Annotated in this window: 64 protein-coding genes (1 of these 64 running past the window's edge); 63 read left to right on the top strand and 1 reads right to left on the bottom strand. The window is 35.7% G+C overall.

Translation table 11 applies throughout. The features are described 5' to 3' along the window. From leuC to truA, 7 genes are all read left to right on the top strand, one after another. On the top strand, window positions 1–1013 hold the 3' portion of the coding sequence (gene leuC / locus NC818_01240; GenBank protein ID MCM8783393.1) for a 3-isopropylmalate dehydratase large subunit. Its footprint begins 262 nt before the window's first position; the window shows 1013 of its 1275 coding nt (coding positions 263–1275); its start codon lies off the left edge, out of view; its stop codon occupies window positions 1011–1013. A 1-nt stretch (window position 1014) separates the two neighbouring features. After that, window positions 1015–1506 (top strand): 3-isopropylmalate dehydratase small subunit, encoded by a 492-nt coding sequence (locus tag NC818_01235; protein MCM8783392.1) that lies wholly within the window; start codon window positions 1015–1017, stop codon window positions 1504–1506. A gap of 63 nt (window positions 1507–1569) precedes the next feature. After that, window positions 1570–2625 (top strand): 3-isopropylmalate dehydrogenase, encoded by a 1056-nt coding sequence (locus NC818_01230; protein ID MCM8783391.1) that lies wholly within the window; start codon window positions 1570–1572, stop codon window positions 2623–2625. Window positions 2626–2659: 34 nt separating this feature from the next. Further along, the gene (locus tag NC818_01225) at window positions 2660–3769 is read left to right on the top strand and encodes an aspartate-semialdehyde dehydrogenase (protein ID MCM8783390.1); all 1110 of its coding nucleotides are present in this window, start codon (window positions 2660–2662) and stop codon (window positions 3767–3769) included. Window positions 3770–3858: 89 nt separating this feature from the next. Beyond that, entirely contained in the window at window positions 3859–5418 is a 1560-nt protein-coding gene (locus tag NC818_01220) for a sodium-dependent transporter (protein ID MCM8783389.1), read from the top strand. A gap of 91 nt (window positions 5419–5509) precedes the next feature. Then, window positions 5510–7120 carry a CPBP family intramembrane metalloprotease gene (locus NC818_01215; GenBank protein MCM8783388.1) on the top strand — a complete coding sequence of 537 codons (1611 nt, stop codon included), beginning with the start codon at window positions 5510–5512 and terminating at the stop codon, window positions 7118–7120. 43 nt (window positions 7121–7163) lie between these two features. Beyond that, entirely contained in the window at window positions 7164–7937 is a 774-nt protein-coding gene (gene truA / locus NC818_01210; protein MCM8783387.1) for a tRNA pseudouridine(38-40) synthase TruA, read from the top strand. A 12-nt stretch (window positions 7938–7949) separates the two neighbouring features. On the opposite strand, the gene NC818_01205 is transcribed toward truA, so the two are convergent. Further along, window positions 7950–8342, bottom strand: a complete 393-nt coding sequence (locus tag NC818_01205; GenBank protein MCM8783386.1) for a hypothetical protein — start codon at window positions 8340–8342, stop codon at window positions 7950–7952. Between the two features lie 103 nt (window positions 8343–8445). Here NC818_01205 and NC818_01200 point away from each other — a divergent pair, with 103 nt between their 5' ends. The 56 genes from NC818_01200 to NC818_00925 form a co-directional block, all read left to right on the top strand. Beyond that, complete coding sequence (locus NC818_01200; protein ID MCM8783385.1) at window positions 8446–9774, top strand: NCS2 family permease; 1329 nt, start codon at window positions 8446–8448, stop codon at window positions 9772–9774. Between the two features lie 9 nt (window positions 9775–9783). Then, window positions 9784–11049 (top strand): DUF1015 domain-containing protein, encoded by a 1266-nt coding sequence (locus tag NC818_01195; protein ID MCM8783384.1) that lies wholly within the window; start codon window positions 9784–9786, stop codon window positions 11047–11049. Window positions 11050–11133: 84 nt separating this feature from the next. Continuing rightward, complete coding sequence (gene rplU / locus NC818_01190) at window positions 11134–11469, top strand: 50S ribosomal protein L21 (protein MCM8783383.1); 336 nt, start codon at window positions 11134–11136, stop codon at window positions 11467–11469. Beyond that, a complete protein-coding gene (gene rpmA / locus NC818_01185) occupies window positions 11470–11712 on the top strand; it encodes a 50S ribosomal protein L27 (GenBank protein MCM8783382.1) in 243 nt (80 codons plus the stop codon). Window positions 11713–11735: 23 nt separating this feature from the next. After that, complete coding sequence (gene obgE / locus NC818_01180) at window positions 11736–12707, top strand: GTPase ObgE (protein MCM8783381.1); 972 nt, start codon at window positions 11736–11738, stop codon at window positions 12705–12707. Between the two features lie 3 nt (window positions 12708–12710). Further along, window positions 12711–13814, top strand: a complete 1104-nt coding sequence (gene proB / locus NC818_01175) for a glutamate 5-kinase (protein ID MCM8783380.1) — start codon at window positions 12711–12713, stop codon at window positions 13812–13814. A gap of 14 nt (window positions 13815–13828) precedes the next feature. Next, complete coding sequence (locus NC818_01170; protein MCM8783379.1) at window positions 13829–15085, top strand: glutamate-5-semialdehyde dehydrogenase; 1257 nt, start codon at window positions 13829–13831, stop codon at window positions 15083–15085. A 69-nt stretch (window positions 15086–15154) separates the two neighbouring features. Next, window positions 15155–15733, top strand: a complete 579-nt coding sequence (gene nadD, locus NC818_01165; protein MCM8783378.1) for a nicotinate-nucleotide adenylyltransferase — start codon at window positions 15155–15157, stop codon at window positions 15731–15733. Between the two features lie 55 nt (window positions 15734–15788). Next, window positions 15789–17156, top strand: coding sequence for a magnesium transporter (mgtE, locus tag NC818_01160; protein MCM8783377.1), 1368 nt, complete (start codon window positions 15789–15791; stop codon window positions 17154–17156). After that, window positions 17156–18148, top strand: a complete 993-nt coding sequence (locus NC818_01155) for a hemolysin family protein (protein ID MCM8783376.1) — start codon at window positions 17156–17158, stop codon at window positions 18146–18148. The genes mgtE and NC818_01155 overlap by 1 nt, the downstream gene beginning before the upstream one ends. 64 nt (window positions 18149–18212) lie before the next feature. After that, entirely contained in the window at window positions 18213–19397 is a 1185-nt protein-coding gene (locus NC818_01150) for a cofactor-independent phosphoglycerate mutase (protein ID MCM8783375.1), read from the top strand. Next, a complete protein-coding gene (locus NC818_01145; protein ID MCM8783374.1) occupies window positions 19394–20983 on the top strand; it encodes a carbon starvation protein A in 1590 nt (529 codons plus the stop codon). The genes NC818_01150 and NC818_01145 overlap by 4 nt, the downstream gene beginning before the upstream one ends. A 21-nt stretch (window positions 20984–21004) precedes the next feature. Continuing rightward, window positions 21005–22231 (top strand): aspartate kinase, encoded by a 1227-nt coding sequence (locus tag NC818_01140; GenBank protein ID MCM8783373.1) that lies wholly within the window; start codon window positions 21005–21007, stop codon window positions 22229–22231. 23 nt (window positions 22232–22254) lie between these two features. Continuing rightward, window positions 22255–23835, top strand: a complete 1581-nt coding sequence (gene cimA, locus NC818_01135) for a citramalate synthase (GenBank protein ID MCM8783372.1) — start codon at window positions 22255–22257, stop codon at window positions 23833–23835. Between the two features lie 190 nt (window positions 23836–24025). Beyond that, a complete protein-coding gene (locus NC818_01130) occupies window positions 24026–26767 on the top strand; it encodes a valine--tRNA ligase (GenBank protein ID MCM8783371.1) in 2742 nt (913 codons plus the stop codon). Further along, window positions 26734–27615, top strand: coding sequence for a carboxylating nicotinate-nucleotide diphosphorylase (nadC, locus tag NC818_01125; protein MCM8783370.1), 882 nt, complete (start codon window positions 26734–26736; stop codon window positions 27613–27615). The genes NC818_01130 and nadC overlap by 34 nt, the downstream gene beginning before the upstream one ends. Window positions 27616–27640: 25 nt before the next feature. Beyond that, entirely contained in the window at window positions 27641–29620 is a 1980-nt protein-coding gene (uvrB, locus tag NC818_01120; protein ID MCM8783369.1) for an excinuclease ABC subunit UvrB, read from the top strand. Window positions 29621–29650: 30 nt separating this feature from the next. Next, window positions 29651–30571 carry a glycosyltransferase gene (locus NC818_01115; protein ID MCM8783368.1) on the top strand — a complete coding sequence of 307 codons (921 nt, stop codon included), beginning with the start codon at window positions 29651–29653 and terminating at the stop codon, window positions 30569–30571. Further along, window positions 30568–31281 carry a glycosyltransferase family 2 protein gene (locus NC818_01110; protein ID MCM8783367.1) on the top strand — a complete coding sequence of 238 codons (714 nt, stop codon included), beginning with the start codon at window positions 30568–30570 and terminating at the stop codon, window positions 31279–31281. Before NC818_01115 ends, NC818_01110 begins: the two co-directional genes overlap by 4 nt. A 16-nt stretch (window positions 31282–31297) precedes the next feature. Beyond that, the gene (locus tag NC818_01105) at window positions 31298–32707 is read left to right on the top strand and encodes a radical SAM protein (GenBank protein ID MCM8783366.1); all 1410 of its coding nucleotides are present in this window, start codon (window positions 31298–31300) and stop codon (window positions 32705–32707) included. Window positions 32708–32745: 38 nt separating this feature from the next. Then, window positions 32746–34200, top strand: a complete 1455-nt coding sequence (locus NC818_01100) for a radical SAM protein (protein ID MCM8783365.1) — start codon at window positions 32746–32748, stop codon at window positions 34198–34200. A gap of 9 nt (window positions 34201–34209) precedes the next feature. Further along, window positions 34210–34560: a DUF2304 domain-containing protein gene (locus NC818_01095; protein ID MCM8783364.1), complete on the top strand. Its 351-nt coding sequence runs from the start codon at window positions 34210–34212 to the stop codon at window positions 34558–34560. A 25-nt stretch (window positions 34561–34585) separates the two neighbouring features. Then, window positions 34586–35320 carry a type III pantothenate kinase gene (locus NC818_01090; protein MCM8783363.1) on the top strand — a complete coding sequence of 245 codons (735 nt, stop codon included), beginning with the start codon at window positions 34586–34588 and terminating at the stop codon, window positions 35318–35320. Between the two features lie 189 nt (window positions 35321–35509). Then, entirely contained in the window at window positions 35510–35830 is a 321-nt protein-coding gene (gene groES, locus NC818_01085) for a co-chaperone GroES (GenBank protein MCM8783362.1), read from the top strand. 89 nt (window positions 35831–35919) lie between these two features. Continuing rightward, window positions 35920–37542 (top strand): chaperonin GroEL, encoded by a 1623-nt coding sequence (gene groL / locus NC818_01080; GenBank protein ID MCM8783361.1) that lies wholly within the window; start codon window positions 35920–35922, stop codon window positions 37540–37542. A 210-nt stretch (window positions 37543–37752) separates the two neighbouring features. Next, complete coding sequence (gene gatC / locus NC818_01075) at window positions 37753–38067, top strand: Asp-tRNA(Asn)/Glu-tRNA(Gln) amidotransferase subunit GatC (GenBank protein ID MCM8783360.1); 315 nt, start codon at window positions 37753–37755, stop codon at window positions 38065–38067. 2 nt (window positions 38068–38069) lie between these two features. Continuing rightward, window positions 38070–39545, top strand: a complete 1476-nt coding sequence (gatA, locus tag NC818_01070; protein MCM8783359.1) for an Asp-tRNA(Asn)/Glu-tRNA(Gln) amidotransferase subunit GatA — start codon at window positions 38070–38072, stop codon at window positions 39543–39545. Between the two features lie 65 nt (window positions 39546–39610). Continuing rightward, window positions 39611–41047 (top strand): Asp-tRNA(Asn)/Glu-tRNA(Gln) amidotransferase subunit GatB, encoded by a 1437-nt coding sequence (gatB, locus tag NC818_01065; protein MCM8783358.1) that lies wholly within the window; start codon window positions 39611–39613, stop codon window positions 41045–41047. After that, the gene (locus NC818_01060) at window positions 41040–42329 is read left to right on the top strand and encodes a S41 family peptidase (protein ID MCM8783357.1); all 1290 of its coding nucleotides are present in this window, start codon (window positions 41040–41042) and stop codon (window positions 42327–42329) included. Before gatB ends, NC818_01060 begins: the two co-directional genes overlap by 8 nt. 3 nt (window positions 42330–42332) lie before the next feature. After that, window positions 42333–43424 carry a divergent polysaccharide deacetylase family protein gene (locus NC818_01055; protein ID MCM8783356.1) on the top strand — a complete coding sequence of 364 codons (1092 nt, stop codon included), beginning with the start codon at window positions 42333–42335 and terminating at the stop codon, window positions 43422–43424. 2 nt (window positions 43425–43426) lie between these two features. Continuing rightward, window positions 43427–44458, top strand: coding sequence for a tRNA (adenosine(37)-N6)-threonylcarbamoyltransferase complex transferase subunit TsaD (tsaD, locus tag NC818_01050; protein MCM8783355.1), 1032 nt, complete (start codon window positions 43427–43429; stop codon window positions 44456–44458). After that, on the top strand, window positions 44445–45110 hold the full coding sequence (locus tag NC818_01045; protein ID MCM8783354.1) for an MgtC/SapB family protein: 666 nt from the start codon (window positions 44445–44447) through the stop codon (window positions 45108–45110). The genes tsaD and NC818_01045 overlap by 14 nt, the downstream gene beginning before the upstream one ends. Window positions 45111–45151: 41 nt before the next feature. Next, a complete protein-coding gene (locus tag NC818_01040; GenBank protein ID MCM8783353.1) occupies window positions 45152–45679 on the top strand; it encodes a polymer-forming cytoskeletal protein in 528 nt (175 codons plus the stop codon). An 86-nt stretch (window positions 45680–45765) separates the two neighbouring features. Continuing rightward, window positions 45766–46083 (top strand): helix-turn-helix domain-containing protein, encoded by a 318-nt coding sequence (locus tag NC818_01035; GenBank protein ID MCM8783352.1) that lies wholly within the window; start codon window positions 45766–45768, stop codon window positions 46081–46083. 23 nt (window positions 46084–46106) lie between these two features. Continuing rightward, entirely contained in the window at window positions 46107–46850 is a 744-nt protein-coding gene (gene larB, locus NC818_01030) for a nickel pincer cofactor biosynthesis protein LarB (protein ID MCM8783351.1), read from the top strand. A 46-nt stretch (window positions 46851–46896) separates the two neighbouring features. Further along, on the top strand, window positions 46897–47298 hold the full coding sequence (locus NC818_01025) for an Rrf2 family transcriptional regulator (protein MCM8783350.1): 402 nt from the start codon (window positions 46897–46899) through the stop codon (window positions 47296–47298). A 12-nt stretch (window positions 47299–47310) separates the two neighbouring features. Beyond that, on the top strand, window positions 47311–47532 hold the full coding sequence (locus NC818_01020; GenBank protein ID MCM8783349.1) for a NifU family protein: 222 nt from the start codon (window positions 47311–47313) through the stop codon (window positions 47530–47532). 15 nt (window positions 47533–47547) lie between these two features. Next, on the top strand, window positions 47548–48267 hold the full coding sequence (locus tag NC818_01015) for an ATP-binding cassette domain-containing protein (GenBank protein ID MCM8783348.1): 720 nt from the start codon (window positions 47548–47550) through the stop codon (window positions 48265–48267). Beyond that, the gene (locus NC818_01010; protein ID MCM8783347.1) at window positions 48248–49351 is read left to right on the top strand and encodes a SufD family Fe-S cluster assembly protein; all 1104 of its coding nucleotides are present in this window, start codon (window positions 48248–48250) and stop codon (window positions 49349–49351) included. The genes NC818_01015 and NC818_01010 overlap by 20 nt, the downstream gene beginning before the upstream one ends. 4 nt (window positions 49352–49355) lie before the next feature. Beyond that, entirely contained in the window at window positions 49356–50066 is a 711-nt protein-coding gene (locus NC818_01005) for an FAD-dependent oxidoreductase (GenBank protein ID MCM8783346.1), read from the top strand. 247 nt (window positions 50067–50313) lie between these two features. After that, entirely contained in the window at window positions 50314–51501 is a 1188-nt protein-coding gene (locus tag NC818_01000; GenBank protein ID MCM8783345.1) for a flavodoxin domain-containing protein, read from the top strand. A 15-nt stretch (window positions 51502–51516) separates the two neighbouring features. Continuing rightward, window positions 51517–51717, top strand: a complete 201-nt coding sequence (locus NC818_00995; GenBank protein ID MCM8783344.1) for a 4Fe-4S binding protein — start codon at window positions 51517–51519, stop codon at window positions 51715–51717. Between the two features lie 15 nt (window positions 51718–51732). Next, the gene (locus tag NC818_00990; protein ID MCM8783343.1) at window positions 51733–52209 is read left to right on the top strand and encodes a ferritin family protein; all 477 of its coding nucleotides are present in this window, start codon (window positions 51733–51735) and stop codon (window positions 52207–52209) included. Beyond that, window positions 52210–52368: a rubredoxin gene (locus tag NC818_00985; protein ID MCM8783342.1), complete on the top strand. Its 159-nt coding sequence runs from the start codon at window positions 52210–52212 to the stop codon at window positions 52366–52368. Between the two features lie 16 nt (window positions 52369–52384). Next, window positions 52385–52543: a hypothetical protein gene (locus NC818_00980; GenBank protein MCM8783341.1), complete on the top strand. Its 159-nt coding sequence runs from the start codon at window positions 52385–52387 to the stop codon at window positions 52541–52543. A gap of 38 nt (window positions 52544–52581) precedes the next feature. Then, entirely contained in the window at window positions 52582–53022 is a 441-nt protein-coding gene (locus tag NC818_00975; GenBank protein MCM8783340.1) for a desulfoferrodoxin, read from the top strand. Between the two features lies 1 nt (window position 53023). Continuing rightward, complete coding sequence (locus NC818_00970; protein ID MCM8783339.1) at window positions 53024–53485, top strand: pyridoxamine 5'-phosphate oxidase family protein; 462 nt, start codon at window positions 53024–53026, stop codon at window positions 53483–53485. Between the two features lie 14 nt (window positions 53486–53499). Then, window positions 53500–53736, top strand: a complete 237-nt coding sequence (locus tag NC818_00965; GenBank protein ID MCM8783338.1) for a glutaredoxin family protein — start codon at window positions 53500–53502, stop codon at window positions 53734–53736. Window positions 53737–53746: 10 nt separating this feature from the next. Next, window positions 53747–54655 (top strand): FAD-dependent oxidoreductase, encoded by a 909-nt coding sequence (locus tag NC818_00960; GenBank protein ID MCM8783337.1) that lies wholly within the window; start codon window positions 53747–53749, stop codon window positions 54653–54655. Window positions 54656–54817: 162 nt separating this feature from the next. Continuing rightward, window positions 54818–55141: a metalloregulator ArsR/SmtB family transcription factor gene (locus NC818_00955; GenBank protein ID MCM8783336.1), complete on the top strand. Its 324-nt coding sequence runs from the start codon at window positions 54818–54820 to the stop codon at window positions 55139–55141. 13 nt (window positions 55142–55154) lie between these two features. Further along, the gene (locus NC818_00950; GenBank protein MCM8783335.1) at window positions 55155–56198 is read left to right on the top strand and encodes a permease; all 1044 of its coding nucleotides are present in this window, start codon (window positions 55155–55157) and stop codon (window positions 56196–56198) included. Between the two features lie 136 nt (window positions 56199–56334). After that, entirely contained in the window at window positions 56335–56571 is a 237-nt protein-coding gene (locus NC818_00945) for a thioredoxin family protein (GenBank protein MCM8783334.1), read from the top strand. Between the two features lie 13 nt (window positions 56572–56584). Beyond that, window positions 56585–56782: a zinc ribbon domain-containing protein gene (locus NC818_00940; protein MCM8783333.1), complete on the top strand. Its 198-nt coding sequence runs from the start codon at window positions 56585–56587 to the stop codon at window positions 56780–56782. 9 nt (window positions 56783–56791) lie between these two features. Continuing rightward, window positions 56792–57037 (top strand): hypothetical protein, encoded by a 246-nt coding sequence (locus tag NC818_00935; GenBank protein MCM8783332.1) that lies wholly within the window; start codon window positions 56792–56794, stop codon window positions 57035–57037. Continuing rightward, window positions 57034–57399 carry a hypothetical protein gene (locus NC818_00930; protein MCM8783331.1) on the top strand — a complete coding sequence of 122 codons (366 nt, stop codon included), beginning with the start codon at window positions 57034–57036 and terminating at the stop codon, window positions 57397–57399. The genes NC818_00935 and NC818_00930 overlap by 4 nt, the downstream gene beginning before the upstream one ends. A 25-nt stretch (window positions 57400–57424) precedes the next feature. Further along, window positions 57425–57671, top strand: a 247-nt coding sequence (locus tag NC818_00925) for a hypothetical protein (GenBank protein MCM8783330.1), incomplete at its 3' end; no start/stop codon positions are given.

The raw sequence follows: 57671 nt of genomic DNA, 5'->3' as shown, positions 1-57671 counted from the left end.
AACAAAAGATAAAGCATTATTACGAAGTAGGAAGAATGGGTATAGAACATGCTCTGCTTCCGGAGTTAGGTTTAATAAAACCAGGAGATTTAGTTATTGGGGCAGATTCTCATACCTGTACCTATGGTGCATTAGGAGCTTTTGCTACGGGAGTGGGTTCTACTGATTTAGCAGGAGCAATGGCTATAGGGAAGGTTTGGTTTAAGGTTCCTGAATCGATGAAATTTATATATTATGGAAAATTAAATAAATGGTTGACAGGTAAGGATATTATTTTATATACCATCGGAGATATTGGCGTAGATGGCGCTTTATATAAAGCAATGGAATTTACAGGTGAAACAATAAGAAAACTTGATATGGATGGACGCTTCACGATGTGTAATATGGCAATTGAAGCAGGAGGCAAATCAGGTATTATTGAACCAGATGAAATAACGGTAAAATATCTCAAAACTAAGAATTCAAAACTCAAAATTCAAAACAAAAGCTTAAAATCCGATAAGGATGCAAAATATATTGAGGTTAAGGAATACGATGTGCGAAAGTGGAAAGAACCAGTAGTTGCTTGTCCCGATCTTCCTTCTAATGTAAAACCTGTTTCTGAGTTGAGGAAAATAAAGATTAATCAAGTGGTGGTAGGTTCTTGTACTAATGGGAGAATTTCTGATTTGAGAATTTCCGCAAAAATACTTAAAGGTAAGAAGGTCTATCCTCAGGTGAGAATGATTGTCATTCCTGCAACACAAAGAATTTATTTAGAGGCATTGAAGGAAGGATTGGTTGAGATTTTTGTTAAAGCAGGAGCAGTTTTCTCTACTCCCACTTGCGGACCATGTTTAGGTGGGCATATGGGAATTTTAGATAAAGGAGAGCGTTGCATTTCTACCACAAATCGTAATTTTAAAGGGAGGATGGGACATCCGGATTCAGAAGTTTATCTTGCTAGTCCCAGCGTAGCTACTGCTTCCGCTATTAAAGGAAGGATTGCTCATCCTGAGGAAGTGATTTGAGATGGTAATTAAAGGGAAGGCATGGCTTTTCGGAGATGATATTAATACAGATTTAATTATCCCTGCCAAATTTCTTGTTACTACCGAAGCGGAAATATTGGGGAGAAATCTTTTTGCTGATTTGAGACCAGGCTTTTCACAGGGTATAGAAAACGGCGATATTATTGTAGCGGGTAAGAACTTTGGTTGCGGTTCTTCAAGGGAGCATGCTCCCTTGGCTATCAAAGGAGCAGGAATTTCTTGCGTAATTGCATTGAGTTTTGCAAGAATTTTCTTCCGCAATGCCATAAATATTGGCTTACCGATCGTGGAGTGTAAAGAAGCAGAAGAGATAAAAGAGCAAGATTTACTGGAAGTGGATTTAAAGGAAGGGGAAATTAGAAACCTAACTCAATATAAAGTCTATAAAATACAACCTTTTCCTGAATTTTTGCAGGATTTAATAAATCAGGGAGGGTTATTGAACTATATTAAAATCCGTTTTATTCGTTAAGTTCGTTGCAATTTCTTTTAGTAAAATAATTACACATTAATAAGTATAACGAGGTGATAAATTATGCATAAAATTGCAGTAATTCCAGGAGATGGTACAGGTCCTGAAGTGATTCGTGAAGGACTTAAAGTTTTAGAAGCGGTTTCAAAAATTACTGGTTTTCAATACCGGACAAAGATTTTTGATTTAGGAGGAGAAAGATATTTGAGAACCGGAGAGGTTTTTCCCCCAGATGTTTTTGAAGATATTAAAAAACACGATGTCATTTATTTAGGAGCGATTGGACATCCCGAAGTTAAACCGGGTATTTTAGAGAGAGGAATTCTTTTAAAATTGAGATTTGAGCTAGACCAGTATATAAATCTTCGTCCGGTGAAACTTTATCCGGGAGTGGAAACTCCCCTGAAAGATAAAGGCCCTGAAGAAATAGATTTTGTGGTTATCAGAGAGAATACCGAAGGGTTTTATGTAGGAGAAGGTGAGTTTATAAATAGAGGGACTAAAGATGAAATTGCGCTACAGATAAGCAGAAATACTTATAAAGGAGTAGAACGTTGTATCAGATATGCTTTCGAGTATACAAGAAAGAGAAATAAGAAAAGAAAACTTACTCTTTGCGCCAAAACCAATGTCTTGAATTATGCATCTGATTTATGGTGGAGGGTTTTTCAAGAATTGGCAAAGGAATATCCAGATGTATCTACTGATTATGCCCATGTTGATGCTACTTGTATGTGGATGGTGAAAAATCCCGAATGGTTTGATGTTATTGTTACAGATAATATGTTCGGAGACATCATTACGGATTTAGGAGCAATTATTCAAGGAGGTTTAGGAATTGCTGCTGGAGGGAATATCAATCCAAAAGGCATTTCTATGTTTGAACCAATTGGAGGTTCAGCTCCTAAATATACGGGAAAAAATGTTATTAATCCCTTAGCAGCAATTTGTGCGCTCTCTATGTTACTTGAAGGTGTTGGTGAAGAAGAAGCGGCTAAATTAGTAGAGAAATCTGTGATTGAGGTAGTTTCTAAAAAATTAAAAAGTCTTTCTGCAGGCAAGATGGGTTATTCTACACAAGAGGTGGGAGATTTGGTAGTAGAGTATTTAGATAGTTAGTATTAGGCGGATAAATAGGAGGTGTAAAAGATAGATGGCAAAAGAATACAATGTAGTGCTAGTAGGAGTAGGTGCGGTAGGGGTAGAGATGCTTAAGGTTCTTAAACAGCGTCGTTTTCCCATAAAAGAGTTGAAGGTATTAGCACGTAGCTCAAGAGATATCTTTGTGGATGGTGAGAAATATTCGGTTAAAGAGATAAAGCCAGAGGAGTTTAAAGGATGCGATATTGCTCTTTTTGCCGGTACCGAAGGAGAGAAAGGGGCAGCGGTTTCCTATGCTGCTGAAGCCATTAAGAACGGCGCAGTAGTCATTGATAATGGAGCCGATTTCCGTATGAAACCAGAAGTTCCCCTGGTTGTGCCAGAGGTTAATCCTGAAGATGTAAAATGGAATAAAGGAATAATTTCCAATCCCAATTGCTCCACCATACAATTGGTAGCGGCCATTGCTCCTATTTATCGTATTTCAAAGATTAGAAGAGTAGTGGTTACTACTTTTCAGGCAGTGTCGGGTGCAGGAAGGAAATCGCAAGAAGAATTATTTGTTCAATCAAAAGAAATATTCTCCAGAACGGACAATTTAAGTTCTTGGGAGAAAATGCAAAAAGATTGGTTTAAAGAGAAGATGAAAGAACCCTTAACTTTTCCTTATCCTATCGCCTTTAATCTTATACCTCAGATAGGTAAGTTCGAATCGTTTGACTATACTACAGAGGAATGGAAAATGGTGCGTGAAACACATAAGATAATGCATGATGATAAAATTGAGATAAATGCGACATGCGTGCGTGTTCCTGTATTTAATGTCCATTCAGAATCTATATATTTAGAAACAGAAAAAGAAATTTCAATCGATAAAATAAAAGAAACTCTTGTAAATGCTGGGGGTATAGAGCTTGTAGATGATTTAGATAAAAATGCTCCTTCTGATGATACCAAAAGAAGAACTTATCCTTTACCTATAAATGCTTCAGGTAAAGACCCAGTTTATATTGGAAGAATTCGTCAAGATATTTTTAAGAAAAATGCAATGTCCTTCTGGTGCGTTTCCGATAATCTGCGGAAAGGAGCAGCCTTAAACGCAGTGCAAATTGCCGAATTAGTTATAGGAAAATCAAATATTAAAAATCAAATTTCAGAATGATAGTGCAAAATTTAAAATTTTTTAGAATTTTGAAACTTTCTTTATGATTTTTGTCTTTCTGTCTTGATTCTTAAATTAATAATTACCAGATGATAAAAACAAAACAGCGGGATACTTGGAGGACACGTTTAGGAGTAATCTTAGCAGTAGCAGGTAGTGCGGTGGGGTTAGGGAACTTTTTGCGTTTTCCAGTACAAGCCACCGCAAATGGAGGGGGGGCGTTTATGATTCCCTATTTTATCTCGCTCTTTCTCTTTGGCATTCCTTTAATGTGGATTGAATGGACAATTGGTCGTTACGGAGGAGGCTTTGGACATGGAACTGCACCGGGAATATTCCATAGTCTCTGGGAGAAGAATCGTTTTATTAAATATTTTGGTATAATTGGGATTTTTGGACCTCTGGTGATTTTTATTTATTATACCTATATTGAATCTTGGACTCTTGGGTACAGCTTTTTTGCTTTGACGGGTAAATACGCAAATTTAGGTTCTTCTCAGGAAATGCGTGATTTTCTTGGTGGATATCAGGGATTAGTTAAAAATCAGTTTTTTTCAGGTTTGGGGTGGGCTTATTTATTTTTTACAATAACATTTTTCTTAAACATTTTGGTAGTTTACTATGGTGTTTCTGGTGGAATAGAACGTCTCTCTAAAATTGCGATGCCCTTGCTTTTTTGCTGTGCCATTTTATTAGCTGTAAGAGTTCTTTCTTTAGGTGCTCCGGATCCTTTACGTCCAGATTGGAATGTTAGAAATGGGTTAGGTTTTTTATGGAATCCTGATTTTTCCGCTCTACGTTCTCCTCGTGTATGGCTGGCAGCAGCAGGACAGATTTTTTTTACTTTAAGTGTGGGAATTGGGGTAATTCTTACCTACGCCAGTTATTTATCTAAGAACGACGATGTCGCTCTTTCTGGACTTACTTCCGCAGTTACTAATGAATTTGCCGAAGTTATCTTAGGAGCCAGCGTTGTAATTCCTGCGGCATTTGTTTTTTTTGGTCCTGTAGAGATTAAAAATATTGCAAACGCAGGAAGTTTTGATTTAGGGTTTATTACCATGCCTATGGTTCTTCAAAAGATTGCTTTTTCAAGGTTTTTCAGCTTTCTCTGGTTTTTCCTTTTATTCTTGGCAGGTTTAACTTCTTCTGTTTCTTTAGCCCAACCGGCTATCGCTTTTTTAGAAGATGAGTTTGATATCGAACGCCGGAAAGCGGTAAAGATTTTTGCTTTTATAACCTTTATTCTTTGCCAGCCATCAATTTTCTTCCTTTCACGAGGTGTGCTCAATGACCTTGATTTTTGGGGAGGGACATTTTGCCTAGTTCTTTTTGGGACGATAGAAACCATTCTTTTTGCTTGGGTTTTCGGTATGGAACGTGCTTGGACAGAAATACATCACGGAGCAGATATCAATATCCCTGGTTTTTATAAATTTATCATAAAATACATTACACCTTCTATACTAATTGCTATTCTTTTTTCATGGATTTTAGGAAAAGACGGGAGGGACACGATTTTCTTACGCAATATCCCTCCTACAAATAGAATTTATATCTTAAGTATGCGAATTTTATTAATTATCATTATTGTAACTTTAGCGATTTTGGTAAAGATTGCTTGGAAAAGAAGGAAGGTAGTACAATGAATATCGGGGGATGGATTTTTTTAGGTTTTTCCTGGGGAATAATAATTTTATTTGTATTCTTTTGCTTTATGAGGATCTTTAGGATTAAAGAATGAAAAAAACATTATTCTTTGCTATTTTAGGTGTAGTTGGACTGATTACTTTTATTTTTCTTTACAATCATACTTATCCTATAGCAGCAGTTGAATTAAAAATATCCCGTGATAAAGCAATTGCCCTTTCCCGCGACTATCTTCTTAGTCTAGGCTTCAACTTAGAAAATTTTACTCCTACAGCAATTTTCTATAGACAAAATGACCAAGCACTTTATCTTCAGAGTGTTTTAGGCGTGAAGGGAACTAACGAGCTTATTCGGCAAGATAATTTTCTCTGGGTATGGTCAGTACGTTGGTTTCGCGAACTAGAAAAAGAAGAGTTTTCGGTAGGAATAGACCCCGCTACTGGTAAAATTGCCCACTATCGGCATAGAATACTTGATGAAACAGAAGGAACCAATCTAACTTCGGAAGAAGCGCGTCCTATTGCCGAAGCCTTCCTTAAAAAAATAGGATTTGATCTCGAAGAATGGAAAGCGGTAGATACATCGCAACAGAAACAAAAAAATCGCACCGACCATTCTTTTGAATGGGAAAAAAAAGAGTTTCAAATTGGAGATGCTACCTTAAGGGTGTATGTAAATATTTTAGGAGATAGAGCAGGAGGTTATTGGCGTTATTTTAAAGTGCCCGAGAAATTTATGCGGGATTATCAGAAGAAACGTTCCTATGGTTATATCTTGGGTTTATTTAGCTCTCTTTTTACTATATTTATCTATCTAGTTTGTTTTATAAATCTCTTTAAGCTTTTGAAAAGAAACAAGTTTTATTGGCAATTTTCTTTATACGCTGCAATCTTAGTGGGACTATGTTACGTTTTTGAGTTTTTTAATTCCATTCCTCTTTTATGGGCAAGTTATGATACTACTATGAGTAAAGTTATATACTTTAATATAAATTTTCTCTCCACAGTTATTGCCACCCTTCTTTTTTCTTTAATGGTCTTTCTCTTTGGTTCAGTGGGCCATTCGCTTTCTTTAGAGATGCCCATTGATAGACTTCCCTTTTTCACAGCTTGGAGAAATAATTCTTTTTCTTCTGCTCATAGAAAGAGTATTTTTATAGGTTATCTTATGGCATTTTTCTTTTTGGGTTTTGTCACCCTATTTTACTATTTGGGTATAAAATATTTTGGAGTATGGATGCCGATGGGCGCGCGTTATTCTAATATGTTAGGGACATATTTCCCTTTTCTTAACCCTTTTACGGTGGGAGTGAGTGCAGCAATTTCTGAAGAGTTCATGTTTCGTCTGTTTGCTATTTCTCTTTTTAAGAAGTATTTTAAAAAAGATTTTATCGCAATTTTAATCCCAGCGGTTATCTGGGCATTCGCCCACTCTACCTATGAAATTTTTCCTCCTTATGTAAGGGGTATTGAATTAACTATTGTGGGTATAATTTTAGGTTACCTTTTTCTAAAATTTGGTTTAGAGACTGTAATTATCATGCACTATGCTATTGATGCAATACTGGTAAGTGTTCCTCTTTTAGAGTCAAGGGTTTTATACTATGAGATAAGCGGAGTTATTGTTATTTTTATAGTTTTTATTCCTCTTCTTTTTATTTCTCTATTGAAACATAAAAGACTTTCTCATAAATTAGCCTAATATATTTTTTAAAACACCCATCATAATCTAAATAATATTTAAAATGCGCAACTTTCAATTAATTATTGAATACGACGGAACTAATTATCAAGGATGGCAGATACAGGATAGGAAATTCGAAATTCGAAATCTGAAATCCGGAAGGATTAAAACTATACAGGGAGAAATAGAAGGGGCTTTAGAGAAAATTTTTGGAAAGAGAATAAAATTAATTGGTTCGGGAAGGACAGATAGTGGAGTACATGCTTTAGGACAGGTGGCAAATTTTAGATGCGATACATATCTTAAGCCTTTAAACATTTTGAACGCCTTGAATAGTCATCTTTCTTCAGATGTAAGAGTTTTGAAGGTAAAAGAAGTAGATAAAGAGTTTCATGCTCGTTTCTCTGCCAAATCAAAAGTATATCGCTATATCATTCTAAATCGTCATGTCGCTTCGGTTTTTTACAGAAATTATTCCTGGTTGATTAAACAGAGATTAGATTATTATGCCATGCGCAGAACGATTCGTCTGTTTTTAGGAAAACATAATTTTAAAGCTTTTACTACCACTGACCCCAAGAGAAAAACACAAAATTTCGTACGTACTGTGAAGAAAATTTCTTTTAAAAAATACCGAGATTTTTTAATTTTTGAGATAGAGGCAGATGGATTTCTTTATAATATGGTGCGTAATATTGTAGGAACACTTGTAGAAGTAGGGAAAGGTAAGTTAACACCCATAGATGTAAAAAATATTTTCTCTACAAAAGAACGTAAATTTTGTGGTCCTTCTGCTCCCGCTAGAGGGCTCTTTCTCCTTAAAGTAAAATATTGATATGTGCTCTGTTTATAGTTTCATCTTGAATATATAAAGTATCTCGTTTTCTTCTAACTTGGGTTTGCCTTTAAAATTTAAAAAATCGATTTTTATTTTTTCTCCTATCCATTCTTCTATTTCTTTTGTTTTGAAGTAAGGGTAAAAGATGTCTAATCCGTGTAACAAATCTTTCCATTCTTCTCTTAAAATCTTTTTTTCGGTTTCTTTATCTATTTGGGGTTCTTTGTTTATAAGTTCAAGTAAAGAAAAGGTTTTGTCTTCATCTTCAGAAGAATAAAGATAGATTTTTTCGTCGGGGTTAATTTCTTGTCCAGAAGATAAATAAAAGACGTCCTTTTCTTCTGACCAGGCAAAAGAAGGCATAAGCACTATCATAAGGCTTATAACTATAATGTTAATCATCTTGTAAAAATTATAGCATATGCTTGTTAAGCTAACAATAATTTTCCTTGAGAATTATATGCAAATATGGTATCTTTTTTTCTGATTTTTAAGGAGGGTTCTGATGGGTAAAATAAGTGATTTTTTTAATTTGAAATCCTTAGGAACAAATTGGCGGACAGAAATTGTTGCCGGGCTTACTACTTTTATGACCATGGCTTATATTATTTTCGTTAATCCTGCTATACTTTCTACTGCTGGGATGGATTTCGGAGCGGTAATGGTAGCTACTTGCTTAGTAACTGCAATAACCACTATTTTTATGGGAATTTACACCAATTATCCTATTGCCCTAGCTCCGGGGATGGGTATCAATGCTTATTTTGCTTATACGGTATGTATAGGAATGAGGATTCCTTGGCAAGTTGCTTTGGGTTGCGTATTTTTGGAGGGTTTGATTTTTGTAATCCTTACTGCTTCTCACGTACGCCAGTTAATTTTTGATGCCATTCCTCAGACTATTCGCATCGCTGTAGCCTGTGGTATTGGACTTTTGATTGCTTTTGTTGGCTTGAAGGATGGAGGAATTATTGTTGCTCATCCCGCTACATTTGTAACCTTGGGTAAAATTACCAATTCCCATACCGTTCTTTCACTTTTTGGAATTTTGCTTACCGCTTTTTTCTTAACCAAAAAGATAAAAGGAAGTATTTTTTTAGGTATTTTTTTTACCGCTCTTTTAGGAATTCCTTTGGGAATAGTAAAATACCAAGGCTTAGTAAGCTTACCACCTTCACTTTCTCCTACTTTATTTAAACTTGATATCTTTGGTGCCTTAAAACTTGGTTTTTTAACTATCATTTTTACTTTTCTATTTATGGATATTTTCGACACTGTGGGTACATTAGCCGGGATAGGGGAGATAGGGGGATTTATTAAGAACAGTAAACTTCCCAAGTCAGGACGTTGTTTAATGGTTGATGCCTTAGGTACTGTTTTGGGTTCTTTGGTAGGAGTTTCTACTGTAACCAGTTACATTGAGAGTGTCTCGGGGATAAGCGAAGGTGGTCGTTCAGGATTGACCAGTGTTATCGTTGGCTTATTTTTTATTATTTCTTTATTTTTTGCTCCTTTTGCCCGTATGATTGGGGGAGGGTACGAAGTAAGCCCGGGGATGGTGCTTCATCCGGTTACCGCCCCTGCTTTGATTATCATTGGTTCTTTGATGTTTCTTTCTATAACTAAAATAGATTGGCGAGATTATTCTGAAGCAATTCCTGCTTTTTTGGTTATTATTACTATGCCTTTAACTTTCAGCATCGCCAATGGTTTAGCCATTGGTTTTATCAGCTTCTCAGCTATAAAATTACTTACGGGTAAAGGGAAAGAAGTTTCTTGGATTGTTTATCTTCTTTCTCTGCTCTTTATTCTAAAGTTTGCTTTTCTGGAGTAATTCAAGGCGATGGCAATAATTTCACCTTTTAGAGGTATTTTTTACAATCCGGAGAAGGTAGAAGATTTTTCTAAAGTAGTCTGTCCACCTTACGATGTAATTTCTCAACAAGAGCAAGATAAATTTTATAAAACTCATCCCTTTAATATTATCCGCGTTGACTATGGTAAAGTTTTCTCTAACGATAATTACAAAAACAACCGTTACACACGTGCCAATGTTTTTTTTAAGAGATGGCAAAAAGAAAAAATAGTAATTCAAGACAAAACTCCTTCTTTATATCTTTTAGCCCAAGAATTTATATACAGAAGAAAGAAATTTGTGCGCTGGGGGATTATCTGCAGATTTAAATTATCAAATGAAGGTCAGATTTTTTTTCATGAAAAAACCTCACCGTTTCCCAAAAGAGACCGTTTTAAACTTCTTAAATCAGTCAAGGTAAATCTTAACCCCATATTCTCTATTTTTGAAGATAATCATAGATTTATTGAAGGGATAAGTAATAGTTATTTCTCTTTACAGCCTTTTATCCAATTTGAGTTTTCTGGAGTGAAACATTCTTTATGGCGCATAGATAATTTAGCATTGATAGAAAAAATAGAAGATTATTTTCTTAAGAAAGATATTTTTATCGCCGATGGGCACCATCGATATGAAGTAAGTCTTTTATATCAAAAATACTGCCAAAAGAAAAATTCTCAGCATACCGGTAATGAGAATTATAATTTTGTTATGATGTATCTTACCCCTATGGGTAACGAGGCATTAAAAATTCTTCCTACCCATCGTCTTATAAAGGAAGTTCCTCAGAATTTAATAAATGAATTAGATTTATATTTTGATATTGAGCCGGCGAGAAAAGATTCCCTTTTTTCTTTACTGGATAAATCCAATAAAAAAACGTATGTGTTTGGAATGTATATGGGTGGGAGGTTTTTTACACTTCTTCTAAAAAAGAGTCTAAAGCCAGAGATGATTGTGCGTGATAATAAATCCCTTGCTTGGAAGAAGCTCGATGTTTCTATTTTTCACAGTCTTATTATAGAGCATATTTTAAAAATCAAAAATTCTGATTTTAAAAACATTTACTATACACAAAATGTAGAAGAAGCGATTCTAAGGGTAAAAAATAAAGAGTTTAAGGTGGCTTTCTTTCTGAGACCGACTTCCGCTCAGGAGGTAAGAGAAGTGGCTTTGGCAAAAGAGCGTATGCCCCACAAATCTACATATTTCTATCCCAAGATTCCCTCGGGTTTAATCACTAATCCTGTTTAGCGATATTATAATAATTGTATGAAAAATAATTTTATGGTATACTATCCTCGCTATAATTAAATTTGATAGAGGGAGGTGAAAACAATGTATGCAGTTGTTTCCATAGGAGGTAAACAGTATAAAGTTAGAGAAGGACAGGAAATTAAGGTAGAAAGGTTGCCAGTTAAGGGAAAGAAGGTAACTTTAAAAGATGTGCTTCTATTGGTAAATGATAAAAATATAGAAATAGGAAAGCCTTTTGTTCCTAAAGCAAGGGTAATTTGTGAAGTTTTAGGCGAGAAGAAAGCAAAAAAGGTAGTGATTTTTAAATATCGGAGGAGAAAAAATTATCGTAAGAAAATTGGGCATAGACAGATTATTACACACTTGCGGATTAAGGAAATAAACGTAGGAAAAACGGAAAAGGAGGGTGAGGAGTAAATGGCTAAAGGAACTTCTGCAGGAAGGAACGACCGCGATAGTCCTGGTCAAAGGTTAGGAGTTAAACATTATGCAGGAGAGTATGTATCTGCAGGAACTATTCTGGTTAGACAGAGAGGAACGGTTTTCAAACCAGGCTTAAATGTAGGTAAAGGAAAAGACTATACTCTTTTTGCTAAGAAAGATGGTATAGTAAAATTCCCAAAGGAAAACTTAGTTTGTGTCGTTCCCAAAAAAGAATAATGGTTTTGGGAATATGATAAGTGATGAAGCCAATTTTTATTGACTATGTGGAAATAGAAGTAGAAGCAGGAAAAGGTGGTAGTGGATGTAAGAGTTTTTTTCGTAGCCGTTACCATCGTTTTCCAAAGCCAAATGGAGGTGATGGCGGAAAAGGAGGAGATATAGTCATCGTTGCAGATAATAATATACATACACTTATTGATTTACAATACCGGAAGCGTTTTGTGGCAGAGAATGGTCGAGGTGGGGGAGGAAATTGTAAGAAAGGGGAAGATGGGAAGCCTTGTATTATAAAAGTTCCTATTGGAACTTTAGTTAAGGATGCTAAAACAGGTTTTATTCTTCGTGACCTTACCTATTCTGGTGAGGAGGTGGTGGTAGCCCGAGGTGGAAGAGGAGGCCAAGGCAATGGTCTGAGAAAACCCGCTACCCCGGGATTATTGGGAGAAAAAAAGAGATTGATTTTGGAATTAAAAATAATTGCCGATGTGGGAATTATTGGCTACCCTAATGTTGGCAAATCTACTTTGTTGAATCGCATTTCATCTTCTCGTTCCAAAGTGGCAGATTACCCTTTTACTACCAAAGCACCTGTTTTAGGTTGTGTGAAAATAGAGGGTGAAGATTTTTCCTTTGTGGCGGCAGATATGCCTGGTTTAATCGATGGTGCACATAAAGGTAAAGGATTAGGATATCAATTTTTGAGACATATTGAAAGGACAAAAATTTTACTACACGTGGTAGATATTTCCCAACCACACGGTAGAGATGCTTACACAGATTATCTTAGTTTAAATAGAGAAATTTCTTTATACAATTTTGAATTGGGTAAGAGGCCTCAACTTGTGATAGCGAACAAAATAGACATTCCGGGGAGTGCTGTTAATTTTAAAAATTTCTCAGAAAAATTAGAAAGAAAAATATATCCTGTATCTGCTCTTACTGGGGAAGGGATAGAATCACTGTTAAAAGCAGTTAAAGAAATGTTGAGTTGAGATATGCGTAAGAATATAATACAGGGTTTAAAAAAGATGGTGATAAAAATCGGTACAAGTGTTTTAACTACCAACGCCATTATTGACCGTGCCAAAATAGAACGGATAGTAGAAGATATTAGCACTTTGCTAAATAAGGGAATAAAGGTATGTTTAGTTTCTTCCGGTGCTATAAGCAGTGGTATGTCTGTTTTAGGTTTGAGGACAAGGCCCAAAAATCTTCCCCAGCTCCAGGCGACTGCTGCGGTGGGACAGAGATATTTAATGGATTTATACGCAGATGCTTTTCAAAAACATAATCGAACAGTGGCACAGATATTATTAACACAGGAAGATTTGAGGGAAAGGAATCGTTATTTAAATGCACGTAATACAATTTATACTCTGTTAGAGAAAAAAATTATTCCTATTATAAATGAGAATGATACCGTGGCGGTAGAGGAGATAAAGTTTGGAGATAATGACAGACTTTCCGCTTTGGTTGCCAGTTTAATTGGAGCCAATCTCCTTATTATACTTTCTGATGTTGATGGCTTCTATATGGGACATAATCTACTTTCAACAGTCAAAGAATTCACCCCTGAGTTAGAAAAATTTGCCTGCGGGACAAAAAGCAAAGAATTATGTGTGGGTGGTATGTCTACTAAACTCGAAGCAGTGAAGATTTGTTCACGGGCAGGTATACCCTGTATACTTGCTAATGGTAACCGTCCGGGAATATTGGATAAGGTTATAAGCGGTGAAAATGTTGGAACATTATTTTTACCTCAAGGGAAGAAACTTGCAAGCAGAAAACAGTGGATACTATTTAATTTAAAACCAAAAGGGAGAATCTACATTGATAAAGGGGCTGTTGAGGCAATATTGGGAAAAGGAAAAAGTCTTCTTCCCGCAGGTATAGTTAAAGTGGAGGGAGAGTTCTTCGATACGGATTTAGTGAGCATTTTTGATATAGAAACGAAAAAAGAAATTGCGCAGGGTATAACAAATTACGCAAAGGTGGATTTGGATAAAATAAAAGGATTAAGTAATCAGGAGATAGAAAAAGTTTTGGGTTATAAGTATTACAATGAAGTAATTCATCGAGATAATTTAGTAGTATTGTAAGAAAAAAATAAATTATGTCTATAAAAGAACAAGTCTTAAAAGTTGCTCAGCGAGCAAAATCTTCTGTAGGACGGTTATCAATTCTTACTACGGAAGTCAAGAATACCGCCTTAAAAGAAATGGCAGATACTCTAATAAAAAACACAGATTATCTTATAAAAGAGAATCTTAAAGATATAAAATTGGCTAAAAAAAGAAATCTTTCCTCTTCTTTTATTGACAGACTCAAACTGAATGATAAAAGAATTAAGGAGATGGCTGATGCGTTAGAAGAAATTGCAGAACTTCCCGACCCTGTAGGTGAGATTATAGACATGTGGAGAAGGCCTAATGGATTAATTATTGCCAAAATGCGTGTTCCTATTGGTGTGGTTGGTATTATTTACGAATCACGGCCGAATGTTACTTCTGATTGTATCGGACTTTGTCTCAAGTCTGGTAATAGCGTGATTTTAAGAGGGGGATCGGAAGCCCTGAGGTCTAATTTAGCAATATTTAAATTACTTCAGGAAATAAGCAAAAAAAGCGGTATTCCAGAGGGAGCAATTCAAATTGTTAATACTACCGATAGAAAAGCAGTTGAAATTCTTTTAAGTTTAAGTGAGTATATAGACCTTATTATTCCCCGCGGAGGGGAGAGTTTAATAAAAGAGGTTACGGAAAAGTCAAAAATTCCTGTTATTAAGCACTATAAAGGAGTTTGCCATATTTTTGTAGATGAGTTTGCAGATTTGAATATAGCAATAAAAGTTTGTTTAAATGCAAAGATACAGAGACCATCTACATGCAATGCTATGGAAACAATGCTTGTGCATAAGAAAATCGCTAAAGAATTCTTACCCCAAATAGCTCTTGAATTTAAGAAAGCAGGTGTAAAGATTAAAGGGTGTTATCAAACCAAAAGAATTTTGAGAGATATAGAATCAGCTAATGAAAATGATTTCTATACCGAGTGGCTTGATTTAGTTCTTTCAGTAAAGATTGTCAATAATATTGATGAGGCTATTGCTCACATCTCTAAATATGGCACACAGCATTCCGACGCTATTATTACAGAAGACGATAAAAATGCTCTGCGTTTTTTAAAAGAGATTGATTCAGCGGCAGTTTATGTAAACACGTCAACGCGTTTTACCGATGGTTATCAGTTTGGATTGGGAGCGGAGATGGGTATTTCTACGAATAGAATTCACTGTCGTGGCCCTATGGGTTTGAGAGAACTTACTACCTATAAATATGTTGTGCTTGGGAATGGGCAGATCCGCACTTGATTTTTGAACTGTCAAATTGCTCAGCTTTTATTGTTATAGTTACATCATAATGATATAGAAAATATATATATGTTGAGAATCGGTATTTTAGGGGGGACTTTTAATCCTATTCATTTAGGGCATCTTATTCTTGCTGAGGAGGCGTATAGAATTCTTGGCCTAAATAAAGTTATTTTTGTTCCCTGTTATCTGCCTCCCCACAAGAGTTATAGAGGTTTAATTTCAGCACAACATCGGTTGGCGATGATAAAAGAGGCAATTAAGGGAAATAATCATTTTACTGTTTCCGATATTGAATTAAGAGAAAAAGAAATCTCTTATACATTTAAAACACTCCAAAAATTTAGAAGAATTTTTCCCCGCTATACCAAAATATTTCTCATCGTGGGTTCAGATGCAATAAGAGAATTAACGCATTGGAAAAACTTTAAGACCATAATAGAGATGTCAAAAATTATAATTGCTAAACGAACAAACTTTCCCGTAGATAAAAAACCGCATTGGGCAAGAATAATAAAAATTCCTCAGATAGAAATCTCTTCTTCCGAGATTCGCAGTAGAATTAAAAAAGAAATTACAATCAGTTATTTAGTCCCTTGTGCAGTAGAAAAGTATATAGAAAAAAATAGACTATACAGAAATGCATAATAACAACTCAGTTCAAAAAAATGGTTACAGGAAAAATTTTTCTCGCAATAATCGTATGGATGTTTTTGCCCTCTTTCTTCCTGAGATAAAGAATTTTTTAGCTATAAAAGACTTTTCATCGCTTAAAGAACTTTTGAAAAAGATGCATTCCATAGACATTGCTGACGGCTTTAAATATCTCCAAGATAGCGAAAAGATTATTGTTTTCAAATTGTTAAGTATTCGTAAAGCAATAGAAGTTTTTGAAGACTTATCTTCCTCAGAACAACAATTTATCCTTAAAAATCTAGATAATCAAGAAGCCTCCCAGGTTTTGAACGAGATGGCTCCCGATGAAAGAGCAAAATTATTTAAGGAATTACCTCCTAAAACAGTAAAGAAACTCTGGTCATTTTTGAAGGAAGAAGAAGCAGATGATGTGCGCAAGCTTCTTACCTATAAAGCAGGAACCGCGGGTTCCATAATGAATACAGAGTTTGTGGAGTTAAAGAAAGATATGACTGCTCGTCGGGCAATCCTTACGCTACAGGAAAGTCAGCGTTCAGGTCAAACCAAAGCAATATATTCTGTATATGTAACGGATGAAGAACATAGATTAATCGGTGGAGTTAGTTTACAGAATATTATTACTGCCCCACCGGATATTCTTATAAAAGAGATTATGAGTGATGTAAATCTCATCAAGATAAATGTAAATATGGGAATGCAAGAGGTGGGTAGATGGTTTAAGAAATACGATTTGCTGGATGCTCCGGTAGTGGATAATGAGAATAGGCTCTTGGGTATAATTACTATAGATGATGTTATGGATATAATTGAAAAGCAGACCTCACGGGAATTTTATGAAGTTGGTAAAATGTCAGGTTTAGAGATTCGCTATGCCGAAGCACGTTCTTTAGACCTGGTAAAGCGTAGAGCGGGATGGTTGATTTTGCTTCTGATTTTTGATTTTTTAACTGGTACGGTGTTAAAAACTTTTGAACATGCCTTGGGGACAGTGGTTGCTTTGACATTTTTTATCCCGATGCTCTTAGATACAGGAGGTAATGCAGGGGCACAAACTGCAATTACTATAATTCGGGGTTTAGCCACCGGGGATGTTACCTTTCGTAATATCTGGAAAGTTGCCAAGATGGAGTTATTTGCTTCTTTATTCATGGGAATTATCGTTGGGACAGTGGCTTTCTTGAGAGCATTTATGTTGCAACAGGATGTTTTCCTTGCTTTGGTAGTAGGTTTTACTATGGCAAGTATAATTTTACTGGCTATTTCCACCGGACTTTTTCTACCTATTCTTTCCAAGAGAATTGGGCTCGACCCTGCAGCTTTAGCAGGACCAATTACTACCAGCATTGTAGATATTGTAGGACTTATAATTTACTTTAAAATCGCACAATTTTTCTTGCCTATTTTAAGAAATTAATGGATATTTTATTTATCATCTTTTTTATTTTTTTTCTAGGAATTTTTTCCTTCTTTTTCTCTGCTTGGGAAACAGCCATTCTTTCATTAAATAAATTAAGAATTCGTTCTTATGTAAATCAGGGGAAACGCCGGGCAGAAATTGTATACAATATACTTACTCATTTAGATAGATTTATCGTCACTATTTTAGTGAGTAACAATTTTGTAAATATCGCTCTCTCTGCTTTAGGAGCAGCATTATTTATATATCTATTCGGACAGAAATTTGGGATATTAATCTCAACTATAGCCATTTCTTTCTTTATCCTAATTTTTTGTGAAATTACTCCTAAAATCATTGCTACTAAATATCCGGAGGCAATTGCTTTAAAATTCGCCTACTTTATAAAATTTTTGATTAAATTAGTTCAGCCATTAGCGCATTTTTTTACTTACCTAAGTAACGGGATTATAAAACTATTAGGAGTGGAGACTAAGAAACGTTCTCCATTAGTTACTGAAGAGGAGATTCGTTTAATGATTGAGTTAGGGAGAGAGGAGGGAATTCTTTTAGAAGAGGAAAGAAAGCTTATACATCACATATTTGAATTTGGTGATACCCTAGTTAAGGATGTGATGATTCCGCGTGAAAAAATGGTTTGTGTGGAATTAAATGCAAGTGAAGAGACCCTTTTAGATCTATTGATAGAAAAAGGCCATACACGCATTCCTGTATATAAAGAAACTCTCGATAATATAGTAGGAATTATTTATGCCAAAGACCTGCCTTTTATGTGGAAAAATGGTTCTTTGATTATTATTGCGGACATCATGCACCCTGCTTATTTTGTTTCTCTAAATAAAAAAGTTTCGGAATTACTACAAGATTTTCAGAAAATGAAGATTCAAATTGCCATTGTACGTAATGATGTTAATAAAGTTATGGGGCTGGTGACTTTAGAGGATATTCTTGAAGAGATTGTAGGCGAAATTGAAGAGAGTCCACGCTGAATTTTTAAATTGAATTTATTATAATGTTGATATAATATATTTAACTGACTAACAAAGAAAGAAAATGAAATATGTATTTTTAGTTGGTGATGGAATGCAAGATTTTCCTCTTCAGGAGTTAGAAGGAAAAACACCTTTGGAGGTAGCTAAGACGCCAAATATGGATTACATTGCGCGGAATGGTAGAGTAGGTTGGGTAAGAACTATTCCTCACCAGATGCAGGCTGGTTCTGATGTAGCAATTATGTCGCTATTGGGATATAATCCCAAGGAGTATTACAAAGGACGTGGTCCTCTGGAAGCAGCTAATTTAGGTGTAGATTTAAAAGAAGAGGAAATTGCCTTCAGGTGTAATTTAGTTACCGTGGAGAATGGAGTAATGATGGATTATAGCGCAGGACATATTAGCACTCACGAGGCAAAAGTCTTGATAGAAATTCTCAATCAAAAACTCTCTACTGAGTATTTTCATTTTTATCCGGGAGTAAGTTACAGACATATAATGATTTCCAAAGAGATAGGCGAGGAACTAAGATGCACTCCCCCCCACGATATTACGGGTAAAAAAATTGACAAATTCTTACCCCAAGGAAAGGATGCAGAAATAATTATTGAATTGATGCAAAGTTCGCGAAGGGTTTTAATAAGTCATGAAATAAACCGAGTAAGGATTGACCTTAAAGAGAACCCTGCTAATATGATTTGGCTTTGGGGACAGGGTAAGAAACCACGATTGCCTAAATTTTCAGAGAAATACAGCGTGGAAGGGAATGTAATTTCTGCAGTCGACTTAATTAAAGGATTAGGTAGGATAATCGGGCTTGATCCGATTAATGTTGATGGAGCTACAGGATATTATGATACCAATTATATAGGAAAAGCAGAAGCTGCTTTAGAAGTTCTACAGGATAAGGATTTTGTTTTTGTCCATGTGGAAGCTCCCGATGAAGCAGGACACAATGGGGATTTAAGGGCAAAGATTTCTGTGATAGAGAGATTTGATTCTCTGGTAGTGGGTACAGTGTTAAAAAAACTGGAAGGGAAGGAAGATTTTCGTATTTTAGTAAGTTCGGATCACCCTACTCCTTTGGCTATCCGTACTCATTCTTCCGAACCAGTTTTTTTTGCTATGTTCGGTGAAGGCATAGGTAAAGATGATGTGGAAGAGTTTAATGAAAAAAGTGCACAGGCAACCAGTTGGAAGATAGAAGATGGTTATAAGTTGCTAGAGAGTTTTATAGCGAGATGAATACCTTAAATATCGTCTTAATTACTTTTCTTTTGTTTTTAGGAGGATACATTTTATATGGTAGATATTTAAGTAAAACATTTAACGTAGATTCCCGACGGCCTACACCTGCACAGGTAAAAAAAGACGGAATTGATTGTATTGCTTCTTGTCACTGGACAATTCTTTTTGGGCATCACTTTTCCTCAATTGCTGGAGCGGGTCCAATTGTTGGACCAGTGATAGCAGTTGCTTTATGGGGATGGGGTCCAGGTTTACTCTGGATTGTTTTAGGTACAATTTTCTTAGGAGGAGTACACGATTTCGGTTCACTTATGGTTTCCGTGCGTCACGATGCTCGTTCAGTAGCAGATGTAGCGGAAGACCTTATCGGTAGACGAGCAAAGATTATATTTTCAGTTTTTGTTTTACTTGCCCTTATCTTGGTTATTGCAGTATTTGCGGTGCTTTCTGCTAAAACATTTGTGATTCAACCCGAAATTGTAATTCCTTCTTTAGGTTTGATTCCACTGGCTATTTTAGTGGGGATGAGTTTATATAGATTTAGAGTAAATCAAATTCTGATTACTTTTATAGGCTTGGGATTATTAGTCGTTTTTTTATTTTTAGGAAGTTTATTTCCGGTAAAGATTCCTTTAGCACAAAGTCTTTATTTTTGGATAGCGGTGTTGTTTTTATACAGTTATTTTGCATCTGTGGTACCAGTAAATATACTTTTACAACCCCGCGACTATCTTTCTAGTTTCTTATTAATCTTCGGGTTAATTTCTGGATATATGGGGATATTCTTATCTCCTCCACATATAAATTTGCCAGTTTTTATTTCATGGCGTACAAAAAGTGGCGAGCTTTGGCCGATGCTCTTTGTTACTATAGCTTGTGGAGCAATATCAGGATTCCATTCATTAATTGCTTCGGGAACCACCTCTAAACAAATTGCTACTGAACGGGATGCGAGAAAAATTGGCTATGGAGCAATGGTCATGGAGGGTTTGGTAGCGGTTATGGCAGTTTTAGTAATTATAGCAGGATTTCCCTCACAAAATATTTTGAATAAAGTTTTAGAGAATAGAGGAGGACCGATTGGGGCTTTTGGTGAAGGTTTTGGGAGATTAACAAATTCTTTTTTAGGGATGTACGGTAGTAGTTTTGCCGTACTTATTCTTAATGCCTTTATCTTAACCACCTTAGATACCGCTACAAGAATTGGCAGATATCTTACCACCGAACTTTTCAGAATTAGAAATAGATATTTATCTACCTTTATTGTGGTTATTTTGAGCGCATTTCTTGCCCTTACAGGAAAATGGGAGAAACTTTGGCCTATTTTTGGAGCTTCTAATCAGTTGGTAGCGGCTTTAGCGTTAATAGTAATTGCCACTTGGTTACTTTCTCAGAAAAGAAAGTTTTATTTTGTTGCTATTCCCGCCGTTTTTATGCTTTTTACAACGGTGGGAGCGTTGGCTTTACAATTTAGACATTTTCTGAAAGAAGGAAATTTTTTATTAAGCGGTATATCCATAGTTTTAATTTTATCAGTACTTTTTATATGCTGGGAGGCAAAAAAAGTATTGTTAAAAAGATAGAGATAAGAGAGGTTTTTAGATATGAGAAAATTGATTGTGCAAAAATATGGAGGAACTTCTGTCGCTAATCCAGAAAGGATTAAAAATGTTGCACGAAGAATAGTTACTTACAAAGAAAAGAAATTTGATGTAGTAGTTGTAGTTTCTGCCCCGGGAGATACCACCGATGAACTGATTGATTTGGCTTATCAGATTACACGTAATCCTCCCGAACGGGAATTGGATATGTTGCTTTCTACCGGAGAACAAATGTCCAGTGCCCTCCTTGCTATGGCGATTCAGAAATTGGGTTTTAAGGCTATTTCTTTTACAGGGATACAGATAGGAATACTTACTGACAGTAGTCATACTAAAGCACGGATTATAAATATTGATACCCGGAGGATAGCAGAAGAGTTAAACAAAGGTAACATCGTAATTGTTGCAGGTTTTCAAGGTGTTTCGCAGAACCAAGATATTACAACTTTGGGAAGGGGAGGTTCAGACCTTTCCGCCGTTGCTCTGGCAAAAGTTCTGGGGGCAAAACTTTGTGAAATATATACCGACGTAGAAGGAATTTATACTGCCGATCCTCGCATTGTTTCCGATGCCAGAAAACTCGAAAGATTAAGCTATGATGAAATGCTAGAAATGGCTTCTTTGGGGGCTCAGGTTATGCAGGCACGTTCTATCGAATTGGCTAAGAAATTCGGCATTCCCATATATGTCCGTTCTTCATTTAACAACAAACGTGGTACATATATTGTAAAGGAGGGGAAAAAGATGTTGGAAGGTCCGGTAATCAGTGCAGTTACACTTAGTAAGAACGAGGCAAAAATTACAGTATGCGATGTTCCTGATAAACCCGGAATTGCTGCTACCATTTTTACAGATATTGGTTCGGAAGGAATAAATGTAGATATGATTGTTCAAAATGTAAGCCATACCGGACGCACGGACATTTCTTTTACCGTTCTTAAACCTGAATTGAAGAAAGCCCTCAGAATTACACGCAAGGTTGCAGATAAAATTGATGCTGGTAAAGTTATTTATGATGCAGATATTGCTAAAGTTTCGATAGTGGGAGTAGGAATGAAAAGCCATCCGGGGGTTGCTTCTTTGATGTTTGCTACTTTAGCAAAACATAAGATTAATATTGAAATGATTTCTACCTCTGAAATAAGTATTTCTTGTGTTATTAGAAAGAAATTTATTGAGGAAGCGGTTCGTGCGTTGCATGAGGCATTCAAATTAGGGAAAAAACAATAAATGAAAAAGAGGTGAATAAATTTATGGAGAATAAAGTTTTATTATACGATACGACTTTAAGAGATGGGACACAAAAAGAAGGGGTCTCTTTATCGGTAGAGGATAAGATTAAGATTGCCAGAAAGTTAGATGACTTAGGGATTCATTATATTGAAGGTGGTTGGCCAGGTTCAAACCCTAAAGATATTAATTTCTTTCAAAGAATTAAGGAACATCCGCTTAAAAAAGCAAAGTTGGTTGCTTTTGGCAGTACGCGAAAGAAGAACATCAACGTTGAAAATGATGCTAATCTAACAGAACTGATCAGAGCAGGGGTTTCTGTAGTTACTATTTTTGGAAAATCGTGGGATCTTCAGGTGAAATATGCTTTACAAACTACTTTGGAGGAGAATCTTAAGATGATTTTTGAGTCCGTAAAATTTCTTAAATCCAAGGGATTAGAAGTTATTTATGATGCGGAGCATTTTTTTGATGGATTTAAGGCAAATTCCGATTATGCTTTAGCAACTATAGAAAAAGCTGCTTTAGCCGGAACTGATAATATCAGCCTTTGTGATACCAATGGCGGAACTCTGGTCGAAGAAGTTCAGGAAATTATCCGTGAGGTGAAGAAAAAAATAAAAAAACCTTTAGGGATTCATTGCCATAATGACTCTGATTTAGCAGTAGCAAATTCTTTATCAGCAGTTAAATTGGGCATTGTTCTTGTTCAAGGAACAATTAATGGATATGGAGAACGTTGTGGCAATGCCAACCTTTGTTCTATTATTGCCAATCTTAAGTTGAAGATGGGAATTGACTGTATTTCAGACAAGCAGCTTTCGCGTCTTACAGAAGTTTCTCGTTTTGTAAGCGAAGTGGTAAATATTGTTCCGCGTGACGAAGCACCGTTTGTAGGGTTATCAGCGTTTACCCATAAAGGAGGAGTGCATGTAAGTGCAGTACAAAAACATCCACATACCTATGAGCATATTCCACCTGAGAAAGTAGGTAACAAACGTAGAATTTTAATTTCTGAACTTTCCGGCAAGAGTGCACTTCTTTCTAAGGCTAAGGAGTTTAAATTAGATATAACAAATGACCCTCGGGCAGTTAAGAAAGTTCTTAATCTCATAAAAGATTTGGAGTATAGAGGTTATCAATTTGAAGGTGCAGAGGGGTCTTTTGAGGTTCTTTTACGTAAGACAAAAGGTGAGTATCGCAAATTCTTTGACTTGGAGGGATTTAGGGTGATTGTAGAAAAGGATAAAAGAGGTACAATGCACTCGGAAGCAACGATTAAAGTAAAAGTGGGCAATCTCGTAGAACATACCGCAGCAGAAGGTGATGGCCCCGTCAATGCTTTGGATAATGCGTTACGCAAAGCACTGGAGAGGTTTTATCCCGACTTAAAAGAAATGAAACTCTCTGATTTTAAAGTCAGGGTGATTAATGCCGAAGCGGGCACTGCTGCTAAAGTACGCGTTTTAATTGAATCTCGAGATGAAAAAGATGAATGGAGTACGATTGGGGTTTCGGAAAATGTTATTGAAGCAAGCTGGCAAGCCCTTGTGGATTCAATCGAGTATAAGTTGCTTAAAGAAAAGGCAAAAAGCAATAAATAGGTTTTTACTTTATAAGATATTAGTATTCTTGCATCTTGAATAAAATTCATTCCTTTAAGAGCCACTTTTTAGCTAAGGTTTATAATACTCTCCTTAATTTACAAATATAGTTGGGGTGATTTTTCTTGAATTATTCTCTCTTTATAAGTAAAATTATTTAAATAGTTTCTACATAAGAAAACAAAATAATATGGACATATCCCCAAGATATAATCCTAAGGAAGTAGAGGATAAGTGGTATAAATTCTGGGAAGAAAAAGGTTTCTTTCATGCTGAACCAAATCAAGAGAAAAATCCTTTTTGTATCGTTATCCCTCCTCCCAATGTTACAGGTATTTTACATATGGGGCATGCCTTAAATAATACCATTCAAGATATTCTTATTCGCTTTAAGAAGATGCAGGGTTTTAACGCTTTATGGATTCCTGGGACAGACCACGCGGGAATTGCTACCCAAAATGTTGTGGAAAAAAATCTTGCTAAGGAAGGTGTAAGTCGTCAAGATTTGGGAAGAGAAAAATTTTTGGAGAAAGTCTGGCAATGGAGAGAAAATTATGGTTCTACAATTATTCAACAATTGAAAAAATTAGGCGCTTCTTGTGATTGGCAAAGGACATGTTTTACGATGGATGACGAGTATTCAGAGGCTGTCTTAAAAGTATTTGTGAGCTTATATGAAAAAGGGCTAATTTATCGTAGTAACTACATTATTAATTGGTGTCCCAGATGTCAAACTGCACTTTCCGATGAAGAAGCTCCTTACAAAGAGATTGAAGGGAAACTTTATTATATAAAATATCCTTTAAAAGAAAAAAATCGAAATTATGTTACAGTAGCGACGACAAGACCGGAGACAATGCTTGGAGATACAGCAGTAGCAGTTAACCCCAAGGATAAAAGATACAAAAAACTTATTGGAAAGAAAGTAATTCTTCCTTTAATGGAAAGGGAGATGAGCATAATTGCAGATAATATGGTAGATATGGATTTTGGAACAGGGGCGGTAAAAGTTACCCCTGCTCACGATCCCAATGATTACTCTTTAGGCAAAAGACACAAATTAGAGTTTATCAATATTATGAATCCTGATGGGACGATGAATGAAAATGCGGGGAAGTTTAGAAATTTAGATAGATTTGATTGTCGGCATAAAGTAGTGGATGAACTTAGAGAATTGGGGTTTCTGGAAAAAATAGAATCTTATACCCATGCTGTAGGTCATTGTTACCGTTGCAATACAATAATAGAGCCATATTTATCATTGCAATGGTTTGTTAAAATGAAACCACTGGCTAAACCCGCAATCCAGGTAGTGAAAAAAGGAAAAATAAAATTCTTTCCTCCACGCTGGACAAAGATATATCTCAGTTGGATGGAGAATATTCAGGATTGGTGCATATCGAGACAGATTTGGTGGGGACACCGCTTACCGGTTTATTACTGCAGAGAATGCCAGGTAAACGAATCCCAAATTCGAAATCCTAAATTCGAAAAGGGTATAATTGTCTCGAAAGTAAAACCGGATAAGTGTCCTAAATGTGGAGGGAAAGATATTTATCAAGATGAAGATGTTTTAGATACTTGGTTTTCTTCATGGCTGTGGCCATTTGTTACGCTTGGATGGCCCAAATTGAAATCCGAAATCCGAAGTCCGAAATCCGAAATAACCGACTTAGATTATTTTTATCCTACTTCGGTTTTGGTTACTGCACAGGAAATAATATTCTTTTGGGTAGCGCGGATGATTATGGCAGGTCTCGAGTTTATGAAAGATATTCCTTTTAGGCATGTATATATTCATGGAACGGTGAGAGATTTGACAGGGAAAAAAATGTCCAAATCACTTGGCAATATTATTGACCCTTTAGAGATAATTAAAGATTTCGGAGCAGATGCTTTGCGTTTCAGTATTATCTCCATTACTGCTGTAGGACAAGATGTCTTTTTATCGGGTGAGAAATTCAAATTGGGGAGAAATTTCTGTAATAAGATTTGGAATGCAACAAGATTTATCTTCGCAAATGTTTCAGAGCTTACATCTTGCAATGTACAGCTTACAGAAAACAATCTTTCTTTTGTTGACCGCTGGATTCTAAGTAGATTACAAAAAACTATACAAGAAGTAACCTCTGCCTTAGAGAAATACAATTTTAATGAAGCCGCAAGCCTTATCTATCAATTCTTCTGGCATGAGTTCTGTGATTGGTATATTGAGATAGTAAAGCCAATTATAGTTACTGGTTACCAGCAACCAGCTACCATTGACAGACAAAAAGAGACAACCCAGTTTATTTTAATTAAAGTTTTGGAGACTTCATTACGGTTACTGCATCCCCTCGTGCCTTTTATTACTGAGGAATTGTGGCAGAAGGTAAAAGAAAAATATAGCAATTTCAAAGAAGAAAGTATAACGATGACTTCTTGGCCTCTCTGTGAGAAAGAATTGATAAATAAGCAAGCAGAGAAAGAGATGGAGATAATTCAGGAGATAATAAAAGGAGTACGCAATATTTTCACGGAAATGGGAGTTCCTTTAGATAAAAAGATGAGTTTGATTTTCAAATCTAACGAAAAGAATATAAGTTTTCTCAAAGAAAATAGTAATTGTTTTGAAAATATCTTAAGAATAGAATCATTGGACTTTGGAACAGAAATAGAAAAACCTCCCTTTTCTTCATCTTTAGTTGTAGGAAATATTGAAGTATATATTCCTCTTGAAGGCATTATTGATTTTGAGAAGGAAAAGCAAAGGATTAAAGAAAAACTGAAAAATATCAATACTATTTTGGAAGGAATTAGAATAAAACTAAATGATAAAAATTTCCTTTCCCAAGCTCCTAAGGAAGTAATAGAAAAGGAAATTTCAAAGAGGGAAGAATTGATAAAAGAAAAGCAAAAATGGGAAAAGTATTTAGTAGAACTTCAGGAATAAATATTGAGCTTATAGACAAAATAATTAAACAGGCCTTATCTGAAGATAAGGTAAGCAAAGATATTACTACTAAACTTCTATTTCCTGAAGATAAAATAGTAAAAGCGGTAATTATTGCTAAAGAAAGAGGAATAATTGCGGGTTTGGATGTTGTCAAAAGAGCATTTTTTCTGTTGGACAAAAATACTAAATTTAAAAAGCTTACTCATGACGGAAGAGTGGTGAAAAAAGGTGAAAAAGTAGCCCTGATAGTAGGGAGTATTAAGAAGATTCTTTATGGAGAGCGCACTGCTCTAAACTTTTTGATGCGTCTCTCTGGAATTGCTACAATGACAAGAAAATTTGTAGAAATAGTTCATCCTTACAAAGTAAAAATATTAGATACGCGTAAGACTACGCCGGGGATAAGAATTCTAGAAAAATATGCTGTAAGAGTAGGTGGGGGGAGTAATCATCGCATGGATTTAAGTGATGGTGTGTTGATTAAGGATAACCATCTAAAGAATATTAGATATCAAGAATCAAATATAAAAAATCTGATTAAGAGGATAAGAAAGAAAATTCCTAAAGATGTGGATATAGAAATAGAGGTAGGAAATATTAAGGAGTTTAAGATGGTTTTGCAGGCAAAGCCCGATATAATTATGTTGGATAACATGAGCATCAAAGAAATAAAAAAGGCAGTAAGCATCAGAAACAGAATTTCTAAAACTACACAATTAGAAGTATCTGGGGGTATAAATCTTAAAAATGTGCGTACTTTTGCTTCTACAGGGATAGAAAGAATATCTATTGGCCAGCTGACTCACTCCTCCCCATCAATAGATTTTTCTCTTGAACTTTTCTAATTCATTGCGTCAATAAAGAACTTATATGGAAAAATTTAAGTTAGTAAGTAGTTATAGGCCATGTGGAGACCAACCTCAGGCAATAAATAAATTAATCCATAATTTTCTAAATGGAGAAAAATTCCAAACTCTCTTGGGAGTTACAGGAAGTGGAAAAACTTTTACCATTGCTAATGTAATCGCTAAACTTAATAAACCAACTTTAGTAATTTCCCATAATAAAACTTTGGCCGCACAATTATATCGAGAATTTAAGGAGTTTTTTCCTTATAATGCGGTGGAGTATTTCGTCAGTTATTACGATTATTACCAACCTGAGGCGTACATTCCTCAAACAGACACATATATAGAAAAGGATGCTTCCATAAATGAAGAGTTGGATAAACTGAGATTAGCCAGTACTAGTGTACTCATGTCACGTAGAGACGTGATTATTGTAGCATCTGTTTCTTGTATTTATAACCTTGGTTCTCCCGAGGAATATCGGGATTTACTTCTTTTTCTGGAAAAAGGGAAGAGAGTTCTTAGAGAAGACATAATTCGCCATTTGGTTTGGATGCTTTATGAAAGAAACGACGTTAATTTAAGCCGTGGTAAATTCCGCGTACGCGGTGATACTCTTGAGATATTTCCTGCTTACGAAGATACTCTTTTAAAAATAAAGTTAGATGGTGATGAAATTGAAGAAATAAAACAACTAAATTATCTAACTGGTGATACAATTACTAAACTGGATAAAATTGGTATTTATCCGGCAAAGCATTTTGTCACTTCTCAAGATAGAATTGAAAGGGCGATTACCTCAATCGAAGCAGAATTGAAAGAACGTCTCTATGAATTAAGAAAAGAAAATAAATTGCTCGAAGCAACTCGCTTAGAATCTCGAACAAAATATGATATTGAGATGTTTAGAGAAGTGGGGTATTGTCACGGTATAGAAAATTACGCTCGGCATATTTCCGGACGTCCGCCAGGAAGCAGGCCCTATTGTTTAATAGATTATTTTCCTGAAGATTTTTTAGTGGTTATTGATGAGTCACATGTTACTATACCCCAGTTGAGAGGAATGTATGAAGGAGACCGTTCGCGTAAAGAGACTCTTGTGGAATACGGCTTTAGACTTCCGTCTTGTTTGGATAACCGCCCTTTGAAATTTGAGGAATTTGAGGCTCTGGTAAAACAGATTATTTTTGTCTCCGCTACCCCCGATGAGTATGAAATTGAAAAAAGTAAAGGAATAGTTGTGGAACAGTTAATTCGTCCTACGGGGCTTGTAGACCCGGAGATTATAGTTAAACCTACAGAGGGTCAGATAGACGATTTAATGGAAGAAATACAAAAACGAGCAGAAAAAAGAGAACGCGTTCTGGTTACCACCTTAACCAAAAGAATGGCTGAGGACTTAGCAGGTTATCTTCAAGAAATGGGCTTGAGTGTAAAATATCTCCATTCAGAGATTGAGCCTCTGGAAAGGGTAAAGATTTTACGGGATTTAAGAAAAGGAGAATTTGATTGTCTGGTGGGAATAAATCTCCTACGCGAGGGGCTTGATTTACCGGAAGTCTCTCTGGTAGCAATCCTTGATGCAGATAAAGAGGGATTTCTGCGCAGTCAGGTTTCTTTAATTCAGGTAGCCGGTCGCGCTGCAAGAAATGTCAACGGCAAGGTAATTATGTATGCGGATAATATTACGGGTTCTATGCAGCGGGCAATTGAAGAAACAAAGAGAAGAAGGGAAGCTCAGTTAGAATATAATCGTAGACACAATATTACTCCGCGTTCTATTGAAAAGGAAGTAAAAGACTATATTGAAATTATTGAAGAGACAAAAGAGTTTGTGAAGAAATTGACCGGGGTTTCTGAAGAGAGAACAGATATTGGAGAGGTCATTGCGCAGTTACAAGAGGAGATGAATTTGGCGGCAAGAAACCTTCAGTTTGAACGTGCGGCAATAATCAGAGACCAGATAAAAGAATTGAAGGCGATGGCTAAAAGTAATAAGTAGCGAGTAAGTGAGTAGAGGGTAGTGAGAAAGATGTTGCCCAAAGTAAGTATTGTGATCCCCGGACATAACTGTGCTAAAACCATAGCAGAAACTCTTTTGGCTTGTCTAAATCAAGATTATCCTCAAGATTTATATGAGATTATTTTTGTTGACGATGGTTCTCAAGATAATACAAAAGAGTTAGTGAAAAAATTCCCTGTGCGTTATTTTCAACAACCACGTTCTGGTCCAGCGAAAGCCAGAAATAGAGGATGTAAGGAAGCCAAGGGTGAAATTATTTTATTTACCGATAGCGATTGTGTCCCTGATGAAAAATGGATTATATCTTTGTTAAAAAATTTTAACCGGGGAAAAATTGGGGCTGTGGGGGGTTCTTATGGGATAAAAAATCAAGAAAGTATTTTAGCTAGCCTTATCCATACAGAAATTTTATGGCGTCACCGGGAGATGCCTCGGAAGGTCAAAGCCCTTGGTTCCTACAATTTAGCTATTCGTAAAGAGATCCTCATTGAGTTAGATGGATTTGATGAATCTTATCTTACTGCCAGCGGAGAAGATAATGATTTATCTTACCGTTTACTGAAAAAGGGATATGGATTAATTTTTGAACCGAATGCTTTAGTTTATCATCATTATCCGGAGAGAATTTTCCCCTATCTCAGACATCAATTCTGGCATGGCTTTTGGAGAGTAAAATTGTATCGTGACCATATAGGGATGATAAAAGGGGATGACTATAGCAATTTTTTAGATTATTTTTCTCCTGTTCTTGCTTTAAGTTTTGCTATTCTTCCCCTCTCATTTATAGAGTTGTTTCGTACTTTAAGAATTTTCTGGTACATTAAAAAAACAAAATACCTCCTTCTCTTATATATATTTTTTTTAAGAGATTTCTGGAGGGGAGCAGGGTTACTTTTTGGGGTTTTTAAATTCTTTTGTTTTATAAGATGAAAGAGAAAATCTTGGTAATTGTCCCTGCTTACAACGAGGAAGAAAGTATTATAGAAGTTATGGAAGAGATAAGGAATTATTTTCCAGAAGGAGAAATTTTATTAGTTGACGATGGTTCAATTGATAAAACTACATATTTAGTTAAAGATAAGGTTGATTTTCTCATTTCTTTACCTTTTCATTTAGGCCTCGGTGTGGCTTTGCAGGCAGGCTATATCTTTGCTAAACAACACGGTTATGACTATGTAGTTCATTTTGATGCCGATGGCCAACATGTAGCCGAGGAAATTCCCAAACTCCTTCAGCCATTGAAAACAGGAGAGTGTGACTTAGCTTTAGGTTCCAGATATTTAGAAAATAGCGGATATAAATTATCTTTTTTAAGAAAATTTGCTTCTAAAATCATTTCCCGTATCCTTTATTTCTATTTGAGAAAAACTATTAAAGACCCAACCTCAGGATTCCGGGCAATGAATAAAGGAGTCATTAATCTCTTTACCCAAAAATATCCCTACGATTATCCAGAAATAGAAGAGTTTTTAATTTTAACTAAATATAATCTAAAGATAAAAGAAATTCCTGTAAGGATGCGGCCACGAACTAAAGGGAAGTCAAGTTTCACCTTTGGAAGGTCATTATTTTATATATTTAAAATTTTTGTAGTTCTAACTATTGATTTATTTTGGTTGATGAGATTAAATAAAAAATAGCAATAATTTTATTTTTATGCTGAGAAAAATTTGTTTTCTAAACCCTCCAGTTTTAGATTCTCAAAAGGTATTTAATCGGCCAATAAGATTTCCTACCTTTAGTTATGCCACTTACACCATACATCCTCCCTTATTTCTTGCTTATGCTTGTGCTTATTTAAGAGAAAAAAAATCTGATGTAGATTTAATAGATGCAATTGCAGGAAGAATTGAGTTAGAAGAAGTTATTAGAATAATTAAAGAAGAGAATTTTGATACAGTTGTCATAGAGACTTCTACCCCTTCTTTGCTCAATGATTTAGAAGTAGCTAAAAGAATTAAAGAAATAGGAGGTAAAAAGATAATCTTTGTTGGGACTCATGTTTCTGCCTTACCTGAAGAAGCTTTAAAATATCCCTGGATCGATGCAGTAGTTAGGGGTGAATACGAAATTTCTTTATATGAGTATCTAAAAACTGATGATCCAGAGACGAAGGGAATAGGATTGAGAACTCTCCAAGGAAAAATCAAAATAAATCCTCCAAGAGAACCTTTGGAGGATTTAGACATTCTTCCTTATCCTGCAAGGGATATTTTGAATAAGTATAAATATTTTGATCCAATCTTGAAAAATCCCTTTACTTTTATTTTAGCAGGCAGAGGTTGTCATTATCAGTGTATTTTTTGTAACTGGCCTCAGGTGCTTACAGGAAGGCGATATAGAAAGAGAAATCCTCAAGAAGTAGTAGGGGAATTGAGCTATATTAAAAATAATTTCAATTTCAAAAGCATCTTGTTTAACGATGATACATTGACTGTGGATAGAAATCATGTGAGAGCAATTTGTGAAGGGATTATGGAAAAGGGGATAAAATTGGACTGGGCCTGTTATGCAAGAGCAGATTTTTATGATGAAGAAACATTAAGACTAATGCGTAAAGCAGGTTGTTTTCTTTTAAAAGTAGGGGTAGAGAGTGGCGATGAAGAAATACTTAAGAAAGCAAAAAAGCCTTATTCATTCGAAAAAGTAAAAAAAGCCTTTTCCTTAATGCGTTCTTTAGGTTTTCATATCCATGCGACATTTGTCTTTGGCTTACCAGGAGAAAATAGAGAAACCATTAAAAAAACTATCCGTTTAGCAAAAGAATTAAAACCAACAACTGTTCAATTCAGTATGGCAATTCCTTACCCGGGAACAGAATTTTTCGATTTTCTTAAAAGAAACACATTTTTATACACTGAGAATTGGCAGGATTATATGCCCTTAAAAAGAATTTTTGACTATCCAAATTTAAGTAGCCAAGAATTAAAAAAAGCAGTAAAATACGCATACAGGAGTTATTATCTCCGTCCACAATTATTAGGTTTTGCTTTTAGACGTTTCCTGAATCGGCCAAAGGATTTCGTATATAACTTGAGGCAATTCTTTAAGATGATATGTAGTTAATTTTCTGAATTTAGATTTCCGTATTTAGAGTTAAAAAAATGTTGCATAAATTTTATCGTATTCAAAAAATTGGGTCTTGTGATGTTTTATTAATTGAACCTCCAGCCCCACATAAAAAAGGAGTAATCAGAATTTTAGGAAGCATCGGTACCTATAAAACCTCTATGGCTTGGCCACCATTGGATTTAATGATTATTGATGGCTTACTTACTAAAGAAAAAATTAAAAGCTTTATTTATGATGCTAATGGAACTAAAGGCTCCTGGAAAGATGTAGAAGAGATGATTAAGCTCACTAAACCTCGTTTAGCAGTTTTCACTACTTCTACAACCACCATTCTTCACGATTTAAATACTGCAATGGTTGTTAAACAAATTTCTCCTTCAACTATAACCCTAGCTATTGGGACCCATGTAGTTGCTTTACCTGAGGAGACGTTGGAGATTCTCCCTGAATTGAATGTCGCAGTCATTGATGAGCCAGAGATAATTATTTTAGAGCTAATTAAGAATGATTTTTCTTTCAGGAATACTTCGGGGATTTGTTTCCGCGAAGATGGCAAGATATATAAAAATCCCTCTAAAGGGAAATTACAAAATTTAGATTTTTTAGGCTTTCCTTCCCATCATAAAATTCCTTTTAAAATATATCACGACCCATTGACCGAACGTTTTCCGATGACTATTACCTATGGAAGCAGAGGATGTATTAACTCCTGCATCTATTGCTGTTCAAAATTTTATCAACCTTTGAGATTAAGAAGCGTTGAGAAAATTATTGAAGAACTAAAGTGGCTCCAAGATTTAGGAATAAAAGAAGTGCGCTTTTTTGATTTAGGGTTAACCAATGACCTAAATTGGGCAAAAAAATTATTTGAAGAAATGATAAAAAATAAAATTAGCCTTACTTGGTCTTCTGAGGCGCGTGTTGATAGAATAAATCCTGAAATAGTAAAATTAATGAAATCCGCAGGCTGTCGTTCAATTGATATTGGCGTAGAAACCGGAGACGAAGAGATTTTAAAAACTATCAAAAAAAATATAACCTTAGAGCAAGTAGTTGAGGCAGTAAACATAATTAAAAAAGAAAAAATCAAAGTAATGACCCATTTTATGTTAGGTTTGCCTGGAGAAAAAAAAGAAACTATAAAGAAAACCGTTGATTTTGTTTTGAGATTAAATCCCGATTACATGGCACTGGGAATTGCTACTCCTCATCCTGGAACTTCTCTTTATGATTTTTTAGAAAAAAATAATTATTTAAAAACTAGAGATTGGGTAAAATATGACCCCATGCAAGAGCCGGTATTTGAATATCCCGAGCTTTCTGGAGAAGAGATTTATAAAGCACTTTCTTATGCCTATCGGAAATTCTATCTTAGAGTAAAGTTTATTGGCGAAAAAATTAGAAATATTAAGAGTTTAAAAGATTTTAAAAGAGAAATATTAAACCTTTCAGGATTTAGTTCAAGATTTTTGTGCATTACTTCTTAAGGAGGTAAAATGAATAAGGTACAAATTTTTTCTATTTTAACGAGTTTTTTTCTCTTTGTCTCCATACTTCATCTAATTAAAATTCGTAAGTTGGGAATACAATATAGTGTTATTTGGCTAATTACAGCAATCGTCTTAATTGTTCTTTCTTTCTGGAGAAGCTTGTTGGAAAAGATGGCAGAATGGATAGGAGTACACTATCCGCCTTCCTTGATCTTTCTCTTGGGTTTTTTATTTTCTTTAGCAATATTACTACATTTTTCAGTAGTAGTTACTCGCTTAACCGAAATGAATAAGGAACTGGCACAGAAGGTTAGTCTTTTGAATTTAGAAATGGATGAATTTAAAAGAAAATTATAACTGCTGCGCTTTTTCTGAAACGGCTATGTTATTGACAATTGACATTGGCAATACCAATATCTCCTACGGAGTATTCAGGCAGGAAAACCTCATTAGGAAAGGGAGAATTCTTACAGAAAGTAAAGATTATTTAAAATATTTAAAAAAATTTCCTTGGAAAGAAATTAAGGATATTGTTATCTGCAGTGTTGTCCCCGGGGGGTTGAAAAGGATAAAAAAAGACCTGCAGAAATTCTTTTCTAAAAAGCCATTTATTTTAGGAGAAAACATCTTGGTTCCCATAAAAAATCTTTACAAAAAACCAAAAGAGGTTGGTCAAGATAGATTGGTTAATGCCTATGCAGGTTATTTTTTTTATGGAGGGAATTTAGTGGTAGTAGATTTTGGAACCGCGGTTACTTTCGATGTAGTCTCAAAAAAGGGGGAGTATTTAGGAGGGATGATTTTCCCAGGTTTAAAAACTTCTTTAGAAGCTTTATGTACGAAGGCAGCCCTTCTTCCCAAGAAAATGAACTTTGAAATCCCCAAAGGACTTATTGGGGTTTCTACAAAAGAAAGCATCTTAAGTGGTATCTTTAATGGCTTTTTAGCCATGACCCGGCAGTTAACCCAACTTCTTAAGGAAAAGGAAGGAATAGAGAAAGTGGTTTTTACTGGTGGAGATGCTTTTAAATTCTATCCCTATCTCTCTGACTTAGGTCCTTTCAGGGAAACCCTTACCTTAGAAGGTTTGAGACTGATAGGAGATAACAAAAGATAAAATAAGATAAATTTTGTTATAATGCGATTAATGTTGACTAAATATTTAAAATCACCAAAAATGTCTTTAAATCGGCGTAAAAGCAATAAAAACAGACTTGCATTTTAAGGGAACTTAGTTTAAAATTTTTTACCAAGATTTTAGCACTCATTTAAACTAAGTGCTAACAAGAGAAAGGAGGGATGAAGTATGGCGGAAACAGCTACTAAAATTAACAAAGTAAATGTCCAGCCTTTGGGAGACCGTGTCTTAGTAAAGCCTTTAGAATCAGGGAGTAAAACAAAAAGTGGGATAGTGCTTCCAGATACCGCCAAGGAGAAGCCTCAAGAAGCAGAAGTGGTGGCAGTGGGTAAAGGTCATGTATTAGAGAATGGAGAGTTACGCGCTTTAGAAGTAAAAGTGGGAGATAAGATTCTTTATGGTAAATATTCGGGTACAGAAATTACCATCGATGAACAAGAATATCTTATTTTAAGAGAAGAAGATATCTTGGCAATAATTAAATCATAAACCCTAACACCCAAAAACTCTAAGTTCTAATGTTAGGATTTAGAGTTTTGAGTTTTGGATTACGATAAGGATAAGGAGGAGGTGAGAATATGGCGAAGCAGTTGAAATTTGATGAGGAAGCAAGGCGCTCTCTTCTGAGAGGGGTAGAAATGATATCCAAGGCAGTAAAGGTAACTTTAGGTCCGAAGGGGAGAAATGTTGTCTTAGATAAGAAGTTTGGTTCGCCAGTGATTACAAAAGATGGAGTAACCGTAGCCAAAGAAATTGAATTGGAAGATCCCTATGAAGATATGGGAGCACAATTGGTTAAAGAAGTAGCGGAAAAAACCTCGGATGCTGCGGGTGATGGGACAACTACTGCTACCATTTTAGCCGAAGCAATTTATCGCGAGGGATTAAAACTGGTTTCTGCAGGTGCAAATCCTATGGCCCTCAAAAGAGGTGTGGACAAAGCGGTAGAGACTGTGGTAGAAGAACTTAAAAAACTTTCTAAGTCAATTAAAGACAAGAAAGAAATTGAGCAGGTAGCTACTATTGCGGCAAACAATGATAGAAATATTGGTAGTCTTATCGCCGAAGCAATGGATAAAGTAGGGAAAGATGGTGTAATTACTGTAGAAGAGTCAAAGACTATGGCTACAACCCTAGAAGTCGTAGAAGGGATGCAATTCGACCAAGGGTATCTTTCTCCTTACTTCATTACCGAACCCGAACGTATGGAAACAGTTTTAGAAGATCCTTACATTCTGATTTACGAAAAGAAAATTTCTGCTTTAAAGGACCTTCTTCCACTACTGGAAAAAATAGCCCGCACCGGCAAGCCGCTTTTAATTATTGCAGAAGAAGTTGAGGGCGAGGCTTTGGCGACTTTAGTAGTGAATAAAATTCGTGGAACACTTTCCTGCTGTGCGGTGAAAGCTCCGGGTTATGGAGACAGAAGAAAGGCAATGCTTGAAGACATTGCCATTCTTACTGGTGGCAAAGCAATCACCGAAGATTTAGGAATAAAATTAGAAAATGTTACTCTTGAAGATTTAGGAAGAGCAAAGCGCATTACCGTAGACAAAGAAAATACAACCATTGTAGAAGGAGCAGGAAAAACTTCCGAGATCAAAGGAAGAATCAATCAGATTAAGAAACAAATTGAAGAGACCGATTCCGATTACGACCGAGAGAAACTTCAAGAGCGTTTGGCAAAACTTGCAGGTGGAGTGGCAGTAATTCGGGTTGGAGCGGCTACTGAAACAGAAATGAAAGAGAAAAAAGCTCGTGTAGAGGATGCTTTACATGCTACTCGTGCAGCGGTAGAGGAAGGGATTGTTCCTGGTGGAGGAGTAGCCTTAATGAGATGCGTTTCTGCAGTAGAGAAGATTAATTTAGAAGGCGATGAGAAGATAGGAGCAGAAATTGTGAAGCGGGCTCTTGAGGAACCGATTAGACAATTGGCAGAAAATGCTGGTTTGGAAGGTTCAGTGGTGGTACAGAGAGTAAAGGAAGAAAAGACATATTCTGGATACGATGTAGAAAAAGGGCGTTACACTGATATGATTGAAGCGGGAATTATTGATCCTACAAAAGTAACCCGCTGTGCTATTCAGCATGCTTCTAGTGTTGCTTCTTTGCTGATTACTACAGAGGCTTTAGTTACGGATATTCCTGAAAAGGAAAAAACACCGCCTATGCCTCCAGGAGGATACGGAGGAGAATACTAATCTGATTAGCGAAGCAGTTCTTTCTAAAAGTGTGTTTTATAATAAAAAGCCCTGGCGAAATGTCAGGGCTTTTTATATTTGAAGAATTTTATACCTTGTGTTATAATCCACTAATTCGATAATCTTTAAAGAAACTATCTTAGAAAGATAATTGCAACTCAACTGCCGTATATAAAAAAACAAAATTATCGCTTTTTTATTAAAAGAAATATGGCAATTACCCTAAAAGAAGTAGGACATATTGCAAAGTTAGCACGTATCGAACTTACTCCTGAAGAACTTTCTTGTTATACTTCCCAGCTAGATAAAATTTTAGAGTACATCAATAAACTTAGAGAATTAGACGTAAAAGGAGTCGAACCAACCACCGGAGTTCTTCCTTTAAAAAATGTTTTGCGGGAGGATCAAATAAAACCATCACTTAGCATAGAAACAGTAGTGAAAATGGCACCTGATAAAAAGAATAATCAATTTAAAGTTCCTAAAATAATTGAGTGTGAAATGCTGTTTGAAAAAAATGAGTAAAAATGAGCACAGATAAAAGAATGCCCATAAATATAGAAAATCTTAAGATACATAGACTTTTAGAATTGTATAGAACAAAAGAACTAAATCCAAAGGAAGTTATAGATTGTTTATTCTCGCACATTGAAAAGATTGAGCCTAAAATAAAAGCCTTTGTGCATTTTAACCGAGAAAAAATAACTAAAGAATTAGAAAATATTCCTCAAAAAGAAGGAAAATTGAAAGGAATTCCTGTAACTATCAAGGATAATATTTGTGTAAAAGATGAACCAACCACTTGTGCTTCCAAAATTTTGGGAGGGTTTTCTCCTCCCTATGACGCTACAGTAGTAGAAAGATTAAAAAGAGAAGGGGCAATTCTTTTTGGTAAGGCAAATATGGATGAGTTTGCCTTTGGTTCCTCCTGCGAAACTTCTTTTTATGGGCCAACACATAATCCTTGGAATACCTCTTGTGTTCCCGGAGGTTCTAGTGGGGGATCGGCAGCTGCTGTAGCCAGCGACGAAACTGTAGCAAGTTTAGGTTCCGATACCGGAGGTTCCATAAGACAGCCTGCCAGTTTCTGCGGGATAGTGGGACTTAAGCCTACCTATGGAAGGGTTTCGCGTTATGGTCTGGTAGCTTTTGCCTCCAGTCTTGACCAGATCGGTCCACTCACTAAAGATGTTAAAGATTGCGCTTTACTTATGAATGTAATTGCTGGATATGACGAAAAAGATTCTACTTCCGTTAATATACCTGTCCCTGACTATACAAAAGCATTGGTCAAAGATATAAGAGGGATGAAAATCGGTGTTCCTCGTGAATATTTTTTGGAGGGAATTGATAAAGAAGTGAAAAAAGCAATAGAGGAGGCAATCACTTTGATAAAAGATTTGAAGGCAGAAGTAAAAGAAGTTTCTCTTCCTCACACGGAGTATGCAGTAGCTACTTATTATATAATTGCCACTGCCGAAGCAAGTTCTAATCTTGCCCGTTTTGATGGAGTTCAATATGGATACCGTACTAAAGATATATCCTCGGTTAACGATATTATTCAGTTTTATAGCCGGACAAGAAAAGAAGGTTTTGGAGCAGAAGCTAAGCGAAGAATTATGCTCGGGACTTATGTGCTTTCCCATGGCTATTACGATGCCTATTATTTAAGGGCTCTTAAAGTAAGAACGCTTATCAGAAAGGATTTTGAAGAAGCATTTAAAGAATGCGATATAATCCTTACTCCTACATCGCCCACACCCCCTTTTAGAATGGGAGAGAAGACAGAAAACCCTTTGGCAATGTATCTTTCGGATATCTATACCATTTCGGTAAATCTTGCTGGAGTACCGGCTATATCTCTGCCTTGCGGTTTTACTAATGACCAGCTTCCTATTGGAATGCAGCTTATTGGAAAACCGTTTGATGAAGAAACTATTTTCCGTCTCGCATATACTTATGAACAAAATACAGATTGGCACTATAAGAAACCGAAGTTGTAAATTGTAACTGAATAACTGAGTTTATACTTTGGCAATTCAGCAATTAAATAATATAACAATTTAATATGTATGAAACGGTTATTGGTTTAGAGGTCCATTTACAGTTAAAGACCAAAACTAAGGCTTTTTGTGGATGTGCTAATAGTTTTGGAGCAGAACCTAATACTCTTGTCTGTCCCGTATGCCTTGGCTTGCCTGGTAGTTTGCCCGTTTTAAATAAAAAAGCTTTAGAATATGCCCTTAAAGTTGCCTTAGCCTTGAATTGTGAAGTAAAAGAGTTTTTTAAATTTGACCGTAAGAATTATTATTACCCCGACCTTCCTAAAAACTATCAGATTTCCCAATATGATATGCCTCTTTCTATAAATGGTTACCTAGAAATTGATACGGAAACAAAAAATAAACGGATACGTATAAAGAGAGTGCATTTAGAAGAGGATGCGGGTAAACTTATCCATACCCCAGAATATAGCCTTGTAGATTATAATCGCGCAGGTGTTCCTCTTTTGGAAATAGTTACTGAACCCGATATAAACTCCGCGGAAGAAGCGTACGAATATCTTGTAAATCTTAAATCTGTTTTAGAATATTTGGAAGTTTCTGATTGCAATATGGAAAAAGGTTCTTTGCGTTGTGATGCAAATGTCTCTTTACGTAAAAAAGGGTCTTCAGTATTAGGTATAAAGACAGAGCTTAAGAATATGAATTCTTTTAAGGCGGTAAGGGATGCTTTAGATTTTGAAATTTCTCGACAAAGAAAAATTCTTGATGGTGGGGAAAGAGTTATTCAGGAAACCCGACTATGGGATGCGGAGGAAGGAATTACTATCTCGATGCGTACAAAAGAAGAAGCTCATGATTATCGTTACTTTCCTGATCCTGACTTGGTTATTTTTACTGTTGATGAAAAAGTTATAAAGTCAATAAAAGATACTCTTCCCGAGTTTCCTCGTCAACGCTGTTTACGTTTCCAAAAAGAGTACAGTCTTTCTTTTTATGATGCAGAAGTTCTGACTCGTTCAAAATACTTGGCAGATTACTTCGAATCCTGCGCAAAGTTATATCCTTATCCCAAAGAGATTAGCAACTGGTTAACAACTGAAGTTCTTGCTTATTTAAACGAGAAGAAAATTCCTATTGAAGAATTCACCTTAGAATCTGAAAAGCTAATTGGTCTTTTAAAGATTCTTCAGGCAAAACAGATTAGTCGTAATACTGCCAAGGATGTCTTGAGAATTATGTTGGATACTAATAAGGATGCTGATACAATAATAAAAGAAAAGAATCTTTTTTTAATCTCTGACGAATCTGATTTAGAGAAGATAGTCGATGAGGTTATAAAAAATAATCCTAATTCTGTTAACGATTATTTAAAAGGTAAAGAAAATGCTATTATGTTTCTTGTAGGACAGGTAATGAAGCAAACCAAAGGCAAAGCCGATCCGGTAAGGGTAAACACATTGTTAAAAACAAAATTGAAGAAAGGGGGGGACAATGCGTAGGAAACTGTTGGGTTCAGTGCTTATAATACTGGCAATTTATCTATTTTTTGCCTTAAAGTCGGATGCAAAGATAAAGCTTTCTAAAGAAGATTCCAAGAAAAACACCGATGTATATCAACAGTTAGAACTATTTGCTGAAACTATTTCTTTGGTACACTCAAATTATGTAGAAGAGGTTAAAACCAAAGATTTAATTTACGGAGCACTAAAGGGAATGCTCTCTTCTCTTGACCCGCACAGTCAATTTCTCGATCCGGACACATACAATGAGATAAAGGTAGAAACCGAAGGAGAATTTGGAGGTTTGGGGATAGTTATTTCTATAAAAGATGAACTGCTTACAATCATTTCTCCTATAGATGGGACACCGGCAGACAAAGCAGGACTTAAAGCAGGAGACCGTATCGTAAAGATAGATGGTAAATCTACGAAGGGAATTAATTTAGTTGATGCGGTTAAAAAATTAAGAGGCGAACCTGGAACAAAAGTCGAGCTTACTGTCTTACGCGAAGAGGATAAAAAACTCCTTGATTTTACTATTGAACGTGCGGTGATAAAAATAGATAGTATTAAAGGGGTAAAATTAATTGAAGATAAAATTGGCTATATAAGATTAGTAGAATTTCAGGAGAGAACCTCTCAAGATTTAGAAGAGGCGTTGAATAAACTCGAATCAGAAGGTATAGAGGGTTTGGTTTTAGATTTAAGAAATAATCCCGGAGGATTACTAGATTCAGCAGTAGCGGTAGCAGAGAAGTTTATAGAACCGGGGAAATTAATAGTCTTTACTAAAGGCAGAATCGCCAACCAAAATTTAGAGTTTTTTGCTCGTGTAAAAAAGCCTCATCTTGATTATCCCATGGTAGTATTAATTAACGAAGGAAGTGCCTCTGCTTCCGAGATTGTTGCTGGTTGTTTACGTGACCATAATCGTGCTATTCTTTTAGGAAATAAAACCTTTGGCAAGGGATCGGTTCAAACGGTTATTCCGTTAAAAGACGGCTCGGCTGTAAGACTTACTACCTCTAAATATTTTACGCCTGGTGGTAACCCTATACATGGTGTCGGTATTTCACCTGATGTAGAAGTTCTACTTGTTGAAGAAACTGAAGTAAAAGAGAAGAAAAATACACTTAAACCAGAACAGATATTTGAACAGATAGAAAAACAAAAAGAAGAAATAATCTTAGAAGATAAAAACATCGCTTATGACAACCAGGTTCAACGTGCTATTGACCTGCTTAAGGGTTTAAAAGTCTACAGCCGTTGGATGAAAAAATAAGTTATGAGTTTTAGATTAAAACTGATTATTATTGGCCTTATAATAATCCCTTCTTATTTTCTGTTTATTAATCCCTATGGATTAAACAGAAAAATAACAAAAATAGACAATTTTATCAAAACAGCCTTATCCGAATTTAATATTAAGCCATTCGACTTGGTCAAGGAGGTTCATGAGTTTAAAAAGATAAGATTTCATCGTATTGAGACTATTGTCAAAACCTATAATGTATCTTCCGACTTTTCTTTCGAATCTTTCCGCGCTGTTTTAGAAAAAGAATTACGCAGAAATGGTTTACATATTCTACTCTGGGAGAAAAACGTTAAAGAGAATACTTATCGGATGGATATCGGTTTGAGAAATATCAAACTCTATACCCTTATGCTGCGGGCAATAAAGAAGGAAACAATAAAAGTACCTGTTTCTTATAAGAAAGCAAAAGTAGCCATTGTCATTGACGATTTTGGCTACAATATAAGAAATATCGACTCCTGGCTGAATTTTGATAGGCCTATTACATTTTCCATACTTCCAAATTTAAGTTATTCCACTCAGATTGCCAGTTTAGCCAATGACAAAGGTAGAGAAATAATCTTGCATCTTCCTCTGGAACCCAAAGACGAAGAAGCCGAGGCTCAAGAAAAATTCACAATCACTACTTCTATGCCTCAGAAGGAAATATTGAAAATTTTAGAGAGTGCCATAAAAAGTGTTCCTAATATAAAAGGTGTGTCCAATCATCAGGGCTCCCGAGCGACTGAAGATAAAAAAGTTATGGGGATAGTGCTTAAGGAACTTAAAAAAAGAAATTTTTATTTTTTGGATAGCTTGGTTACGAACAACTCTGTATGTCGAGAAATTGCTTCTTCATTGAACCTAAAGTTTGTTCAGCGTGATGTCTTTTTAGATAATGTAGATGATGTAGAATATATCAAAAACCAACTAAATAAACTTGCTCGCATTGCACAAACGAAAGGGTTTGCCATTGGGATTGGGCATGTGCATTTAAAGACTTTAGAAGCCCTTAAAGAAGCCTCTCCTTTTTTGGAGGAGGAGGGTATTGAATTTGTTTATCTCTCAGAACTTTTAAAATAAATATGTTAGTTTTAGGTATTGAAACATCTTGTGATGAAACGTCTGTGGCGGTGGTGGAGAGAGGAATTAATATTATTTCGCAGATTGTAAGTTCAAGTTTGGATTTTCACAGTAAATTCGGAGGAATAATTCCTGAAGCAGCCAGCCGTTATCATCTTGAGTCTATTATTCCTATTCTTGACGTAGTTTTTAAAAAATCAAAAATAGAACCAAAGGATTTAGATTTAGTAGCTGCTACTTATGGCCCAGGGCTTCTGGGAGCATTGATGATTGGTTTAAATGTGGCGAAAACAATAAGTTTTAGCCTAAATATTCCCTTGATTCCCGTAAACCATATTTTAGCACATCTCTATGCACCGTTTTTAACCAAAGGGTTTAAACCGCAGTTTCCTGCTATAGGCCTTGTGGTTTCCGGAGGGCACACTGAACTTTTTTATATTAAGGAGTTTAATGTTTTGAGACTTCTCGGTAAAACTCGCGACGATGCGTGTGGAGAGGTTTTTGATAAGGTAGCGAAAATTCTGGGATTAGGTTTTCCCGGAGGTCCGGCTATCGAAGAATGGGCAAAGAAAGGTAACAGTAGAATAAAATTTAAATGTGCAAGTTTTAAGGATTCTTTAGATTTTAGTTTTAGTGGTATTAAAACCGCGGTTTTATATCATGTAAAGAAAATAACAGCAAACGGCACACCCTTAACGGTAAACGAAATTAGCGATATCTGTGCCAGTTTTCAAGAAAGTATTTTTTCGGTTTTAGTTGAAAAAGCTCGTCAAGCATGTATAATGAAAAAGACGAGAAGGCTCATCTTAGGAGGAGGAGTAACCGCAAATTCTTATCTTCGCGAAAGGTTGAATGAGATGGCCAAAAGAGAAAGAATAGAAATATTTTTCCCTCGCCGAGAACTATGTATGGACAATGCGGCGATGGTTGCAGGATTAGGATATAGACTTTATAAACTAGATAACATAAAAACTGATTATTCTTTAGAACCAAAACCGGTTATAGAGCTAGGAGGAGAAAATGCTCTCCGATAAAGAGATTATTTTACGTCTTATCCTCTCAGTTATATTAGGAGGTTTAATTGGGCTGGAACGAGAAGCGCATGGTCGGGCAGCAGGATTAAGGACACACATTCTTGTTTGTCTGGGTTCTTGTCTAATTATGTTTACTTCCATGCATCTTTACGAAATCTATAAAGGTCTTGCAGAAGTAGACCCAACTCGCATTGCTGCCCAGGTGGTAAGTGGAATAGGATTTTTGGGAGCAGGAACCATTCTCCGTTTTCGCGCTTCGGTAAGGGGATTAACTACTGCTGCTAGTCTCTGGACGGTAGCGGGATTGGGATTAGCAATAGGTTCAGGTTTTTACAAGGTTGCTTATTTTACCACTATTTTAGCCCTCGTTGCCCTGGTTTTATTAAACAAGTTAGAGAGAACTTGGTTAAAAAAGGATTGGTTTAAATTTATTGAAGTAGAGACAAGAGGAGAATTAAAACAACTTGAAGAAATCAGAAAAATATTCGTTCATTATGATGTAGAAATAAGAGATTTTGAAATTGTTCGACTTATGGAAAATAAAGTAAGTTTTAAAATGTGGCTTAAACTTGGGGCTAATAAATATGATGATGAAATATTGAATAAAATTGGTAAAATAGAGGGGGTTTATAAAGCAAAATGGGAACAATAAAACGGACGGAAAATTTTATTTAAAGAAGGAGGTGAAGAAATATGGCAGTTTTAAAAAAAGGTAAGAAGGAAGAACCCAATATTTTAGACATCGATGCCAGTATGCAGGGCAATTTGGTTTTTAAAGATCCGGTGACTTTAAGAATTCAAGGAAAATTTGAAGGAAAATTGGAAACTAAGGGACTGCTTATTATTGGGGAGAATGCGGAAGTAAAAGCGGATATTTTAGGTGAAGAGATTATTGTTGCCGGGAAGGTAAATGGAACTCTTCTTGCCTCCCGAGAATTAAAAATAATTCCTCCTGCCAGAGTAAAGGCTGAGATAAAATCTCCTTCTTTACAAATAGAACGCGGTGCAATATTTAACGGTGTATGCCAAATGCCATCTGAATCGCTCAGTTCCAAACCCTTCCTTTCTTTAGAGGAAGTAGCAACCTATCTCAGTGTAGATGTTGCCTCTTTGGCAAGTTGGGCAGAACAGGGGAAAATTCCTGCTTTTAAAGAAGCAAACACCTGGAAGTTTGAAAAGGCGAAGATTGACGATTGGATTTCTGCAGGAAAACTTACTTAGTCATTTTCTCATTTAGGATTAAAAAATTTTTACTGCTTGATATAACAAAGCAAGGATTTGTAAATCAGTAGATTAAATTTCTAAAAATGGAAAAATTCATTACCCTGACGGAAACCGCAAAGATTTTAGGTATCAAAGAAGATGAAGTAAATAAATTGGCAGAAGAAGGTAAAATTATTGCCTATCGTATTGGGGGAAATTTTTTGCGTTTCAAACTTAAAGATATTGAAGAGTATAAAAGAAAAAACATCACTTCTTCTCTTCTGGAAAAGAAAAATAAGATGAGAGAATATTCTAAATACTCCTGGAAAGAAATAGTTTATGATTTTTTCTATTACTATGACTTCTACATTATTATTATACTTCTAATCATCCTTCTTTTGATAATTATTTTCAAATTTTAGACATTTTACCAGGTACCGAATAGTTGAAAAATACGATAAAAGAAATCTATAAAAGAATAAAAAATAAGGAAATTAGTTTAGAGGAATTTTCCAATTATCTTAAAAACCTTCCCTTCCGGAACCTTGAATTTACTAAAATCGACACACACCGTGCTTTGCGTAAAGGTTTTTCTGAAGTTATCTATGCTCCCAGTAAGACGATAGAACAACTTCTAATTATTATTAACGATTTTCTGCAAAGAAAAGAAAATTTGATTATTACGAAATTAAAACCAAATTACTTTAAAAGAATTTCTAAAATTTATCCCCAATTGAAATACAACCTTATAGCCAGAATTTGTTACTACAGTCCTTGTTCCGTTAAGTTGAAAGGAAAAGTAGCTATTGTGACTGGAGGAAGTGGAGATATTCCTGTGGCCGAGGAAGCAAGCACCACTTTGGAAGTGATGGGATCAAAAGTTATAAAGATATATGATGTAGGGGTAGCAGGAGTTCATCGTCTACTGGATAATATAGGAGTTATACAAAAGGCAAGGGTAATAATTGTGGTAGCAGGGATGGAAGGCGCTCTTGCGTCTTTAGTAAGCGGTTTGGTAAAACAACCAGTAATTGCCGTTCCCACCAGCATAGGCTACGGAGCAAATTTTAAAGGGATTGCTCCTTTACTTACCATGTTAAATTCCTGTAGTCCAGGGGTAGCGGTAGTCAATATTGATAATGGTTTTGGAGCGGGATACCTTGCCCACTTAATAAACACTTTGTCCTGATACGATTTTTCTTGACAAAAAGATACTTATTTAGTATCATTTATTTATGAGTTTAATAAATCGCGATGCTGATTATGCAATATGTGCGATTTCCTGGATAGCTAAGCAGGGGAATAAAAAAGAAGTTATCTCTGCAGGTGCGATTCATAAAAATCTTAAAATTTCTAAACCATTTTTAAGAAAGATACTGCAGATACTTGTTAAAAATAAAATTCTTAAATCTGTCAAAGGTAGAAAAGGGGGATTTAAATTAGCACTTTTTTCAGAAAAAATATTTCTCATGCGCATTATAGAAACATTTCAAGGGAGATTAGAAATTTCTAAATGTTTTTTAGACACGGATGTCTGCCCGCGCATTAAAAATTGCAAACTTAGGAGAAAATTGCATAGAATCAAAAGATATATTCAGGGCCAACTTGAAGCTATAACCATAAAGGATTTGTTATAGAATGGAGGAAAAATGAGAGAAAAGGTGGAAAAAGTAATTGAGGAAATTAGGCCCATGCTTCAGGCTGACGGTGGGGACATTAAACTTCTGGAAATAACTCCCGAGGGAATAGTGAAAGTGCGTCTTACCGGTGCCTGCGGAGCATGTCCGATGAGTCAAGTGACTTTAAAGATGGGGGTAGAGAAGTATTTAAGAGATAAGATCCCGGAGATTAAAGAAGTCATTACAGAATAACTTAAGGTGGAGAATATGTTGGAAGTAAAGAATCTTTCGGTTAAGATAGGGGATAAGTTGGTAATTAAAGATTTAAGTTTAGAGGTTCGCGAAGGAGAGATAATGGTACTCTTCGGTCCCAATGGTAGCGGGAAAACTACGCTAGTAAAGACAATTATGGGGTTTGAAGGCTACAATATAGAAAAGGGAGAAATAGTCTTTAAAGGAAAGAGAATAAACGGACTCCCGATGGAAGAAAGGGTAAAATTGGGTATCGGAATTATGCATCAACATCCTGCAAAAATAAGAGGGGTAAAATTGCATCAAATCGCCAAATTTCTCTGTGGAGATGAAGGAAAAGTTAAGAAACTGATGGAAACACTTTCTCTTACAGAACATATAAATAGAGACCTAAACATTGGATTTTCTGGGGGAGAAATGAAAAGAGCAGAACTTCTACAAATCGTTCTCCAAGAGCCTCATTTTTTACTTATGGATGAGCCAGAATCAGGAGTAGACATGGAGAACATTGCGATAATGGGGAAGATTATGAATGATTATTTCAAAAACAAAGATAAATCTGCATTGATTATCACCCATACCGGATACATCTTAGAATACTTATCCGCAAATAAAGGCTGTGTGATGATCGATGGTAAACTTTGGTGTATGGGAGAACCCAAGGAAATTTTTGAGAGTATTAAGAAAATGGGTTATTTAAAATGTAAGGAGTGTCATGAGCCACAGAGAATTTAACGAAATATTAGAATCCGAGCATAAAACTTCTGTTTCTTCAGCGGGGATAGATTTAGAGGAAAAAACACGTTCCGCAAGTTTTTTCCAAGAAGATAGCATTATAAAATTATACCGGAGTAAAATTAAAGGAGTTGAAATCTTAGGGATAGAAGAGGCCCTAAATGAATATCCCCAAGCAAGGAAATACTTTGGAAGCAATTTTAAATTATTAAATAAAGAATATCCTGAAGATACCCAGGGAGGTTATTATATAAGAGTAGAAAAAAATACTATCGTTGATTTACCTATCCAGGCGTGCCTTTTTCTGAAGACTTCACGATTCAAACAGAAGGTGCACAATATAGTTATCGTGGAAGAAGGAGCAAGGGCTTACATTATCACCGGCTGTGCTTCTTCAAAATCTGCAAATGATGGTTTTCATCTAGGTATCTCTGAATTTTTCGTCAAAAAAGGAGGATATTTAAATTTTACGATGGTCCATTCCTGGAAGGAGGATACTTCTGTGCGTCCTATGACTACCGTTTTGGTGGAAGAAAATGCTACTTTTGTTTCTAACTATATCTGTCTTAAACCGGTAAAAGATATCGTGATGTATCCTACAGCAATATTGGAAGGAAATGATTCAAAAGTAAGTTTTAATTCCCTGATACTTTCTCATCCGGGCTCTTTCCAGGACATTGGTTCGCGGGCAATTCTTAAAGGGGAAAATACACAAGCAGAGATTATTTCCCGTGGGGTAAGTTTGGGAGGTAAAATTATTGCCAGAGCGCATCTTAAAGCAGAGAACAAAAACATAAAAGCCCATTTAGAATGTCGGGGATTAATTCTTTCGGAAAAAGGAACTATATTTGCCATACCTGAGATGGAATCGGATTTTCGTGATGTAGACATGTCCCACGAAGCCGCGATAGGGAAAATAAATAAGGATGAGATAGAATATCTCTGTTCACGTGGTTTTAGTCAGGAAGAAGCACAGGCAATCATCGTCAGGGGTTTTATGGATGTAGAGATGCTGGGATTGCCCAATGCACTTAAGAAGGAGATAGAGGAACTTGAGGATAAGAATTTGAAAGGGAGCTTTTAGGACTATGATAGAAGAATTGAGTATAACATTAATTGAGGTAATAAAAAGAACCCAAACCATTAAAAGTTTTAGATTTATTCCAGAAAGAAAGATTGATTTTATTGCTGGTCAATTTTTACAAGTTTTATTTGACGAAAATAATAAAAATAATAAAGACCTAAACAAATATCTTTCTTTTTCTTCATCTCCTACTAAAGAATACATTGAATTTACAAAGAGATTAAGCGAAAGTCAATTTTCGCAGAGACTGCGGGAATTTAAATTGGGGAGTCACCTTCGCGTTAAAGCGCCCTTAGGAAATTGCGTCTTCAAAGAAGATTATAAAAAAATCGGTTTTCTTATTGGGGGAATAGGAATTACACCGGTTATCTCTATGATTGAATATATTGTTGATAAAAATTTAGCTACCGATGTAGCCTTATTATATTCAAATCGCAGTAAAGAAGAAACTGCTTTCTATGAAGAATTGGATTATTGGCAAAGTTCAAATAAAAGTATAAAGGTGTTTTTTATTGTAGATAGTATCACGGAGGACAAAAAGTTTATTTTGGGGAGGGTAGACAAAGAAACAATCCCGAAGTTTATCCCCGATTTTAAAGAAAGGATGATTTTTACTTTTGGACCTCCTAAGATGGTAGAAGCAATGAAAAGTCTGTGTTTGGAGCTGGGAGCAAACTCGGAAAATATAAAAATGGAAATGTTTATGGGGTATTAGAATGATAATCGGTTGCCCAGGAGCAAAAGGAATTAAACAACCCGAACCCAAAGTAGTCAAATGTATGTGCTGTGAAACAGAGTTAGAAATTTGGACCGACGAAATAAAAACAACCTGTTTAAATTGTAAAACAGAGGTTTTCTATCCACAAAATAACTCAAGTTGTCTAAATTGGTGCAGATACGCAAAAGATTGTGTGGGTGTAGAAAAATACCAGAAGTATTTTAGTGAGAGATAAGGAGATTTAATGAAAACAATAGAGCTTAAGAAAGATATTTATTGGGTGGGAGTAATTGACTGGAATATCAGGAATTTTCATGGGCACACTTATACCACAAAAAGGGGAACCACCTATAATGCATACTTAATCCTTGATGAAAAAATTGCTCTTGTGGATACAGTAATGGGAATATTTGCACCAGAGATGATTGAAAAGATAAAAGAAATTACTCCTTTAGAAAAAATAGACTACATCATTGCCAACCATGTAGAAACAGACCATTCTGGAGCGCTTCCGGGGATATTAAAATTCTGCCCTAAAGCAAAAGTATTAGGAACACTTAAATGTAAAGAAGGGCTGTGGCGAAATTTTTATATAGATATGGATTTCCAGGTGGTTAAAACTGGAGATGTATTAAACTTGGGGAAAAGGAGTTTGAGATTTATTGAGGCACCTATGATTCATTGGCCAGATAGTATGTTTACTTATTGTCCGGAAGAAGAGTTGCTTCTACCCAACGATGCCTTTGGACAACACTATGCCACCAGCGAACGTTTTGATGACGAGGTAGAACAATCGGAACTTATGGAAGAAGCAAAGAAATATTATGCCAATATACTCTGGCCATTGAGTCAGGTAATCTTAAAGAAAATAAAGGAGGTTCAAAAGTCAAACATTTCTATAAAAATGATTGCTCCCAGTCACGGAATAATCTGGCGGAAAGACCCATTAAAAATAATCAATGCCTATCTCTCTTGGGCAAAAAATGATACTCAGAGAAAAATAGTAATTGTTTATGAAACAATGTGGGGAGCAACCGAGAATATGGCAAGAGAGATTGCCGAAGGGATAATTTCAGAAGGAGTAAGTGTGAAGCTTTTTGATAGTACCCAAGTAGATAGAACTGATGTGGTTTCAGAAATGCTTGATGCTAAAGGTTTTATTTTTGGTTCTTCTACTCACGATAATGATATGCTTCCTACGCTTGCCGGATTTTTAACATTTCTTAGGGGCTTAAAACCCAAAAATAGAATCGCATCAGTATTTGGCTCTTATGGCTGGGCAGGAGGAGCAGTAAAGGAAATTGAAAATTTGCTCAAAGAAACAGGGATAGGATTAGTGCAGCCTTCGTTAGAGATTAAATATTTACCGAACCAAGAAGAATTAAAAAAATGTTTTGAATTTGGTAAAAATTTTACCAAAAGTTTAACCTGAAGAAAGGAGGAATGGATGGAGAAAAAATTACCTAAAATTTTAAGCGAGTACTGTATTGGCTGTGGACATTGTGTTTTAGCCTGCCATCCTGGTGCATTAAAACTGGTAAACAAAAAAGCAACTTTGGTTAATCCTGAGGTTTGTGATAGCGAAGCACGATGCGTATCAGCTTGTCCTCAAAAGGCAATACCGCATTTAGAAATGCGGAAGTATTAAGAAGGAGGATTTAAGATGGCTAATATTTTTGGAGCATCAGAAGTATTTGAATTTGCCATAAGAATTGAGGAAAACGGCGAAACTTTTTATCGGGAGGTTTCCCAAAAAATTAAACAAAAAGAGCTCAAAAGTTTATTCAATTTTCTTGCTGATGAAGAAACAAAACACCGTAGTATCTTTAAAGAAATGCTTTCGCAAATAGAAAATTACCAACCTCCTGAGAGTTACCCTGGAGAGTACTTTGCTTATTTAAAAGCTTATGCGGATGAACATATTTTTACGAAAGATAAAAAAGGTTCACTTATGGCAAAAAGAATAAAAACCGCAAAGGAAGCAATAGAGTTTGCTATCGGCATAGAATTAGACTCAATTCTGTATTATCTTGAAGCAAAGAATTTAGTTCCTGAATATCAAAAGCGTGCCATAGATAAAATAATTGAAGAAGAAAGGTCCCATTATCTGAGACTACACAGAATAAAGAAAGGAGCATAAATGGATAAATACAAATGCACCGTATGTGGTTATATATACGAACCAGAAAAAGGAGACTCTGAGAATGGAGTCTCTCCGGGAACCGCCTTTTCTGAATTACCCAAAGACTGGGTTTGTCCTGAATGCGGAGTAGGCAAAGATATGTTTGAAAAAATTTAAAAGAAAGGAGGAGAAGATGGCAAAGAAATGCGGGGTAAAGAAAACCGTTGGTTCTAAAAAAAAGGTTCAATATGTGTGTGAACTTTGTGGGTTGGTAATTACGGTAGATAATCCTTGCAGTTGTGATGCTTGCGATGTCATTTGCTGTGGTGAGGCAATGAAACCCAAGAAGTAACAGAAAATTTCACCAACAAAAGCTAAAAGGAGAGAGAAATGAATACGTTTATTTGTAAACGGTGTGGCTATATTGCTTTTAAAGATGTTCCGGATAAATGTCCCGTTTGTCATGCTCCTAAAGAAGATTTTGAATTAAAAACCGATGCCATTAAAAAACCACAGAACCCTAACAATCTAAGTGAGCTTGAAAAGAAACACATTCCCGTAATTGAAATTAAAAAACAGTGCGGTTTGTTAGGTCCTGGCTGTGCGGATGCGCATATAAAAGTAGGGGAAATCACACATCCGATGGAGGCAAAACACTTTATTGTTTATATTGATATTTACCACGATTACAATTTTATTGCTCGTTATCACTTAAGTCCGGAAAAGTTAAATCCGGCAGTAGGAATACATCTTAAGATTACTGAAGGGAAAATTATCGCTTTAGAGTATTGTAATCTCCACGGGCGCTGGATGGCGGAAAAAGAAATATAAATTGAAAACCATTCCTTCGGAAATAATTAACTTTTTAACCAATCAAGGATTTGTTGTCTTATCAACAGTTGATAACCAAGGATTTCCTCACAGTTCCTGTAAAGGAATTATAAAGATTGAAGAAAAAGGTAAAATCTTTCTTCTCGACCTCTATCACGGAAAAACTTACGAGAACCTAAAGATAAATCCCTATGTAAGCGTTACGGTTGTTGATGAACACAAATTCAAAGGTTACTCCTTAAAAGGCAAAGGGGAAATAGTTAAGATAACTAATGCCAATAAGAAATTACTTAAAAATTGGGAAGACCTCATCTCCCGCAGATTGGTCCGGCGTCTACTAAAAAATATTAAGGGAGAAAAAGGACACTCTGCTCATCCTGAGGCGCATCTACCTTCCCCCAAGTATCTTATAGAAATAAAGGTAGAAGAAATAGTGGATTTAAAACCAGCACATATAAAATAAAAGGAGAGAGTATTATGGCCAAATCAGTAAAGATTTATTCCACTCCTACCTGTCCTTTTTGTATCCGGGCGAAACAGTTTTTAAAAGAAAACAACATCTCTTTTGAAGACATTGATGTTTCGCGTAATCCCCAAGCAGTTGAGGAAATGGTCAGAAAGAGTGGACAGATGGGAGTTCCCGTTTTGGATATAGACGGGGAAATTATCATTGGTTTTGATAAAGAAAAAATAAAATCTGTTTTAGGTTTATAATATGTATGATATGTATGAATTGATTATCATTGGTGCCGGTCCATCGGGAATAACTGCTTCTGTATATGCGGCAAGAAAAAGGCTTAACTTCATTGTGCTTACTAAAGATATCGGTGGGCAGTCTGCCTGGAGTGGAGAAATAGAAAATTACACCGGTTACCAATTTATAACCGGTCCGGAATTGGCGCAGAAGTTCGAGGAACATGTAAGGAAATACAATGTAGAAATCAGGGAAGGAGAGGAAGTAATTAGAGTTAAAAGGGATAATGATGGTATTGAGGTTGTTTCTAACAAAGGAGTATATAAAGCAAAAACAGTAATTATTTCCTCCGGTAAACGTTCCCGCGAACTGAATGTTCCCGGAGAAAAGGAGTTTAAAAATCGCGGTTTAACTTACTGTGCTACCTGCGACGGTCTAATTTTTTCGGAAAAAAAAGTTGCAGTAATCGGTGGAGGAAATTCCGCCTTGGATGCGGGTCTGCAAATGGCGCGCATTGCCCAGAAGATTTATTTAGTAAATATTTCTTCTCAGATTACCGGAGACAAAATAATGCTTGAGAAACTGATGAAATATAATAATGTGGAAATTCTAAATAATAGACAGGTGCTGGCAATCCTTGGAGAAAAAATGGTTAAGGGAATAAAGATAAAGGATTTGTCTCTTGGGAAAGAAGATATTTTGGGAGTAGAAGGGGTTTTTGTAGAAATTGGTTTAATTCCTAATTCAGAATTTGCTTTGGATGTAGAAAAAAACCAATTTGGAGAAATAAAGGTCAATTGTTTAAACGAAACAAATATTCCGGGAATTTTTTCAGCTGGTGATGTTACTAATATTCCTGAAAAACAAATCATCATTGCTTCCGGAGAAGGAGCTAAAGCTTGCCTAAGTGCTTTTAGATATCTCTCCACCCAGAAATAAAACCACTCTTCGTATTATTTGCTGAAAATTTGTGTTATTCTTTATCCAGTGAAGATATTTTCCCTTGACAATTTTTCTTATTTTTGTTATTATGCAAATAAATGCATATAAACTTATTGTATTCGTAAAGCATAATCTAAAACCATAATACCCATAATAGAATTGATAAATAAATCTGGTTCTAAATTGTTAGCTAATTATTTACAAGCACTTGCGCATCCTCTACGAGTAGAGATCCTTGAGATTTTAAAAGATAAAAACCGCCTCTGTGTTTGTGAATTAGTACGTATTTTGAAAAGAGACCAATCTATAATTTCCCGACATCTCAATACGCTTAGACAAGCAGGAATTCTGGATTACAAGGAGGAAGGGACTCGCTCTTTGCATAGTGTAAAGAACAAGGAAATATACAAAATACTTGATAAAGTAAAAACAATTTTACGCAAAGAGATAAAACAGCATAAGGAGCTTCTCAAGGCTATATAGGAGGAATTCTTAAATGATTGTGGAATTGTTTTTCTCAGGAATTTTGGCTTTGAAAGATTATATTTTTCATCATACGTTGACCTGTCTTATCCCTGCTTTCTTATTGGCAGGAGGAATGGTTAGTTTCTTTAACAAACAGGCAATTTTATCCTATTTAGGAGAAAAAACTTCTAAATTAAAATCTTTTTCTTTAGCAACAGTTTTCAGTTTCTTTATTGCTTCTTGCTCCTGCACAGTTTTACCAGTGGGAAGTGGACTATATTTCGCAGGCGCAGGAATTGGTCCGGCTTTTATTATTCTGTGGGTTGCACCTTCTACTAATGTTTTATCTTTACTCTTTACCGGTAGTATCTTAGGTTTTAAAATGGCAACATCAAGGATTATTGCCTCGCTTTTTATGGCGTTTTTAGTAGGGTGGGTGATGACCGGATTTTTTGGGAAAGAGAAAAGAAAAGACATCCAAGATGTTTCTGTTCAGAAGCAAAAACTGATTACTAAAAAACATGCCATATTTTTAGTTTTGATTTTTCTTTCCATAATTTTGCCTAATTACATTGCCCGAGGAAGAAATTATGCTCTTAATGTTTTAGTCTGGTCAATCTTAACCACAATTTGGTTAATCTATGCTTTAAGCACTTTAACTAAAGAAGAGACAAAAAATTGGCTCAAAGAAGCTTGGTGGTTTATGAGGATGATTGTACCCATTCTTCTTTTAGGTGTATTTATTGTGGGAATAATTGGTAAATTGCTACCTAAGGAATTTGTTTCTAAGTGGGTAGGTGGCAATTCGGTTCTGGCCAGTTTTCTAACAACCATCTCCGGCCAACTGATGTATTTTGGGACATTAACCGAATCTCCCTTTATTGATACGATGTTGAAATTGGGAATGGGACGTGGTCCTGCATTGGCATTTTTGTTGACTGGTCCAGGGATGAGCTTGCCTAATATGCTTGCAATTGCAAGACTCTTTGGGATTAGAAAAGCAATGGTTTACATTTTGCTTATTATGGGGTTAGGAACATTTATAGGCTGGTTTTTTGGGAATTTTGTTTTTTAATGAAAGTCTTTTAATGTAATGTGTCAATATTGTGGTAATACAGGACTCTGTTATATTCTATTTAGTTTTATAGGATTAATGACGTTTAGTAAAATAAAATCTTGGTTAACTGTTTTTTTTAAAAGGAGGGGTACAAATGAAAATTGAAATTGTTGGTCCGGGTTGCCCGCGCTGTATAGCGACTGAAAAGAATGTAAAAGAAGCGGTAAAACAGTTAGGCATTCAAGCCGAAATTTCTAAAGTTACTGATATGGCAGAATTCTCCAAAAAAGGTGTTATGTTTACGCCCGCGGTAATTGTGGATGGCGAGGTTAAGATTTCTGGCAAGATTCCTACTGTAGAAGAAGTAAAAGAAATTATTTCTAAGAGATAAAAGGAGGTAGTCCATGCCTCTTTATGAATATGAATGCCAGGACTGCAAAGAGAGATTTGTTGTTTTAATCCGCAAATCTGAAGATGAAAATAGCGTAGTTTGTTCTAAGTGTGCAAGCAAAAGGATAAAAAGGCTTTTATCTACTTTTTCCGCCTCTAAATCGAATAGTGGAGATTCCGGTCCGAGTTGTCCCTGCGCCGGTTCCTGTTAATAATTTATAATGAAAGAAAAGATAATCGTAAGTTTAAACCAAAAGGAACAGATTGGATTGGAACGAATAATCATTGATGGAGACGAAAAACAGGCCTTGGCATTTTTAAGGGAGGTGGTGAAAAAGAATGTAGACAAAGCAAGCGCGGAAGGATGCAAGCCGGTTTTTGAATGGAGGACAAAAGAACTGCGGATGTTAACTGAATTGAAAGAAAAGGCAAAAAACAAAAATTCTAAAAAGGAGGAAATAAAATGACGCAAGGGAAAAAACCTAGATTTCTAATGTGTATCTGCACCGGTCAGTGCCCGGGGTTTGCCAGTTTAAATCTCTGGGAATTGATTAATTATGTGCGGGGCGAGTTAGATGTAGAATACGCCATCGTTCATCCTCAGCTTTGCGTTGATGATGGCGACAGGTTTATTCACGATTATATAAAACCAGATGTAAAATATGTGATTGGTGCCTGTGATCCCAAGATGCAGAGAAAGATGTTTAAAGACGCTTTTGCTGATGCCGGTGGAAATTATGATGAACAGGTTATTTCTTTAGATTTAAGGAATATGTCTACTCAGGATGCGATGAATAAAGTAAAAGAGGCAATAGAATGTTTAAAATAATTTAAAATAAAAGGAGTGTGCGCCCATGCAACGCGATAGGTCAACATATACAGGTCTACCCCGCAGAGAAATAGATTGGTTTCCTAGGATAGACCAGGAAAAATGTAAGCCAGAAGAATGCAATTTTCACTGTGTTAAGTTCTGTCCTTTTGGGGTATTTTCACATAAGGGCAATGGCGTAGTTGAGGTTTTCAAGCCCTATGAATGTAATGTAGGAGACGAATCCTGTAAATTTCAGTGTCCGTTTGATGCCATAAGTTTTCCGACAAGGG

Source organism: Candidatus Omnitrophota bacterium, from assembly GCA_023819145.1.
Taxonomy (GTDB): Bacteria; Omnitrophota; Gorgyraeia; order DTHP01; family DTHP01; genus JBFWKV01.
The sequence above is the reverse complement of the archived record's forward strand: the minus strand, read 5'-3'. Positions and strand labels throughout refer to the sequence as shown.

Coding starts and splice junctions, on each gene's coding strand:
- NC818_01235 (MCM8783392.1), top strand. CDS start 1,015: ATGGTAATTAAAGGGAAGGCATGGCTTTTCGGAGATGATATTAATACA.
- NC818_01230 (MCM8783391.1), top strand. CDS start 1,570: ATGCATAAAATTGCAGTAATTCCAGGAGATGGTACAGGTCCTGAAGTG.
- NC818_01225 (MCM8783390.1), top strand. CDS start 2,660: ATGGCAAAAGAATACAATGTAGTGCTAGTAGGAGTAGGTGCGGTAGGG.
- NC818_01220 (MCM8783389.1), top strand. CDS start 3,859: ATGATAAAAACAAAACAGCGGGATACTTGGAGGACACGTTTAGGAGTA.
- NC818_01215 (MCM8783388.1), top strand. CDS start 5,510: ATGAAAAAAACATTATTCTTTGCTATTTTAGGTGTAGTTGGACTGATT.
- truA (MCM8783387.1), top strand. CDS start 7,164: ATGCGCAACTTTCAATTAATTATTGAATACGACGGAACTAATTATCAA.
- NC818_01205 (MCM8783386.1), bottom strand. CDS start 8,342: ATGATTAACATTATAGTTATAAGCCTTATGATAGTGCTTATGCCTTCT.
- NC818_01200 (MCM8783385.1), top strand. CDS start 8,446: ATGGGTAAAATAAGTGATTTTTTTAATTTGAAATCCTTAGGAACAAAT.
- NC818_01195 (MCM8783384.1), top strand. CDS start 9,784: ATGGCAATAATTTCACCTTTTAGAGGTATTTTTTACAATCCGGAGAAG.
- rplU (MCM8783383.1), top strand. CDS start 11,134: ATGTATGCAGTTGTTTCCATAGGAGGTAAACAGTATAAAGTTAGAGAA.
- rpmA (MCM8783382.1), top strand. CDS start 11,470: ATGGCTAAAGGAACTTCTGCAGGAAGGAACGACCGCGATAGTCCTGGT.
- obgE (MCM8783381.1), top strand. CDS start 11,736: ATGAAGCCAATTTTTATTGACTATGTGGAAATAGAAGTAGAAGCAGGA.
- proB (MCM8783380.1), top strand. CDS start 12,711: ATGCGTAAGAATATAATACAGGGTTTAAAAAAGATGGTGATAAAAATC.
- NC818_01170 (MCM8783379.1), top strand. CDS start 13,829: ATGTCTATAAAAGAACAAGTCTTAAAAGTTGCTCAGCGAGCAAAATCT.
- nadD (MCM8783378.1), top strand. CDS start 15,155: ATGTTGAGAATCGGTATTTTAGGGGGGACTTTTAATCCTATTCATTTA.
- mgtE (MCM8783377.1), top strand. CDS start 15,789: ATGGATGTTTTTGCCCTCTTTCTTCCTGAGATAAAGAATTTTTTAGCT.
- NC818_01155 (MCM8783376.1), top strand. CDS start 17,156: ATGGATATTTTATTTATCATCTTTTTTATTTTTTTTCTAGGAATTTTT.
- NC818_01150 (MCM8783375.1), top strand. CDS start 18,213: ATGAAATATGTATTTTTAGTTGGTGATGGAATGCAAGATTTTCCTCTT.
- NC818_01145 (MCM8783374.1), top strand. CDS start 19,394: ATGAATACCTTAAATATCGTCTTAATTACTTTTCTTTTGTTTTTAGGA.
- NC818_01140 (MCM8783373.1), top strand. CDS start 21,005: ATGAGAAAATTGATTGTGCAAAAATATGGAGGAACTTCTGTCGCTAAT.
- cimA (MCM8783372.1), top strand. CDS start 22,255: ATGGAGAATAAAGTTTTATTATACGATACGACTTTAAGAGATGGGACA.
- NC818_01130 (MCM8783371.1), top strand. CDS start 24,026: ATGGACATATCCCCAAGATATAATCCTAAGGAAGTAGAGGATAAGTGG.
- nadC (MCM8783370.1), top strand. CDS start 26,734: ATGGGAAAAGTATTTAGTAGAACTTCAGGAATAAATATTGAGCTTATA.
- uvrB (MCM8783369.1), top strand. CDS start 27,641: ATGGAAAAATTTAAGTTAGTAAGTAGTTATAGGCCATGTGGAGACCAA.
- NC818_01115 (MCM8783368.1), top strand. CDS start 29,651: ATGTTGCCCAAAGTAAGTATTGTGATCCCCGGACATAACTGTGCTAAA.
- NC818_01110 (MCM8783367.1), top strand. CDS start 30,568: ATGAAAGAGAAAATCTTGGTAATTGTCCCTGCTTACAACGAGGAAGAA.
- NC818_01105 (MCM8783366.1), top strand. CDS start 31,298: ATGCTGAGAAAAATTTGTTTTCTAAACCCTCCAGTTTTAGATTCTCAA.
- NC818_01100 (MCM8783365.1), top strand. CDS start 32,746: ATGTTGCATAAATTTTATCGTATTCAAAAAATTGGGTCTTGTGATGTT.
- NC818_01095 (MCM8783364.1), top strand. CDS start 34,210: ATGAATAAGGTACAAATTTTTTCTATTTTAACGAGTTTTTTTCTCTTT.
- NC818_01090 (MCM8783363.1), top strand. CDS start 34,586: ATGTTATTGACAATTGACATTGGCAATACCAATATCTCCTACGGAGTA.
- groES (MCM8783362.1), top strand. CDS start 35,510: ATGGCGGAAACAGCTACTAAAATTAACAAAGTAAATGTCCAGCCTTTG.
- groL (MCM8783361.1), top strand. CDS start 35,920: ATGGCGAAGCAGTTGAAATTTGATGAGGAAGCAAGGCGCTCTCTTCTG.
- gatC (MCM8783360.1), top strand. CDS start 37,753: ATGGCAATTACCCTAAAAGAAGTAGGACATATTGCAAAGTTAGCACGT.
- gatA (MCM8783359.1), top strand. CDS start 38,070: ATGAGCACAGATAAAAGAATGCCCATAAATATAGAAAATCTTAAGATA.
- gatB (MCM8783358.1), top strand. CDS start 39,611: ATGTATGAAACGGTTATTGGTTTAGAGGTCCATTTACAGTTAAAGACC.
- NC818_01060 (MCM8783357.1), top strand. CDS start 41,040: ATGCGTAGGAAACTGTTGGGTTCAGTGCTTATAATACTGGCAATTTAT.
- NC818_01055 (MCM8783356.1), top strand. CDS start 42,333: ATGAGTTTTAGATTAAAACTGATTATTATTGGCCTTATAATAATCCCT.
- tsaD (MCM8783355.1), top strand. CDS start 43,427: ATGTTAGTTTTAGGTATTGAAACATCTTGTGATGAAACGTCTGTGGCG.
- NC818_01045 (MCM8783354.1), top strand. CDS start 44,445: ATGCTCTCCGATAAAGAGATTATTTTACGTCTTATCCTCTCAGTTATA.
- NC818_01040 (MCM8783353.1), top strand. CDS start 45,152: ATGGCAGTTTTAAAAAAAGGTAAGAAGGAAGAACCCAATATTTTAGAC.
- NC818_01035 (MCM8783352.1), top strand. CDS start 45,766: ATGGAAAAATTCATTACCCTGACGGAAACCGCAAAGATTTTAGGTATC.
- NC818_01025 (MCM8783350.1), top strand. CDS start 46,897: ATGAGTTTAATAAATCGCGATGCTGATTATGCAATATGTGCGATTTCC.
- NC818_01020 (MCM8783349.1), top strand. CDS start 47,311: ATGAGAGAAAAGGTGGAAAAAGTAATTGAGGAAATTAGGCCCATGCTT.
- NC818_01015 (MCM8783348.1), top strand. CDS start 47,548: ATGTTGGAAGTAAAGAATCTTTCGGTTAAGATAGGGGATAAGTTGGTA.
- NC818_01010 (MCM8783347.1), top strand. CDS start 48,248: ATGAGCCACAGAGAATTTAACGAAATATTAGAATCCGAGCATAAAACT.
- NC818_01005 (MCM8783346.1), top strand. CDS start 49,356: ATGATAGAAGAATTGAGTATAACATTAATTGAGGTAATAAAAAGAACC.
- NC818_01000 (MCM8783345.1), top strand. CDS start 50,314: ATGAAAACAATAGAGCTTAAGAAAGATATTTATTGGGTGGGAGTAATT.
- NC818_00995 (MCM8783344.1), top strand. CDS start 51,517: ATGGAGAAAAAATTACCTAAAATTTTAAGCGAGTACTGTATTGGCTGT.
- NC818_00990 (MCM8783343.1), top strand. CDS start 51,733: ATGGCTAATATTTTTGGAGCATCAGAAGTATTTGAATTTGCCATAAGA.
- NC818_00985 (MCM8783342.1), top strand. CDS start 52,210: ATGGATAAATACAAATGCACCGTATGTGGTTATATATACGAACCAGAA.
- NC818_00980 (MCM8783341.1), top strand. CDS start 52,385: ATGGCAAAGAAATGCGGGGTAAAGAAAACCGTTGGTTCTAAAAAAAAG.
- NC818_00975 (MCM8783340.1), top strand. CDS start 52,582: ATGAATACGTTTATTTGTAAACGGTGTGGCTATATTGCTTTTAAAGAT.
- NC818_00965 (MCM8783338.1), top strand. CDS start 53,500: ATGGCCAAATCAGTAAAGATTTATTCCACTCCTACCTGTCCTTTTTGT.
- NC818_00960 (MCM8783337.1), top strand. CDS start 53,747: ATGTATGAATTGATTATCATTGGTGCCGGTCCATCGGGAATAACTGCT.
- NC818_00950 (MCM8783335.1), top strand. CDS start 55,155: ATGATTGTGGAATTGTTTTTCTCAGGAATTTTGGCTTTGAAAGATTAT.
- NC818_00945 (MCM8783334.1), top strand. CDS start 56,335: ATGAAAATTGAAATTGTTGGTCCGGGTTGCCCGCGCTGTATAGCGACT.
- NC818_00940 (MCM8783333.1), top strand. CDS start 56,585: ATGCCTCTTTATGAATATGAATGCCAGGACTGCAAAGAGAGATTTGTT.
- NC818_00935 (MCM8783332.1), top strand. CDS start 56,792: ATGAAAGAAAAGATAATCGTAAGTTTAAACCAAAAGGAACAGATTGGA.
- NC818_00930 (MCM8783331.1), top strand. CDS start 57,034: ATGACGCAAGGGAAAAAACCTAGATTTCTAATGTGTATCTGCACCGGT.